General features: G+C 70.5%; 52 protein-coding genes and 1 riboswitch (1 of these 53 only partly in view). Of the genes, 16 read left to right on the forward strand and 36 right to left on the reverse strand.

Annotation, left to right across the window (positions count from 1 at the left end; all coding sequences use genetic code 11):
• Positions 1–94 precede the first annotated feature (94 nt).
• The 9 genes from ACFRIC_RS34065 to ACFRIC_RS34105 form a co-directional block, all read right to left on the reverse strand.
• On the reverse strand, positions 95–862 hold the full coding sequence (locus tag ACFRIC_RS34065) for a DUF3159 domain-containing protein (protein ID WP_382794052.1): 768 nt from the start codon (positions 860–862) through the stop codon (positions 95–97).
• Positions 863–865: 3 nt separating this feature from the next.
• Positions 866–1,264 carry an OB-fold nucleic acid binding domain-containing protein gene (locus ACFRIC_RS34070; protein ID WP_078943188.1) on the reverse strand — a complete coding sequence of 133 codons (399 nt, stop codon included), beginning with the start codon at positions 1,262–1,264 and terminating at the stop codon, positions 866–868.
• A gap of 127 nt (positions 1,265–1,391) precedes the next feature.
• A complete protein-coding gene (locus ACFRIC_RS34075) occupies positions 1,392–2,075 on the reverse strand; it encodes a response regulator (RefSeq protein ID WP_382794056.1) in 684 nt (227 codons plus the stop codon).
• Complete coding sequence (locus ACFRIC_RS34080; RefSeq protein ID WP_382794059.1) at positions 2,072–4,615, reverse strand: ATP-binding protein; 2,544 nt, start codon at positions 4,613–4,615, stop codon at positions 2,072–2,074. Before ACFRIC_RS34080 ends, ACFRIC_RS34075 begins: the two co-directional genes overlap by 4 nt.
• Before the next feature lie 18 nt (positions 4,616–4,633).
• Positions 4,634–4,795 (reverse strand): hypothetical protein, encoded by a 162-nt coding sequence (locus ACFRIC_RS34085; RefSeq protein ID WP_382794062.1) that lies wholly within the window; start codon positions 4,793–4,795, stop codon positions 4,634–4,636.
• A gap of 121 nt (positions 4,796–4,916) precedes the next feature.
• The gene (locus ACFRIC_RS34090) at positions 4,917–6,137 is read right to left on the reverse strand and encodes an alginate lyase family protein (RefSeq protein ID WP_382794065.1); all 1,221 of its coding nucleotides are present in this window, start codon (positions 6,135–6,137) and stop codon (positions 4,917–4,919) included.
• 269 nt (positions 6,138–6,406) lie between these two features.
• Positions 6,407–7,171, reverse strand: coding sequence for a DUF3710 domain-containing protein (locus ACFRIC_RS34095; protein WP_382794068.1), 765 nt, complete (start codon positions 7,169–7,171; stop codon positions 6,407–6,409).
• A gap of 1 nt (position 7,172) precedes the next feature.
• On the reverse strand, positions 7,173–7,664 hold the full coding sequence (gene dut / locus ACFRIC_RS34100; RefSeq protein WP_382794367.1) for a dUTP diphosphatase: 492 nt from the start codon (positions 7,662–7,664) through the stop codon (positions 7,173–7,175).
• Positions 7,665–7,708: 44 nt separating this feature from the next.
• Positions 7,709–8,293: a PaaI family thioesterase gene (locus ACFRIC_RS34105; RefSeq protein WP_382794070.1), complete on the reverse strand. Its 585-nt coding sequence runs from the start codon at positions 8,291–8,293 to the stop codon at positions 7,709–7,711.
• A 58-nt stretch (positions 8,294–8,351) separates the two neighbouring features.
• Here ACFRIC_RS34105 and ACFRIC_RS34110 point away from each other — a divergent pair, with 58 nt between their 5' ends.
• Entirely contained in the window at positions 8,352–8,828 is a 477-nt protein-coding gene (locus ACFRIC_RS34110) for a DUF3093 domain-containing protein (protein WP_382794073.1), read from the forward strand.
• A 102-nt stretch (positions 8,829–8,930) separates the two neighbouring features.
• On the opposite strand, the gene ACFRIC_RS34115 is transcribed toward ACFRIC_RS34110, so the two are convergent.
• From ACFRIC_RS34115 to ACFRIC_RS34130, 4 genes are all read right to left on the reverse strand, one after another.
• Positions 8,931–9,842, reverse strand: a complete 912-nt coding sequence (locus ACFRIC_RS34115; RefSeq protein ID WP_382794076.1) for a hypothetical protein — start codon at positions 9,840–9,842, stop codon at positions 8,931–8,933.
• A gap of 13 nt (positions 9,843–9,855) precedes the next feature.
• A complete protein-coding gene (locus ACFRIC_RS34120; protein WP_003997302.1) occupies positions 9,856–10,152 on the reverse strand; it encodes a DUF4193 domain-containing protein in 297 nt (98 codons plus the stop codon).
• Positions 10,153–10,546: 394 nt separating this feature from the next.
• Entirely contained in the window at positions 10,547–11,779 is a 1,233-nt protein-coding gene (locus tag ACFRIC_RS34125) for a sensor histidine kinase (protein ID WP_382794079.1), read from the reverse strand.
• A 6-nt stretch (positions 11,780–11,785) separates the two neighbouring features.
• Positions 11,786–12,439 (reverse strand): response regulator transcription factor, encoded by a 654-nt coding sequence (locus ACFRIC_RS34130; protein WP_355766483.1) that lies wholly within the window; start codon positions 12,437–12,439, stop codon positions 11,786–11,788.
• 415 nt (positions 12,440–12,854) lie between these two features.
• Here ACFRIC_RS34130 and ACFRIC_RS34135 point away from each other — a divergent pair, with 415 nt between their 5' ends.
• Positions 12,855–13,028 carry a hypothetical protein gene (locus ACFRIC_RS34135; RefSeq protein WP_382794082.1) on the forward strand — a complete coding sequence of 58 codons (174 nt, stop codon included), beginning with the start codon at positions 12,855–12,857 and terminating at the stop codon, positions 13,026–13,028.
• An 88-nt stretch (positions 13,029–13,116) separates the two neighbouring features.
• Here ACFRIC_RS34135 and ACFRIC_RS34140 read toward each other — a convergent pair whose 3' ends face one another.
• Together ACFRIC_RS34140 and ACFRIC_RS34145 are read right to left on the reverse strand one after the other, a co-directional pair.
• Positions 13,117–13,932: an inositol monophosphatase family protein gene (locus tag ACFRIC_RS34140; RefSeq protein WP_382794084.1), complete on the reverse strand. Its 816-nt coding sequence runs from the start codon at positions 13,930–13,932 to the stop codon at positions 13,117–13,119.
• Positions 13,933–13,940: 8 nt separating this feature from the next.
• Positions 13,941–15,068 (reverse strand): ferrochelatase, encoded by a 1,128-nt coding sequence (locus ACFRIC_RS34145; protein WP_382794087.1) that lies wholly within the window; start codon positions 15,066–15,068, stop codon positions 13,941–13,943.
• Positions 15,069–15,391: 323 nt separating this feature from the next.
• On the opposite strand from ACFRIC_RS34145, the gene ACFRIC_RS34150 reads away from it, so the two are divergent.
• Positions 15,392–16,630, forward strand: a complete 1,239-nt coding sequence (locus ACFRIC_RS34150) for an MFS transporter (protein ID WP_382794090.1) — start codon at positions 15,392–15,394, stop codon at positions 16,628–16,630.
• Positions 16,590–17,909, forward strand: coding sequence for a D-arabinono-1,4-lactone oxidase (locus tag ACFRIC_RS34155; protein ID WP_382794093.1), 1,320 nt, complete (start codon positions 16,590–16,592; stop codon positions 17,907–17,909). Before ACFRIC_RS34150 ends, ACFRIC_RS34155 begins: the two co-directional genes overlap by 41 nt.
• Here the strand turns inward: ACFRIC_RS34155 and ACFRIC_RS34160 are convergent.
• On the reverse strand, positions 17,833–18,618 hold the full coding sequence (locus tag ACFRIC_RS34160; RefSeq protein WP_382794096.1) for a hypothetical protein: 786 nt from the start codon (positions 18,616–18,618) through the stop codon (positions 17,833–17,835). The two genes, ACFRIC_RS34155 and ACFRIC_RS34160, sit on opposite strands and share 77 nt — an antisense overlap.
• A 473-nt stretch (positions 18,619–19,091) precedes the next feature.
• On the opposite strand from ACFRIC_RS34160, the gene sepH reads away from it, so the two are divergent.
• Positions 19,092–20,144, forward strand: a complete 1,053-nt coding sequence (gene sepH / locus ACFRIC_RS34165) for a septation protein SepH (RefSeq protein ID WP_382794100.1) — start codon at positions 19,092–19,094, stop codon at positions 20,142–20,144.
• A gap of 97 nt (positions 20,145–20,241) precedes the next feature.
• Here the strand turns inward: sepH and ACFRIC_RS34170 are convergent, their stop codons facing one another.
• Entirely contained in the window at positions 20,242–21,069 is an 828-nt protein-coding gene (locus ACFRIC_RS34170; protein WP_382794102.1) for a sulfurtransferase, read from the reverse strand.
• 322 nt (positions 21,070–21,391) lie between these two features.
• Between ACFRIC_RS34170 and ACFRIC_RS34175 the strand changes: the two genes are divergently transcribed.
• Positions 21,392–22,195, forward strand: coding sequence for a VOC family protein (locus tag ACFRIC_RS34175; protein WP_382794105.1), 804 nt, complete (start codon positions 21,392–21,394; stop codon positions 22,193–22,195).
• A 122-nt stretch (positions 22,196–22,317) separates the two neighbouring features.
• Here ACFRIC_RS34175 and ACFRIC_RS34180 read toward each other — a convergent pair whose 3' ends face one another.
• The 4 genes from ACFRIC_RS34180 to ACFRIC_RS34195 form a co-directional block, all read right to left on the reverse strand.
• Positions 22,318–22,965: a thymidine kinase gene (locus ACFRIC_RS34180; RefSeq protein ID WP_382794108.1), complete on the reverse strand. Its 648-nt coding sequence runs from the start codon at positions 22,963–22,965 to the stop codon at positions 22,318–22,320.
• Between the two features lie 43 nt (positions 22,966–23,008).
• Positions 23,009–24,196: an alkaline phosphatase family protein gene (locus ACFRIC_RS34185; RefSeq protein WP_382794111.1), complete on the reverse strand. Its 1,188-nt coding sequence runs from the start codon at positions 24,194–24,196 to the stop codon at positions 23,009–23,011.
• Positions 24,196–24,783, reverse strand: a complete 588-nt coding sequence (locus ACFRIC_RS34190) for a DUF5998 family protein (RefSeq protein ID WP_206300944.1) — start codon at positions 24,781–24,783, stop codon at positions 24,196–24,198. The genes ACFRIC_RS34185 and ACFRIC_RS34190 overlap by 1 nt, the downstream gene beginning before the upstream one ends.
• A gap of 320 nt (positions 24,784–25,103) precedes the next feature.
• Positions 25,104–27,932, reverse strand: a complete 2,829-nt coding sequence (locus tag ACFRIC_RS34195) for a GNAT family N-acetyltransferase (RefSeq protein WP_382794116.1) — start codon at positions 27,930–27,932, stop codon at positions 25,104–25,106.
• 175 nt (positions 27,933–28,107) lie between these two features.
• On the opposite strand from ACFRIC_RS34195, the gene ACFRIC_RS34200 reads away from it, so the two are divergent.
• Complete coding sequence (locus ACFRIC_RS34200) at positions 28,108–28,389, forward strand: HPr family phosphocarrier protein (protein WP_382794119.1); 282 nt, start codon at positions 28,108–28,110, stop codon at positions 28,387–28,389.
• Positions 28,390–28,615: 226 nt separating this feature from the next.
• On the opposite strand, the gene ACFRIC_RS34205 is transcribed toward ACFRIC_RS34200, so the two are convergent.
• The 4 genes from ACFRIC_RS34205 to ACFRIC_RS34220 all read right to left on the reverse strand — a co-directional run bounded on the left by ACFRIC_RS34205 (position 28,616) and on the right by ACFRIC_RS34220 (position 33,403).
• On the reverse strand, positions 28,616–29,308 hold the full coding sequence (locus tag ACFRIC_RS34205; protein ID WP_382794122.1) for a GntR family transcriptional regulator: 693 nt from the start codon (positions 29,306–29,308) through the stop codon (positions 28,616–28,618).
• A gap of 196 nt (positions 29,309–29,504) precedes the next feature.
• Positions 29,505–30,272: a M23 family metallopeptidase gene (locus ACFRIC_RS34210; protein WP_382794124.1), complete on the reverse strand. Its 768-nt coding sequence runs from the start codon at positions 30,270–30,272 to the stop codon at positions 29,505–29,507.
• Between the two features lie 12 nt (positions 30,273–30,284).
• Positions 30,285–30,441, reverse strand: a riboswitch (cyclic di-AMP (ydaO/yuaA leader).
• Between the two features lie 215 nt (positions 30,442–30,656).
• Positions 30,657–32,045, reverse strand: coding sequence for a M16 family metallopeptidase (locus ACFRIC_RS34215; RefSeq protein WP_382794128.1), 1,389 nt, complete (start codon positions 32,043–32,045; stop codon positions 30,657–30,659).
• A complete protein-coding gene (locus ACFRIC_RS34220) occupies positions 32,042–33,403 on the reverse strand; it encodes a M16 family metallopeptidase (RefSeq protein WP_382794130.1) in 1,362 nt (453 codons plus the stop codon). The genes ACFRIC_RS34215 and ACFRIC_RS34220 overlap by 4 nt, the downstream gene beginning before the upstream one ends.
• A 381-nt stretch (positions 33,404–33,784) precedes the next feature.
• Here ACFRIC_RS34220 and ACFRIC_RS34225 point away from each other — a divergent pair, with 381 nt between their 5' ends.
• On the forward strand, positions 33,785–36,244 hold the full coding sequence (locus ACFRIC_RS34225; protein ID WP_382794133.1) for a DNA topoisomerase (ATP-hydrolyzing) subunit A: 2,460 nt from the start codon (positions 33,785–33,787) through the stop codon (positions 36,242–36,244).
• Positions 36,245–36,286: 42 nt separating this feature from the next.
• Here the strand turns inward: ACFRIC_RS34225 and ACFRIC_RS34230 are convergent, their stop codons facing one another.
• A complete protein-coding gene (locus ACFRIC_RS34230; RefSeq protein WP_382794136.1) occupies positions 36,287–37,360 on the reverse strand; it encodes a CobW family GTP-binding protein in 1,074 nt (357 codons plus the stop codon).
• A 320-nt stretch (positions 37,361–37,680) separates the two neighbouring features.
• Between ACFRIC_RS34230 and ACFRIC_RS34235 the strand changes: the two genes are divergently transcribed.
• The 3 genes from ACFRIC_RS34235 to ACFRIC_RS34245 all read left to right on the forward strand — a co-directional run bounded on the left by ACFRIC_RS34235 (position 37,681) and on the right by ACFRIC_RS34245 (position 39,155).
• Positions 37,681–38,238 (forward strand): DUF6082 family protein, encoded by a 558-nt coding sequence (locus ACFRIC_RS34235; protein WP_382794139.1) that lies wholly within the window; start codon positions 37,681–37,683, stop codon positions 38,236–38,238.
• Positions 38,239–38,528: 290 nt separating this feature from the next.
• A complete protein-coding gene (locus ACFRIC_RS34240) occupies positions 38,529–38,756 on the forward strand; it encodes a hypothetical protein (protein ID WP_382794370.1) in 228 nt (75 codons plus the stop codon).
• Between the two features lie 159 nt (positions 38,757–38,915).
• Positions 38,916–39,155 (forward strand): hypothetical protein, encoded by a 240-nt coding sequence (locus ACFRIC_RS34245; RefSeq protein WP_382794141.1) that lies wholly within the window; start codon positions 38,916–38,918, stop codon positions 39,153–39,155.
• Positions 39,156–39,230: 75 nt separating this feature from the next.
• On the opposite strand, the gene ACFRIC_RS34250 is transcribed toward ACFRIC_RS34245, so the two are convergent.
• The gene (locus ACFRIC_RS34250; RefSeq protein WP_382794144.1) at positions 39,231–40,421 is read right to left on the reverse strand and encodes a citrate synthase; all 1,191 of its coding nucleotides are present in this window, start codon (positions 40,419–40,421) and stop codon (positions 39,231–39,233) included.
• A 97-nt stretch (positions 40,422–40,518) separates the two neighbouring features.
• Here ACFRIC_RS34250 and ACFRIC_RS34255 point away from each other — a divergent pair, with 97 nt between their 5' ends.
• From ACFRIC_RS34255 to ACFRIC_RS34270, 4 genes are all read left to right on the forward strand, one after another.
• Positions 40,519–41,778, forward strand: a complete 1,260-nt coding sequence (locus ACFRIC_RS34255; protein ID WP_382794147.1) for a citrate synthase — start codon at positions 40,519–40,521, stop codon at positions 41,776–41,778.
• A 163-nt stretch (positions 41,779–41,941) separates the two neighbouring features.
• Entirely contained in the window at positions 41,942–42,886 is a 945-nt protein-coding gene (locus ACFRIC_RS34260; RefSeq protein WP_382794150.1) for a sucrase ferredoxin, read from the forward strand.
• A 202-nt stretch (positions 42,887–43,088) separates the two neighbouring features.
• Positions 43,089–44,804 carry an ATP-binding protein gene (locus tag ACFRIC_RS34265; protein ID WP_382794152.1) on the forward strand — a complete coding sequence of 572 codons (1,716 nt, stop codon included), beginning with the start codon at positions 43,089–43,091 and terminating at the stop codon, positions 44,802–44,804.
• Positions 44,801–45,481 carry a response regulator gene (locus ACFRIC_RS34270; RefSeq protein WP_382794155.1) on the forward strand — a complete coding sequence of 227 codons (681 nt, stop codon included), beginning with the start codon at positions 44,801–44,803 and terminating at the stop codon, positions 45,479–45,481. The genes ACFRIC_RS34265 and ACFRIC_RS34270 overlap by 4 nt, the downstream gene beginning before the upstream one ends.
• A gap of 103 nt (positions 45,482–45,584) precedes the next feature.
• Here the strand turns inward: ACFRIC_RS34270 and ACFRIC_RS34275 are convergent, their stop codons facing one another.
• From ACFRIC_RS34275 to ACFRIC_RS34285, 3 genes are all read right to left on the reverse strand, one after another.
• Complete coding sequence (locus ACFRIC_RS34275) at positions 45,585–46,643, reverse strand: ABC transporter substrate-binding protein (protein WP_382794158.1); 1,059 nt, start codon at positions 46,641–46,643, stop codon at positions 45,585–45,587.
• A 145-nt stretch (positions 46,644–46,788) separates the two neighbouring features.
• Entirely contained in the window at positions 46,789–47,652 is an 864-nt protein-coding gene (locus ACFRIC_RS34280; RefSeq protein ID WP_382794161.1) for an ABC transporter permease, read from the reverse strand.
• Entirely contained in the window at positions 47,642–48,457 is an 816-nt protein-coding gene (locus ACFRIC_RS34285) for an ABC transporter ATP-binding protein (RefSeq protein WP_382794165.1), read from the reverse strand. Before ACFRIC_RS34285 ends, ACFRIC_RS34280 begins: the two co-directional genes overlap by 11 nt.
• 163 nt (positions 48,458–48,620) lie before the next feature.
• Between ACFRIC_RS34285 and ACFRIC_RS34290 the strand changes: the two genes are divergently transcribed.
• The gene (locus tag ACFRIC_RS34290; protein ID WP_382794168.1) at positions 48,621–49,313 is read left to right on the forward strand and encodes a response regulator; all 693 of its coding nucleotides are present in this window, start codon (positions 48,621–48,623) and stop codon (positions 49,311–49,313) included.
• Between the two features lie 75 nt (positions 49,314–49,388).
• Here the strand turns inward: ACFRIC_RS34290 and ACFRIC_RS34295 are convergent, their stop codons facing one another.
• From ACFRIC_RS34295 to ACFRIC_RS34320, 6 genes are all read right to left on the reverse strand, one after another.
• Entirely contained in the window at positions 49,389–50,981 is a 1,593-nt protein-coding gene (locus ACFRIC_RS34295) for a cation acetate symporter (protein ID WP_382794170.1), read from the reverse strand.
• Positions 50,978–51,466, reverse strand: a complete 489-nt coding sequence (locus ACFRIC_RS34300; RefSeq protein WP_382794172.1) for a DUF485 domain-containing protein — start codon at positions 51,464–51,466, stop codon at positions 50,978–50,980. Before ACFRIC_RS34300 ends, ACFRIC_RS34295 begins: the two co-directional genes overlap by 4 nt.
• A gap of 105 nt (positions 51,467–51,571) precedes the next feature.
• The gene (locus tag ACFRIC_RS34305; protein WP_382794175.1) at positions 51,572–52,261 is read right to left on the reverse strand and encodes a response regulator; all 690 of its coding nucleotides are present in this window, start codon (positions 52,259–52,261) and stop codon (positions 51,572–51,574) included.
• Complete coding sequence (locus tag ACFRIC_RS34310) at positions 52,258–53,409, reverse strand: sensor histidine kinase (protein ID WP_382794178.1); 1,152 nt, start codon at positions 53,407–53,409, stop codon at positions 52,258–52,260. Before ACFRIC_RS34310 ends, ACFRIC_RS34305 begins: the two co-directional genes overlap by 4 nt.
• Positions 53,406–53,957, reverse strand: coding sequence for a DUF1453 domain-containing protein (locus ACFRIC_RS34315; protein WP_382794180.1), 552 nt, complete (start codon positions 53,955–53,957; stop codon positions 53,406–53,408). The genes ACFRIC_RS34310 and ACFRIC_RS34315 overlap by 4 nt, the downstream gene beginning before the upstream one ends.
• A 571-nt stretch (positions 53,958–54,528) precedes the next feature.
• Positions 54,529–56,607 carry the 3' portion of a type IIA DNA topoisomerase subunit B gene (locus ACFRIC_RS34320; protein WP_382794183.1) on the reverse strand. 45 nt of this gene lie beyond the right edge of the window, so 2,079 of the gene's 2,124 nt are visible here — the last part of the coding sequence; the start codon falls outside the window, past its right edge; the stop codon is at positions 54,529–54,531.

The raw sequence follows: 56,607 nt of genomic DNA on the forward strand, positions 1-56,607 counted from the left end.
CGATGGGGGCGGCCGGAGAATTCTCCGGCCGCCCCCATCGTCGTACCGCTTCGTCGTGTTCAGTCGCCCGGAGGCGTCCTCGGTGCGGCCGGGCTCACGCCTGGCGGCGGTGCCTGGCCGGGGCCGGAGCGTCCCCGCGCTCCTGGGCGAGGGCGGCCTTGCGCTCCTTCTCCGCCTGCTCCTCGGCCTCCATCTCCGCGAACACGTCGATGGGCGGCGGCGCCTTGGCCAGGAAGACCCAGGTGAGCCAGACGGCGAGCAGGAACGGCGGGATCTTCAGGGCGATGAGCACCCAGCCGAACTGGGTGGTGTCGCCCCACCAGTAGAGCGGGAAGAGGACGGCGCACTTGGCGAGCAGGATCAGTCCCCAGGCCCAACTGGCCTTCGCGTACGCCTTCTTGCGGCCGGGGTTGCGGGTGCGCCAGGAGAGGTTCTCCTTGAAGACCGGGCCGAGGATCAGTCCGATCAGCGGGACACCCGCGAGGGTGGTCACGATGTAGGCGATGGCGAGACCGAGCGTGTAGAGCATGCCCGGCAGGTAGAAGTCCTTCGCGTTGCCCGTCATCATCGCGAAGACCACGCCGAAGGCGACGCCGAAGACCCCGCTGAAGGCGTGCTTCACGGTGTCGCGCCGCACGAGGCGGACCACGACGAGCAGCAGGGACACCGCGAGGGCGGCGATCGCCGACCAGTGCAGGTCCTTGTTGATCGTGAAGATGGTGACGAAGAGCAGGCCGGGCACCACGGTCTCGACCATGCCGCGCACGCCGCCGAACGCCTCGAAGAGTGCGGCCTCGGTCACCGCCCGTGCATCCTGCTGGGCGTCCTGGGCGTCTTCGGTCGGCTTGTCGAGCGACGTCACCGGCTACTCCCGTCCGAGGGGTCTGAGTTCGTACTTCGGATTGAACAACACCCTACGGCCCCGGCTCATCGAGATACGGCCCGAGGCGATCAACTTGCGTCCGGGCTCGATGCCGACGATGGAACGGCGGCCGAGCCAGACCACGTCCAGGGCGGCCGAGCCGTCGAACAGCTCGGCCTCCAGAGCCGGGACACCGGCTCTCGGCCGCAGAGTGACCGTGCGCAAGGTACCAGTAACGGTGACTATCTGCCGGTCGTGGCAGTCGCCGATACGGGTACAGCCCGCGGTCGCCGTGTCCTCCCGCAGCTCCTCGGACTCCAGGTCCTCCTGGGACGAGGAGAGGCGGTCCATCATGCGCCGGAACCGGCCCGCCGGCTTTTCGGAACGAGGAACAGCACTCATACCGAAAGCGTACCGGGGGGCACCGACAGCTTCGTACCCGCGGCACGGCCGCCCGAACCAGCCGCGGAGCGCGCTCGATCGGACGACCACCGCGGCTCGCACAGATGATCGACGGGGGACGTCCGCGTCACCGTTCGAACCTGTAGCCCATCCCCGGCTCGGTGATGAAGTGCTTCGGGTGCGAGGGATCGACCTCAAGCTTGCGGCGGAGCTGGGCCATGTAGACCCGCAGATAGTTCGTCTCCGTCCCGTAGGACGGACCCCAGACCTCCTGGAGCAGTTGCTTCTGGCCGACGAGCCGGCCGGAGTTGCGGACCAGCACGTCCAGCAGATGCCACTCGGTGGGGGTGAGCCGGACGTCCCGCCCGTCGCGGTGCACCTTCTTCGCCGCCAGATCGACGGTGAACCCCTCGGTCTCCACGATCACGTCGTCCTCGCCGCCCCCGGTGGGCTCCGCGCGGCGGACGGCGGCGCGCAGCCGGGCGAGCAGTTCGTCCATGCCGAAGGGCTTGGTGACGTAGTCGTCGGCGCCCGCGTCGAGGGCCTCGACCTTCTCGTCCGAGGAGTGGCGGGCGGACAGCACCAGGATCGGCACCCGGGTCCAGCCGCGCAGCCCCTTGATCACCTCGACGCCGTCCATGTCGGGCAGGCCGAGGTCGAGCACGACGACGTCGGGGTGGCGGGCGGCGGCGAGCTGGAGCGCGGTGGCTCCGTCGGGGGCCGCGTCGACCTCGTACTTGCGTGCCTTCAGATTGATCACGAGGGCTCGGGTGATCTGGGGCTCGTCGTCGACCACGAGGACCCGGGTCATGAAGCCTGCCTTTCCGCGACTGCTGTTCGGGCTGCCAGGTCGGGACGGCGTTCCACCGCCCGCACCGTGAGCACCATGGTGAGTCCGCCGCCGGGGGTGTCCTCGGCGTTGAGAGTGCCGCCCATCGCCTCGGCGAAGCCGCGGGCGACCGCGAGGCCGAGGCCCACTCCGGTACCGCGCGGGGCGTCACCGTAGCGCTGGAAGGGCGCGAATATCCGGTCCTTGGCCTCGTCCGGGACGCCGGGGCCGCGGTCCACGACGCGGACCTCCACGCGGTCGGCCATGGCGCTCGCGGCGACCAGGACCCGCTCGTCGACGGGGCTGTACTTGACGGCGTTCTCGACGAGGTTGGCGACGGCCCGCTCCAGGAGTCCGGCGTCGACGGCGACCATCGGCAGGCTCTCCGGTATCTCCAGGGTCACGCTGTCCTCGGGGACGCCGCCGAGTGCCATGGGGACCACCTCGTCCAGGTCGATCTCCCGGATCAGCGGAGTGACCGTGCCGGTCTGGAGCCGGGACATGTCCAGCAGGTTGCCCACGAGGTGGTCGAGGCGGTCGGCGCCGTCCTCGATGCCCTCGAGGAGCTCGGCCTGGTCCTCCTCGGACCAGGCCACGTCGTCGGAGCGCAGGGACGAGACCGCCGCCTTGATCGCGGCGAGCGGGGTGCGCAGGTCGTGGCTCACCGCGGCCAGCAGGGCGGTGCGGATGCGGTTGCCCTCGGCCAGTTCCTTGGCCTGGTCCGCCTCGAACTGAAGGCGCTGGCGGTCGAGCACCACCACGGCCTGCGCGGCGAAGGCGGCCAGCACCCGGCGGTCGGAGGCGGGCAGCACCCGTCCGGACAGGGCGAGCGCCATGTGGTCGCCGACCGGCATGTCGACGTCGGCGTCCTCGGGGCGGGTCGCGGGCGCCGGTCCGGCGCTGCCCGCGCACGTCCACGGCTCGACGTCGCCGGCGCGCTCCAGCAGGGCGACCGACTCCATCCCGAAGGTCTCGCGGACGCGCTCCAGCAGGGCTTCCAGGCTGGTCTCGCCGCGCAGCACGCTGCCCGCGAGGAAGGAGAGGATCTCCGACTCGGCCCGGAGCCGTGCCGCCTGGTGCGTGCGCCGGGCCGCCAGGTCCACCACCGACGCCACGGAGACGGCGACGCCGACGAAGATCACGATGGCGACGATGTTCTTCGGGTCGGCGACGGTCAGCCGGTGCAGGGGTGGTGTGTAGAAGTAGTTCAGCAGCAGCGAGCCGAAGGCGGCCGAGGCCAGGGCCGGGAGCAGTCCGCCGAGCAGGGCGGCCGCGACGGTGACCGCCAGGAACAGCAGCATGTCGTTGGCGAGGCCGAGGTCGATGGTGTTGAGCAGCAGGGCCATGACCACGGGGCCGCCGATGCCGACCGCCCAGCCCCAGATGATCCGGGCGCGCCCGAGCCGTGCTCCGCGCGCCACGGGCAGACCGCGTCCCTTGGCGACCTCTTCGTGGGTGACGATGTGGACGTCCAGGTCGGGTCCCGACTCCCGGGCCACCGTGGTGCCGACGCCCGGACCGAAGACGTACTGCCAGGTCTTGCGGCGGGAGGAGCCGAGCACGATCTGGGTGGCGTTGACCCCGCGCGCGAAGTCCAGCAGGGATGCGGGGATGTCGTCGCCGACCACGTGGTGGAAGGTGCCGCCGAGGTCCTCGACCAGGGTGCGCTGGACGGCCAGCTCCTTGGGCGAGGCGGAGGTGAGACCGTCGCTGCGGGCGATGTAGACGGCCATGACCTCGCCGCCCGCGCCCTTCTCGGCCAGTCGCGCAGCACGCCGGATCAGCGTCCGCCCTTCCGGGCCGCCGGTCAGCCCGACGACGATCCGCTCCCGCGATCCCCAGATCTTGGAGACCTGGTGTTCGCTGCGGTACTCGGTCAGGTATTCGTCGACCCGGTCGGCGACCCACAGCAGCGCGAGCTCGCGCAGGGCCGTGAGGTTGCCCGGACGGAAGTAGTTGGACAGGGCCGCGTCGACCTTGTCGGGTTTGTAGATGTTGCCGTGGGCCATGCGGCGGCGCAGCGCGGGCGGCGACATGTCGACCAGCTCGATCTGGTCCGCCCGCCGCACCACCTCGTCCGGCACGGTCTCGCGCTGCCGCACACCCGTTATCGACTCGACGACGTCACCCAGTGACTCCAGGTGCTGGATGTTGACGGTGGAGACGACGTCGATGCCGGCGGCGAGCAGTTCCTCCACGTCCTGCCAGCGCTTGGCGTTGCGGGAGCCGGGCACGTTCGTGTGCGCCAGTTCGTCCACCAGGGCGACGGCCGGGGCGCGGCGGAGCACGGCGTCCACGTCCATCTCACCGAAGACGGCGCCCCGGTATTCCAGCTCCTTGCGGGGCACCTGCTCCAGGCCGTGCAGCATCACCTCGGTGCGGGGCCGGTGATGGTGCTCGACGAACGCCACGACGCAGTCCGTCCCGCGTTCGATGCGGCGGTGTGCCTCGGACAGCATCGCGTAGGTCTTGCCCACGCCCGGAGCCGCACCGAGGTAGATCCGAAGCTTGCCGCGTCCCATGAGCCCATTGTCTTCCTGTCACCGCTGTGTACGCAGCGTCGACCTTACGGCCAGGATTCCCGGCAAAGGGGACGAGCGGCCCGCCGGGGAACGTCCTTGACGCAACTCTGATGCCCCGCGCGCGACGGCGGTGATGACGGTGGCGGTGCCGGTCTCGGTCTCGGTCTCGGTCTGGCTCATGTTCTCTCCCCGTGATCCTTGCGATCCCTGCGATTCCCGTGATCTCCGTGGACCGGGCGCCGGTGTCCCGGCCGGACGCCCGGTCCTTCATCCCCTCATCGGACGGGACCCCGGAATCGGTTCACGCGGGATTGTCGCCGTGCGTGAGCGTCTCCCACGCCACGAAGAGGTTGTTGCTGCCGGCCGGGCGGTTCTGCTGGGTGAGTGCCTGGGTGTTGGTCATCGCGATGCCCAGGCGGTTGTGCAGGGCGTTGTAGCCGACCTCGGTGACCGGGCCGAGCCCGAGGTTCAGCGAGCCGCCGCACAGCCAGCTCGGCACGGCCGTACCGAGCTGGTACTTCGACTGGAAGCCGAGCGCCTGGCGCAGCCGCTCGCCGACGTCGGTGCCGTACAGGTCCTGCCCCTGGATGCGGCTGGTCTCGGCGACGTGCGAGATGGCCGAGATGCCGTACCCGGTGTGGGTGAAGTCGCGGCAGGTCTCCTGGGTGAGGCCGGTGACGAAGGTGGACTGCCCCTGCCAGTAGCCGACGATCTTCGCGGTGGTGTCGAGGTTCTGGCTGGGCACGGTCTTCGGCACGGCGCCGTCGGTGGAGAGGTAGACGTAGGCCGCGGTGCGCGTCCGGAACTTCGCCATGGCCTTGTCATACGACGTCTTGTCGTCCAGGAAGACGGAGATGCCGACGGCGGCCTCCATCATCGACAGCTCCCAGTTCCCGTTGGAGTTGGAGCCGTTGATGATCTCGGGCAGGTAGACGTCGCGGAGCATGTTCGCGAAGCGGCCGGAGTTGGCCCAGGTGCCGGTGTACGTGTACTTGATGATCTCGGCGGCCTTGGGCCAGGAGGAGCCCGCCCAGCCCGTCTGCAGGGGTGCGTTGCTGTTCGTGTGGGACTTGATCACCGCCGACCAGGCGTCCATCAGCTCGATGGACTTCTTGGCGTACCGGTCGTCACGGGTGATGTACCAGGCGAGGGCGTCGGTGTACGCGGCGATCGCGTCCTCGCGCTCGTCCGTGCAGCCGTAGTTGGGGTTGGAGTACGAGCCGCACTCGACGGTCGCGCGGGGCGCGGGGGTGCGCGTGAGCGAGGCGTACTTGCTCGCCATCATCTGGTCGTAGGCGCCCTTCCAGGGCTGGGCGCCGGCCAGGACCTGGGTCCGGGCGAAGTCGAGCTGTCCCTTGGAGACGGTGACTCCGGGGTGGACGAAGGCGGCGGGCGCCGCGTCGGCCGGGTGGGCGCCCGGCCAGGACAGGAGGGTGCCGACGAGTGCGGCGGTCGCGGCGGCGACGGTGAGGAGGAAGGCCGGACGCCGTCGGCGGTGATGCCGAGTGGGGGTGTCGGACATGCAGAGCCATCCATTCTTGTATGTGAACTACACACGGGATGCTGAACATGGTGCGCTGGCCGGTGACCATAGGTATGGACCAGGCTTCCGTCAAGACCTGAAGAAAGAGCCGCTGCTCAACCGCAGTTCACGTACGAGAACGCGGGTGGACCGGTGCGCACGGGCACCCCTGAGATCGTCCGGGCACGGGAAAGGGCCGCATCCCGGGGGATGCGGCCCTTTTCTGTCTGCTCGGCTCTTCCTGCGGCCCTCGGTGGGCCCGTGTCCGTCTAGCGGACTTCCGTGATCTCCGGTCCACGCTGGAGCTGTCCCATGCCGCCGGAGAAGCGGGAGCCGCCCTGGTCCTCCTGCTGAACACCCTCGGGGACCATCTGCGCGTCGTTCGGCAGCTTCAGGACGATCGGGTCGCGGGGAGCCATCGGGCCCTCACCGCGGACGACGACCGTGTCCCGGAAGATCTGCTCCAGCAGGCCCGCGGCCTGCGGCTGCACCGCGCCCTGCCCGGAGATCACTCCACGCAGGAACCAGCGGGGACCGTCCACGCCGACGAACCGCACGACCTGGAAACCACCCGTGCCGTCCGGGAGCTGGACCGGCACCTGTGCCCGCAGCTCCCAGCCCAGCGGGCCCTCGACCTCGTCGATGACACCGCCCTGCTGGGTGATCCCGGAGGCGATCTCCTCGCGCACCTCGCCCCAGATGCCCTCGCGCTTGGGAGCGGCGAAGGCCTGGAGCTGCACGGCGCTGTCGTTGACGACGACGGTCGCGGCGACGATCGCGTCGCCCGCGACCTCGACCCGCAGTTCCATGCCGTCGACCCCGGGCACGAACAGACCACCGAGGTCCACCCGGCCCTCGGCCGGGTCACGGACCTCCGCACTGTCCCAGGGCCCGTCGGGGCGCGGCTCGGGTTCGAGCCTCACACGCCCGCGCTCCACGTCCTCGTCCGCCTCAGTGTCGACGCTGTCGACGACCTGCTCGGCCTCGCCCGCCGCGTCCTCGGCGGCACTGCCCTTCTTGCGACGTCCGAACACGTCACTGTCCTTCCCGGTCGGATACGACCGAAGCGTATCGATTCCCACCCGTTGTGCTGTCCACGGCGGCATGACCGCCGGTGGACCCGAAGCCCCCTGCGGCCCGCGCCGAGTCGGGAAGTTCCGCGACCTCCTGGAAGCGGACCTTCTCGACCTGCTGGACGACCAGTTGAGCAATCCGGTCGAAGCGCTCGAACCGCACCGACTCGCGCGGATCGAGATTCACCACGATCACCTTGATCTCCCCACGGTACCCGGCATCAACCGTCCCCGGGGCATTCACGAGGGCGACGCCGCAGCGGGCGGCGAGGCCCGAGCGCGGGTGCACGAAGGCCGCGTACCCCTCGGGCAGCGCGATGGCCACGCCCGTCGGCAGCACCGCCCGTTCACCGGGCTTCAGCTCGCGGCTCTCGGTGGTGCGCAGATCGGCTCCGGCGTCACCGGGGTGCGCGTACTCGGGAAGCGGGACTTCCGGATCGACGCGCCTGATCATCACAGGGACGTCCGGGCGGGGCTCGTCGGCCCCCGGGCTACGGGTCACGGGTTCACCTCGAAGGCACGGGCTCGCCGGATCTGGTCCGGGTCGCTCATCGCCGCACGGATCTCCTCCGGGCGGCCGTTGTCGATGAAGTGGTCGACCTTCACCTCGACGAAAAGGGCGTCCGCGCGGACGGCGACGGGGCCCTCGGGGCCGCCGATCCGCCCGGTGGCGGTGCAGTAGATCTTCCGGCCGGCCACCGCGGTGACCTCGGCCTCCAGATACAGGACCGTGTCGACGGGGACGGGGCGAAGGAAGTCGGTCTCCAGGCGTCCCGTCACGGCGATCGTCCGCAGCAGCCAGTTCAGCGAGCCGAGCGTCTCGTCGAGCGCGGTGGCGAGGACACCACCGTGCGCGAGGCCCGGGGCGCCCTGGTGGACGGGGCGCACGGTGAACTCCGCCGTGATCGTGACGCCCTCCCCCGCGCGGGCCTCCAGATGGAGCCCGTGGGGCTGCGCTCCACCACACCCGAAACAGTGTTCGTAGTGTGCTCCGAGGAGCTCTCCGGGGGCGGGCGCGTCGGGGTGCCGCACCGGCGCTACGGCGTCGGCGGGAGGCGTCAGAGCTGCGGAAGTACCACTCACAGCCGCAGACCTTACCCGCGCGTCCACCGAGTCTTCGCACCGTGCCAAGCTTGACGTCATGCAGCTCTCGGCATCCCCGTACGAAGAACGCCTCACCGCACCCCGGTCGTGGTGGGTGATCAGCTTCCTGGTCGGGCTCGCGATGGCCCTGATCTTCCTCCCGTTCGGCACCCTGCCGATGCTCGGAGCGCTCGTCGGCGGCACCGCCGTCGCGGCGGTCGCGGCCAGCGCGTACGGCTCGATCCGCATCCGCGTGGTCGGCGACGCGCTGATCGCCGGGGACGCCCGGATCCCGGTGTCGGCCCTCGGGGACGCGGAGATCATGGACCCGGAGGAAGCGCGCGCGTGGCGCACCTACAAGGCCGACACGCGTGCCTTCATGCTCCTGCGCTCGTACATCCCCACCGCGCTGCGCGTCCAGGTCACGGACCCGGCGGACCCGACGCCCTACCTGTATCTGTCCACCCGGGAGCCGGAGCGTCTGGCCGCCGCCCTGGAGAGGGCGCGCGAGTCGGTCCGGACCGCCGAGAGCTGAGCCGGCCGCGGCGGGCACCCGAGCCGACGGCATGGTCCGCCGGGCGGGTGCGAGCGGGCGCGCGGACGGATGCGCGGGCGCCTGCGCCCGCGCGAGATGGCGTCACTCCCCCAGGTCTGTCGGGATCTCTCCGATCGGCACCGGGTCCGTCGGCTTCTCCAGCGGCGGCAGTTGCGGGAGCGCGTCCCACGGCACCTGCATCTTGCGCAGGTCCTTGCGGATGTGGCCGGCCACGCGCTTGGTGTCGCGGCGGTTCATGACCGCGCCCACGGCCGCTCCGACCATGAACGGCATCAGGTTGGGCAGGTCCCGGACCGTCCGCTTCATGATTTGCTGGCGCAGCTCGCGCTTCATCTGACCGCCCAGCGCGGCGTTGATCGTCATGGGCTTGGCCACGTCGATACCGCGCTCGCCCGACCAGGAGTGCAGGTAGGCCGTGCTGCGCTCTTTGAGGTTGCCCTGCGGACGCAGGCCGTAGACCTCGTGGAGTTCGGCGATCAGCTTGAGCTCGATCGCGGCCACGGCGGTGATCTCGGCGGCCAGCTCCGTGGGCATGGCGGGCGGCACCGGCAGCATGGCGGCGGCGCCGATGCCGGCGCCGACGGTGGACGTCGCGGCGGCGGCGCCCGCGACGAGCTTGTCCGCGATCTCCTCGGGGCCGAGGCCCGGGAACTGTCCGCGGAGGGTGGCCAGGTCCCTCACGGGAACCCGTGGGGCGATGTCGATGATGCGGTCGGTGACATACGCGAGGCCCGCCCTGGCCCGGACGCCACTCCTCGTGACGCCCCTCTTGACCCCGTTCCGGACGGCCTCGACGCGACCCCTGGCCACGGGCGAGGGATCGTCCGTGGGGGCCGTCAGGCCGTCTGTGGCGGCCGCTCGGTCGAGCGAGGCTGATCCCTGTTCGGAAGAGCCCCGCTCGTCGTCACGCACGCCTTCAGGGCCCTTGAGGGGCCCTTCGTCCGCCGCCCTGGAGGGGAGGCGGCGCTTCCAAGGTGGGGTCGAGCCTTTCACGGCCGACCCTGCCTCAGTCGCAGTCGCGGCAGATCGGCTGACCGTTCTTCTCGCGGGCCAGCTGGCTGCGGTGGTGCACAAGGAAGCAGCTCATGCAGGTGAACTCGTCCTGCTGCTTCGGCAGCACCCGGACGGCCAGCTCCTCGTTCGAGAGGTCCGCACCGGGCAGTTCCAGGCCTTCGGCGGCCTCGAACTCATCTACGTCGACGGACGAGGTCGACTTGTCGTTCCGGCGAGCCTTCAGTTCTTCAAGGCTGTCCGAGTCGACGTCGTCGTCGGTCTTGCGCGGGGTGTCGTAATCCGTTGCCATTGTCGCTCTCCCCCTCTGGGTGTCTGCGGTGTCTCCAGCGCACGTAACGCGTGAGAGGCCGGACTTGTGCCCGACCCGAGGCGGAGATTTTGCCTCACATCAAGGTCTGTTACTCAATCGACACCCAACCGGACTCATCAAGAGTGATCGGCTTGGATGGCGATGCGGACCGTACACGGTCCCAAGGTCGCACTTCAAAGGCGCCCCACCGTGTACTTCCCGTGATCAGGACCCCCGAAAACCCGGATTTTCCCGGCTTTCCGGCAGTCCGCATGATCACGGAGAGTAGATGGACCTAAAATCGCCCTTGTGATCGATCACACACGGGTCACTCGGGTGGGTGACCCGAAAATTCCGCGCAAAGCGAACATCGCCGCGTGTCCGCGACATGGTCTCAGATGGGGAGCGTGACGCGCATCACGAGGCCACCCCCTTCCCGGGGCCGGGCGACGATGTGACCACCGTGTGCACGGGCCACCGACCGGACGATCGACAGGCCAAGGCCCACTCCCTTGTCGCTGCCCGTGCGCTCCGTGCGCAGCCGCCGGAAGGGTTCGAAAAGATTGTCGACCTCGTACGCGGGAACGACCGGTCCCGTGTTCGACACCTCCAGGACCGCCCGGCCGTGTTCCGTGGCGGTCGTGACCTCGACCCAGCCGTCCTGCGGCACGTTGTACCGGACGGCGTTCTGGACGAGGTTCAGGGCGATCCGCTCCAGCAGGACGCCGTTGCCCTGGACAACCACCGGGGCGCACCGACCGCGGATCTCCACGCCCTTGGCCTCCGCCTCGGCGTGCACCTGGTCGATGGCCTGGGAGGCGACCTCGGCCAGGTCGACCGGCTTGCGCTCGATGATCTGGTTGTCGCTGCGGGCGAGCAGCAGCAGGCCCTCGACGAGCTGTTCGCTGCGCTCGTTCGTGGCGAGCAGCGTCTTGCCGAGCTGCTGCATCTCGGTGGGCACCCCGGGTCCCGAGAGGTGCACCTCCAGGAGCGTGCGGTTGATCGCGAGGGGGGTGCGCAGTTCGTGGGAGGCGTTCCCGACGAACCGCTGCTGGGCGGTGAAGGCCCGCTGCAGCCGCTCCAGCATGTCGTCGAAGGTGTCCGCGAGCTCCTTGAGCTCGTCGTCCGGGCCGTCCAGCTCGATCCGCCGGGACAGGTCGGAGCCGGCCACCGCGCGCGCGGTGCGGGTGATGTGCCCGAGCGGCGAGAGGACACGGCCCGCCATCGCGTAGCCGAACGCGAAGGCGATGACCGCGAGGCCGAGCAGGGCGAGCAGGGAGCGGCTGAGCAGGTCGTCGAGGGCGTGCTGGCGCTGCTGGTTCACGCAGTCGGCCATCGCGCGGTTGAGCTGGTCCGCGGTGGGGGCCGAAGGCAGGTTGCAGGTGCTGCTGCCGACCTGGCCGGAAATGATCTTGAAGGGGAGTTCGCTGCCGACGTTCAGCGCCTGCGCCGCGAGCAGGTAGATGATCGACAGCAGCATGATGCCGGCGATCAGGAACATGCCGCCGTACAGCAGCGTGAGGCGTATACGGATCGTCGGGCGCAGCCACGGGAAGGGTGGTTCCGCCCTTCTGGGGTCCCAGGTGGGTTTCGGAGGCGCCGCGGGCGGCGCGGGTGTGGTGGCCACCTTCGATCAGATCCTGTACCCGGAGCCGGGCACGGTGACGATCACGGCGGGCTCGCCGAGCTTGCGCCGCAGCGTCATGACGGTCACGCGCACGACGTTGGTGAACGGGTCCGTGTTCTCGTCCCAGGCCTTCTCCAGGAGCTGCTCCGCGGAGACGACGGCGCCCTCGCTGCGCAGCAGCACCTCCAGGACGGCGAACTCCTTGGGAGCGAGCTGGACCTCCCTGCCGTCGCGGAAGACCTCGCGGCGGTTGGGGTCGAGCTTGATCCCGGCGCGCTCCAGGACGGGCGGCAGCGGCACGCTCGTACGGCGTCCCAGGGCACGCACGCGTGCGGTCAGCTCGCTGAACGCGAACGGCTTGGGGAGGTAGTCGTCGGCACCGATCTCCAGGCCCTCGACGCGGTCGCTGACGTCGCCGGACGCGGTCAGCATCAGCACGCGCGTGGGCATGCCGAGCTCGACGATCTTCCGGCAGACGTCGTCGCCGTGCACGAGCGGGAGGTCGCGGTCCAGGACGACCACGTCGTAGTCGTTGACCCCGATGCGCTCCAGCGCGGCCGCGCCGTCGTACACGACGTCGACGGCCATGGCCTCCCGGCGCAGTCCGGTGGCCACCGCATCGGCGAGCAACTGCTCGTCCTCGACGACGAGTACACGCACGTCGCTTGTCCTTCCTCTGTCCACCGGCGGGGCACGTCTCGGCGCACCACGCGGGCAGGTCCGTCACGGATGAGGGCTCCATCCTGCCCGTTTCGGCCATAAACCGGCTGTAAGGCGGGGGAGGCGCCAGAGAAGCGCGTCCGGCGGACCGGGAATGCGAGATTTTCTCGTCGGGTTGAGGTTTCCACGGAAGAGAGCGGGGGGAGGACGGCTTTACACCCCGCGATCACGCTCTGCATGTGGCAAGCCACATTGTGGTACGTCCAACCGCTTCCGCAGAGCGGGCGTGGGTGTCCGGCACCGTCGCCGCCCAGAGCGGGCAGCGCTGGGCACCCCATTCGGAGACGTGATCGCCCCTTCCCATCGGCACACCCCCGTGCCACCCGACCCACGACCCAGGACGAGGGGGCGCAGCATGGACGCATTCACCACAGGACTTCTGCAGCGCATAAGGGCGACCGAGACCGACCTGACCCGCGCTCGCGAGACGGGCGACGACTTCCTCGCGGAGGTCGAGCAGGCAGAGCTGGACGACCTGCACCGCCTTGCCGCCGAGCACGGTGTGGAGGTCGGCGCCACACGCGTCTGATCAGCACGTACGAGAGCGGGGCCCCGGTATCGATCCAGTGCCGGGGCCCCGCTCCCGTTCCCGCGCTCGGCCGTCCCGAGGGGTGGGGTCAGTCGTGCCAGGCCCCGAAGTCCTCCAGGAGCCGCTGGAGGGGCTCGAAGACGCCAGGGGAGGCCGCCACCGCGAGATGGCCCGCGGGGCGCTCTCCGGGGCGTCCACCGGTCACCGCGCCCGCCTCCCGGGCGATCAGGTCCCCCGCCGCGAGGTCCCAGGGGTGCAGACCGCGTTCGTAGTAGCCGTCGAGACGGCCGGCCGCGACGTCGCACAGGTCGACCGCCGCCGAACCGGAGCGCCGGATGTCGCGCACCAGCGGGATGAGCCGCTGGGCCACGTCGGCCTGATGGGTCTTGACCTCGGTCACGTAGTTGAAGCCGGTCGAGACGAGTGCCTGGTCCAGTGGCGGGGACGGGCGGCAGGCCAGCCGGCGTTCGCCGACCCAGGCCCCGGACGCCCGGGCGCCCCGGCCGCGTACCGCGTGGTACGTCTCTCCGCGCATGGGTGCCGCCACCACGCCGACGACGGTCTCGCCGTCCTGCTCGGCCGCGATGGACACCGCCCAGGTCGGCAGCCCGTACAGGTAGTTGACCGTGCCGTCGAGCGGGTCCACGATCCAGCGGACGCCGCTGGTGCCCTCGGTGGCGGCGCCCTCCTCGCCGAGGAAGCCGTCCTCGGGGCGGTGCTCGGCGATCAGCTTGGTGATCAGCTTCTCGGCGGCGATGTCCATCTCGGTGACGACGTCGATGGGGCTGGACTTCGTGGCGGCGACGGCGAGGTCCGCCGGGCGGCCGTCGCGCAGCAGTTCACCCGCGCGGCGTGCGGCCTCGTGCGCGAGCTGGAGGAGTTCGGTGTGCAGGGGGTCGGTCACGTGGCTCCTCATGCGTAGGGGCTGTCGGCGCCCGCGGCGGCGGGCTTGGGCGTACGGGCCGGACAGCAGCCCACCGGGCACAGGTCGTGACCGGCGCCCAGCGTGCCCAGGGCACACCGTGTCACCTGCCGGCCGCTCTCGGCCGCGGCGCGCTCCAGCACCAGTTCCCGGACCGCCGCGGCGAAGCGGGGATCGGAGCCCACCGTGGCGGAACGGCTCACCGGCAGCCCCAGCTCCAGGGCCTTCGCCCGTGCCTCGGTGTCCAGGTCGTACAGGACCTCCATGTGGTCCGAGACGAACCCGATCGGCACCATCACGGCCGCCGGGGCTCCCGCCCCGTGCAGCTCCTCCAGGTGGTCGCAGATGTCCGGCTCCAGCCACGGGATGTGCGGGGCCCCGGAGCGCGACTGGTACACGAGCTTCCACGGGTGGTCGGTGCCGGTCTCCTCGCGCACCGCGTCCGCGATCAGCCGGGCCACGTCCAGGTGCTGGCGGACGTAGGCGCCGCCGTCGCCGTGGCCCTCCACCGGGCCGGAGGTGTCCGCGGCGGCGACCGGGATCGAATGCGTGGTGAACACCAGGTGCGCGTCCTGACGGACGTCCGCGGGCAGCTCCGCGAGCGACCTGAGGACACCCTCGGTCATCGGCTCGACGAACCCGGGATGGTTGAAGTAGTGCCGCAGCTTGTCGACCCTCGGGAGCTCCAGACCCTCCCCCTCCAGGACGGCCAGCGCGCCCGCCAGATCCTCGCGGTACTGCCGGCAGCCCGAGTACGAGGCGTACGCGCTGGTGGCCAGCACCAGGATCCGGCGCCGCCCGTCCGCGGTCATCTCGCGCAGCGTGTCGGTCAGGTACGGCGCCCAGTTGCGGTTGCCCCAGTAGACCGGCAGATCAAGACCGTGCTCCGCGAAGTCCTTGAGCAGTGCGTCGAGGAGCGCGCGGTTCTGGTCGTTGATGGGGCTGATCCCGTCGAACAGGAAGTAGTGCTGCCCGACCTCCTTGAGGCGTTCCTTGGGGATGCCTCTGCCCCGTGTCACGTTCTCCAGGAAGGGGACCACGTCGTCCGGGCCCTCCGGACCGCCGAACGAGAGCAGGAGCAGGGCGTCGTAGGGGGTGGCATCGAGCACGTCTGGCATGGGTCCGATCCTGCCACCCGTCCCTGACGGGCGATAACCGGCGGGGTGACGAGCGGGCGACGGCGGCGGAGCGGGCGGGCGCGTGCCGGGTGGGTGACGGGGGCGCGGACGGCAGGAGCGCGTCCTCGGGCGGGCGACGGCGGCGCGGACGGCGGGAGCGCGTCTCCGGGCGGCTGTCTGCCCGGACAAACGGTCGGACGGGTACGCGGGGCTGCGTTAGGGTTACCTAACCAGTAAGTTGTATCGACCATCTTCATGCCTTACCGAGCGTGGACCGCCCGTGGTGACCGGGAGGCGCCCGCGCCGAGCCGACGGAGATCTTCGTGCCCAGCCCGTACCGCGCCCTGTTCGCCGCCCCCGGCTCGAAGAGCTTCTCCGCCGCGGGCCTGCTCGGCCGGATGCCGCTGTCCATGATGGGCATCGGCGTCGTCACGATGATCTCCCAGCTCACCGGGCGCTACGGCCTCGCGGGCGCCCTCTCGGCGACCATCGCGCTGGCTGCCGCGGCGATGGGACCGCAGGTCTCGCGCATGGTGGACCGGCACGGCCAGCGGCGGGTCCTGCGCCCGGTGACGCTCTTCGCGCTCGTGGCGGCCGGCGGCCTGCTGGCCGCCGCGCACTACGGATGGCCGGACTGGGTCCTGTTCGTGTGCGCGGCCGGCATCGGCTGCGTCCCGAGCATCGGCGCGATGATCCGCGCCCGCTGGGCGGCCCTCTACGGAGGCACCCCGCAACTGCACACCGCGTACTCGCTGGAGTCCGTGGTGGACGAGATCTGCTTCATCTTCGGACCGATCATCTCCATCGGCCTGTCCACGGTGTGGTTCCCGGAGGCCGGACCGCTGCTCGCCGCCTGTTTCCTCTCGGCCGGGGTCTTCTGGCTGACCTCCCAGCGCGCCACCGAACCCCAGCCGCATCCGCGCGGACAGCACGGCGGCGGCTCGGCGCTCCGCTCGGCGGGGCTCCAGGTCCTCGTGGCCACGTTCGTGGCGACCGGGACGATCTTCGGAGCCGTCGACGTCGTCACCGTCGCCTTCGCCGAGGAGCAGGGTCACAAGGGAGCCGCGAGCATCGTCCTGGCCCTCTACGCGGCGGGCTCCTGCCTCGCCGGAGCCGTCTTCGGGCTGCTGCAGTTCAAGGGGGCGGCGGAACGCAGGTGGCTGCTGGGCATATGCGCGATGGCCGTGAGTATGATCCCCCTCCTACTGGTCGGAAACTTGCCGTTCCTGGCCGTGGCGCTGTTCGTTGCGGGCCTGTCCATCGCTCCCACGATGATCACGACGATGTCCCTCATCGAACAGCACGTACCTCGCGCGAAACTGACCGAAGGCATGACCTGGGTGAGTACAGGACTCGCTGTCGGGGTCGCGCTCGGTTCCTCCGTGGCCGGCTGGGTGATCGACTCCGCCGGCGCGAAAGCCGGGTACGGGGTTCCGGCCGTGTCCGGGGCCGTCGCGGTCGCGGTCGGTTTCCTCGGGTACCGCCGGCTCAGCAGGCCGGTTCTGCAGCGGGGAGGGTCTCATGAGCACCGCAGTGAGCGAGAAGAGCGGCACGTGGCGTAACTGGGCGGGCAACGTCACCGCCCTTCCCGCCCGGGAGGTCACCCCTGCCTCGGTGGACGAACTCTCCGCCGCCGTACGGAAGGCGGCCGAGGACGGTCTGACGGTGAAGGCCGTGGGCACCGGGCACTCCTTCACGGCCGCCGCCGCGACCGACGGCGTATTGATCCGCCCTCAACTGTTGACCGGGATACGCAAGATCGACCGTGCGGCCATGACGGTCACGGTCGAGGCGGGCACCCCGCTCAAGAGGCTCAACATGGCCCTGGCGCGAGAGGGTCTGTCGCTCACCAACATGGGCGACATCATGGAGCAGACGGTGTCGGGGGCGACCAGCACCGGAACGCACGGCACCGGGCGCGACTCGGCCTCGATCGCCGCCCAGATCACGGGCCTGGAGCTGGTGACGGCGGACGGCTCCGTGCTGTCCTGCTCCGCGAGCGAGAACCCGGAGATCTTCGCGTCGGCCCGCGTCGGGATCGGCGCCCTGGGCATCGTCACCGCGATCACCTTCGCCGTGGAGCCCATCTTCCTGCTCACGGCCCGCGAGGAGCCGATGACCTTCGACAGGGTCACCGCCGATTTCGACGAACTCTTCGCCGAGAACGAGCACTTCGAGTTCTACTGGTTCCCGCACACCGGCAACTGCAACACCAAGCGCAACAACCGCAGCGCGGGCCCCGAGAACCCGGTCGGCCCCGTCCGCGGCTGGATCGAGGACGAGTTCCTCTCCAACGGCGCCTTCCAGGTGGCCAATCTGCTCGGCCGGGCCGTCCCCGCGGCCATCCCCTCGATCGCCGGATTCTCCAGCCGCGTGCTGTCCGCGCGGACCTACACCGACATCCCGTACAAGGTCTTCACCTCGCCGCGCCGCGTGCGGTTCGTGGAGATGGAGTACGCGGTGCCGCGCGAGGCCCTGGTCGAGACGCTGCGTGAGCTGAAGGCGATGGTCGACGCCTCGGACCTGCGGGTGAGCTTCCCCGTGGAGGTGCGGACGGCGCCCGCAGACGACATCACGCTCTCCACGGCGTCCGGCCGGGACAGCGCGTACATCGCCGTCCACATGTTCAGGGGCACCCCGTACCAGGCGTACTTCACCGCGGCCGAGCGGATCTTCACCGCGCACGAGGGGCGGCCGCACTGGGGCAAGGTGCACACGCGCGACGCGGAGTACTTCTCCCAGGCCTACCCCCGCTTCGGCGAGTTCACGGCGTTGAGGGATCGACTCGATCCGGACCGGCGCTTTGCGAACGACTACTTGCGGAGGGTTCTGGGGTCGTAGCGGTCGCGCTGGGTGCGGGGGTCGGGGTGCCGTTCCCCGTCTCCGGTTCGGCCGACGTGCCGTCGCCCGGGGTCGGCGCCGTGGACGGGCCGGTGCCGTCGCCGCCCGTGTCACCCGATCCGCCACCGTCCGCGGACGGTGCCGGCGCGTCCGGGGAGGCCGCCGGCGAGGACGGCGAGGACTCGGTCGAAGGTGCCGGGTCCGGCTCGCCGTTCCCCGAGCCGGACGAGTGCCCCTTGAAGGCGTCGCCGACCGTCGTGCTGGTGCCGTCGCCGCTGAAGCTCTGGCCCGAGACCATTTCGTACGTGGTGATTCCGGCCATCGTGACGCCGAACACGAGAGCGGTCGCGACCAGCGGCCTCTTCCAGCTCCTGACCCGCGCGCGGTAGACGGTCTCCTCGGTGAACTCGCCGGGGTGACCGGGCAGCGGCCGGGGCCTCGGTTTCGGCTGCACCTTCACGTCACGGAGCTGTTCACCGGTGCGCTTGAAAAAGTGCTGGAAGACCGTTCCCCCGCAGGTGGCGACGACGCTGACCAGTCCGGCGCCCAGGATCGTCCCGTAGACACCGAAGTAGGACGCGAGTTTCGCCGCCACCACCGCGGCGACCGCGCTCCCCGCCACCTGGGGGACGCTCAGGTCCAGCCGCCTCTTCCTCGGTTCCACGTCGGCACCCGGCTGCTCGCCGCCGACTTCCGGCTTCTCACGCATTCCCGGACTCTGCCTGCCTTTCCCGTACTTGATCGACCGATCGTACGAGAAAGGGACGTACAGGCGAAACGATAAGTTCCGTTTCTGCCGATTACGTGAAGTGCGCCACGTCCGCCGACCGCCGAAAGGGCGCCGGGATCGGCCAACTAGCACCCCCCGCTCGAAGTTGGGCGGCGTGCCGATCCACGCAAGTGGCCCGAATGGAGTACTGTTGCGAGCCCTGGGTCCGGACTCCCGCCAGGGTGTCCGGGGCCTTGCAGGACCACCGGGAGGGGGCTCGTTGCACAGGGTGATGGAGTTCGTCACTTAGCGTTGCAAAACAGGTAACCGTGCCATAACGGCGACCCCGGGCCCGTGCCCGACACGCCGGGCAACTCGGCAAGGTTGTGGCAGGCTGCACCCGGGCAGGCCACACTCGACTAGCGGAAGCAGCGACGCACGTGACGTCGGCAGGCACCACCCGGGAGGTCCCCATGCCCGAACTGCGTGTCGTGGCCGTCTCTAACGACGGCACACGGCTGGTGCTGAAGGCTGCGGACAGTACGGAATACACGCTTCCGATTGACGAGCGGCTGCGTGCCGCCGTACGCGGCGACCGTCCCCGCCTCGGCCAGATCGAGATCGAGGTGGAGAGCCACCTCCGCCCCCGCGACATCCAGGCACGTATACGCGCCGGAGCGTCCGCGGAGGAAGTCGCCCAGCTCGCCGGCATCCCGGTCGATCGTGTACGCCGTTTCGAGGGACCCGTGCTGGCCGAGCGCGCCTTCATGGCCGAGCGTGCCAGGAAGACTCCCGTCCGCCGTCCCGGCGAGAACGCCGGTCCCCAGCTCGGTGAGGCCGTCCAAGAGCGGCTGCTGATCCGGGGCGCCGAGAAGGACACCGTCCAGTGGGACTCCTGGCGCCGCGACGACGGCACCTGGGAAGTCATGCTGGTGTACCGCGTCGCGGGCGAACCGCACGCCGCGAGCTGGACCTACGACCCGCCCCGGCGGCTCGTCCAGGCCGTCGACGACGAGGCGCGCTCGCTGATCGGCGAGTCGGACGACCTCGCCGCTCCCGAGCCGAGCTTCCCGTTCGTGCCGCGGATCGCCCGGCTGCCCCGCGACCGCCCGCTGGACCGCGCCCTGGAACGCCAGACGGAGCGGCCGAGCCTGCCCCCGTCCTCCCCGGAACCCGGCGAGGAAGCCGAGGACCGGGACTCGCTGACCAGCCTTCTGGAAGCGGTGCCCAGCTTCCGGGGCGACATGGTGGTGCCCGAACGGCCCGCCCCCGCCGAGCGCCCCGCCGCCGAGGAGCCCGATCCCGAGCCCGAGGAGGAGGAGCCCCCGGCTCCCGCCGCCTCGGCGGGTGCCGGTTCCGCGTACGCGGACGTGCTCATGCCCCGCTCGGTGGGCAGCCATCGTGACCGGCTCGTCGGCGCGACGGACCGCCAGGCCGAGGCCGACGGCGTCCGGCCCGGCCGCAGGGCGGCGGTCCCGAGCTGGGACGAGATCGTCTTCGGCACGCGCCGCAAGAAGCAGGAATAGCCGGATCCACGTCAGAACGATGACGACGGGGCCCGCACCGGATCGGTGCGGGCCCCGTCGCGCCGTCAGGCACGGATGGCGCGCGTCGGTACGTGTGTCACTGCGGGTCGGGCCCCACCGCGACGGGGCGGTCCGCGTCCTGGGACCACTCCGACCACGAACCCACGTACAGCGCCGCGGGAACGCCGGCCACGGCGAGGGCCAGCACCTCATGGGCACCCGAGACGCCGGAGCCGCAGTAGACGCCGACCTCCGCCTCCGGTGTCACACCGAAGGACTTGAAACGGTCGGCGAGTTCGGCTCGCGGCAGGAACCGCCCGTCCTCAGTGACGTTCCCGGTGGTCGGCGCGGAGACGGCGCCCGGGATGTGACCGCCGACCCGGTCGATCGGCTCGACCTCGCCCCGGTACCGCTCCCCCGCGCGGGCGTCCAGCAGCAGCCCGGTGCGGGCGAGCGCGGCCGCCCCGTCCGCGTCGAGCGCCGGCCGGGCACCGGGCGCCGGTACGAACGTTCCGGGCGCCGGCGAGGGGACCTCCGAGGACACCGGCCCGCTCCAGGCGGCGAACCCGCCGTCAAGCACGCGTACCGACGGATGACCCGAATAGCCCAGCAGCCACCAGGCGCGCGCGGCGGCCCAGCCCTGCCCCCCGTCGTACACGACGACATCGCGGTCCTCCGACACTCCCGCGGCCCGCATCGCCGCACCGAAGAGCTCGGGGTCGGGGAGCGGATGCCGGCCCGCCGCACCGGCCGGACCAGCGAGTTCGGAATCCAGGTCGACGAAGACGGCACCGGGGATGTGCGCGTTCTCGTACTCGGGGCGCAGGTTGGGACCGCCCAACTGCCAGCGGACGTCGAGGAGGACCGGCGGGTTCGGCCCCGCCAGGTCACTGGCGAGTTCGGGTGCCGTGATGATGGCGTTCATGGCCCCCATCCTTGCGCACGGGGTGGCCGCTTCGTCCATGTCCCGCTACTCTGCTCCGCCGGGCAGGTCCGATCACCCGGCGTACGGGATCGGGCACATGCTGTACAACCGATGGACACCACACGGCAATCGCTCCGCGACCGACGGGAGACGGCGGATCGGACGTCCCCGTTCCCACGCCGCCCGACGGCGGCGCGGGAGGAGCGTCCGGCGCGGCCGGTGGTGCGACCATCGGCACGGGGCGTGCACGCACGCGACGGGGTACGCGTGTCCGCAAGCGGAAGGTGACCGGCCACCGCAAGGGGCCGAGAAGAGAGTGACGATGACCGAGGCACGGGAATCGGCCGGGGCGAACGGCACCACGCACGCTCGGAACACGCCCGGGACACCCTGCTGGGTGAGCCTGATGGCGCACGAGACGGCCGCGACCCAGGACTTCTACGGAGCGCTGTTCGGCTGGGAGTTCCAGCCCGGCCCGCCGCAGCTCGGCCCCTACGCGCGGGCGCTGCTGGACGGCCAGGAGGTGGCCGGGATCGGCCAGTTGCCGCCCGACAGGCACCTGCCGGTCGCCTGGACGCCCTACTTCGCCTCGGACGACGTGGACCACACCGCGGAGACCGTGCGGCACAGCGGCGGAACCGTCGGCGTGGGCCCGCTGGACGCCGCCGAGGCCGGCCGCCTGGCGATCGCCTCCGACCCGTCGGGCGCCGTCTTCGGGATCTGGCAGAGGGTCGCCCACCTCGGCACGGAGATCACCGGCGTGCCGGGCACCCCGGCGTGGAACGAACTCGTGACGCGCGACACCGAGAGCGTCGTGAAGTTCTACACGGGGGTCTTCGGCTACGAGACGCGGGCGGCCGGTTCCGCCGACTTCGACTACGTGACCCTGCACATCGACGGACGGCCGGTGGCCGGCATCCACGGTGTCGGGAACGCCCTGCCGCGCGACCGGGGCCCGCACTGGCTGACGTACTTCGAGGCCGCCGACCTTGACGACACCGTCAACCTCGTCACGGAACTCGGCGGGCGCGTCCTGCGGCCGGCCCACGACTCCCCGTACGGCCGGGTGGCGACCGTGGCGGATCCGGAGGGTGCGGTCTTCTCCCTGATCCACGCCGTCACCTGACCCCGCGGATCTCCGGAGACCCGTCTCCGGGGACAGATCACCCGGAGAGGGACCTCAGGAACAGGCGTCAGGTCCCAGACCCGGGCGAGGCCTGGGCCTCAGACCGGGGCGAGGCGTCAGCCTCAGACCTGGGCGATCGGCAGGACGTCGGGGGACAGGGCGCTCGCGCGGGCCGTGGCGGCCGTCATACGACGTCGGTGGTGCCGGCGGCACAGGACCTCGTAGCCGATGTTCTCGTGCTGGTTGACGTCACCGACGACGACCTGGGCGCCCTCGACGACCATCTCGCCGCCCACGGTGCGGGCGTTGTGCGTGGCGCGGGCGCCGCACCAGCACAGGGCCTCGACCTGGAGGACCTCGACCCGGTCGGCGAGTTCGACGAGGCGCTGGGAGCCGGGGAAGAGCTTGGACCGGAAGTCGGTGGTGATCCCGAAGGCGAAGACGTCGACGTCCAGGTCGTCCACCACGCGGGCCAGTTGGTCGATCTGCGCGGGGGCCAGGAACTGGGCCTCGTCCGCGATCACGTAGTCCGCGCGGCCGCCCTTGGAGAGGTGGTTCACCAGATACGCGTACAGATCCTGGTCGTCCGCCACTTCGACCGCGTCGGTGACCAGCCCGAGGCGCGAGGAGAGCTTGCCCTCGCCCGCGCGGTCGTCGCGCGTGAAGATCATGCCCTGCAGACCCCGCGCCGAGCGGTTGTGCTCGATCTGGAGAGCCAGCGTGGACTTCCCGCAGTCCATCGTTCCGGAGAAGAACACCAGCTCGGGCATGGGGAGTTGAGCACCTTTCGGCAACAGGGAAGAGGGAAGGACGTCAGGAGCGTACTTGGAGGAGGGGCACCAGTTGCTCGGCCGGGGTCATCGAGCCGTGGTTGCCGACCATCAGCGACTCCTTCGGCTCCCGTTCGGACGCGGTGATCAGGACGTCGTCCCGGGCGGCGGCGATGACGTCACCGAGCCGGGCGTAGACCCGCTCGTCGACCCGGGGGCCGAACCAGCCCGCCTCGATCGCCTCGTCACGGGAGGCGACCCAGAACTGTTCGCCCAGGACCTCGCGCCAGCAGGTCAGCACGTCCGCCTCGGCGCCCGGGACCGCGTACACGTGGCGGGCACGGCCCTCGCCGCCCAGCAGGGCGACTCCGGCGCGCAGTTCCCAGTCCTCGTCGAAGTCGATGCGGTGCTGCTCGTCGAACGGGATGTCGATCATGCCGTGATCGGCCGTGACGTACAGCGCGGAGCGCGGCGGCAACTGCTCCGCGAGACGCTGGACCAGCCGGTCGACGTACATGAGCTGGCCGCGCCAGGGGTCGGAGTCGACACCGAAGCGGTGTCCCTTGCCGTCCACCTCCGCGTAGTACGTGTAGACCAGGGAACGGTCACCGGCGGCCAGTTGCTCGGCCGCGAAGTCCATCCGCTCCTCGCCCGACAGCCGGCCGTGGAACGTGCCCCCGCTCAGCGCGATCTTCGTCAGCGGGGTGTTCTGGAAGGTCGGCGAGGAGACCTGGGCGGTGTGCACACCCGCCGCGTCGGCCTGCTGGAAGATCGTGGGGTAGGGCTGCCAGGCGCGCGGTTCGGTCCACGGGTTCCAGCGGAGCTGGTTCATCAGCTCGCCGGTGGCGGGGTTGCGCGCGGTGTAGCCGGGCAGGCCGTGCGCGCCCGGGGGCAGGCCGGTGCCGACAGAGGCGAGGGAGGTCGCGGTGGTGGCCGGGTAGCCGGCGGTGATCGGACGTCCGGTGCCGCCCCGCGAGGACGCCAGCAGCGACGTCATGAAGGGGGCCTCGTCCGGGTGGGCCTTGAGCTGCTCCCAGCCGAGACCGTCGATCAGGAACACACAGTTCCGGTCGGCCGCGGTCAGCTCGGGTATGGCGGCGGTCGCACCGGGCACGGACATGCCGGCGGCGAGCGTGGGGAGCAGATCGGCCAGGGAACCGGCGCCGTACTCGGGAACGGGCGCGGAGTCGACGGCGAGCGGCTCCGGGTGGTCCCAGGTGGGCAGGGCCATCAGCGGGCGACGTCCGCGGTCGCCTCGGAGAGGGACTGCGCGAAGGCGAGGGCCTGGCGGACGGTCTCCGGACCGTCGCCCGCCTCGCTCACCCGCAGGCTCAGGTCGTCCGCCGTCGAGTTGCCGGTGTAGCCGTGATCGGCCTCGCAGTTGGGGTCACCGCAGGCAGCCGGCTCCAGGTCGATGCGGGAGACGGCGCCCCAGCCGATGGTGAGGACCACTTCGCGGGGCAGCGTGCCGGGCGTGTACGACTCGGGGTTCGCGACGACGCGGCTGACGACGACCGACGAGATCCGGCCGAGCTTGACCGACTCCGTCGAGGTCGTGGCGTACGGCGTCGGGGAGGTCGTGTCCGCGTTCTGCTCGTCGGTGTGGCTCACGATGAAACGGTTGCCGGTGAGGACCAGCACGGTGACGTGCCGCCGCACCTCGTTCGCGTCGAACGTCGTCTCCTGGTGGACCAGGTACGACCGGATGGTGTCGCCGCCGATCGCGGCCTCCACCGCCTCGGCCACGAGGGCCGGGTAGTAGCCGCTGCGCTCGATCGCCGCTCGCAGCCCCTGGGTCGTCGTACTGGTCTTGGCCATGCCGTCCATCCTACGGGGGCCCACTGACTGCGAGGCACCGCTCGCGTGGGTCTGTCGTGGACGGATCAGACCGGATCGCGCAGGGTGGCGGGCGGGACACGGCCGCGGCGGACGTCCGGGCGGGGCGCCTGCCGTCACGGGGACCGCCCCCGGGGACCCCGGACGACTCGGACTGGCCGGAACCGTCCGGTCGACGAGGACGGCTCGGGCGACTCGGCCCGACCGGGCCTTCCCGAACGGCTCGAGCTTCAAGGACAAGCCGTGCGGCCCGTACGACCCGGACAGCTCGGCTCCCCGGACGGCCGTGCGGCCCCTACGACTCAGACGACCGGCAGAGTCCGGGGGCCGTGGTCGTCCCGGAAGGGGGCGCGGGCCAGCCGGACCGTGGCGCCCAGGACGCTCAGGCCGGCCGGGGCCACCACCACCGGCTCCAGCGAGACCGCGACGACCTCCGGGTGGTCGTCGACGAGCCGGGAGACCCGCAGCATGAGCTCTTCGAGAGCCGCCGTGTCGACCGGCGCGGAGCCCCGCCAGCCGAACAGGAGCGGTGCGGTCCGGATCGACCGGACCAGCGAGGCCGCTTCCCGGTCGGTGACCGGGACCAGCCGGTGCGCGGTGTCCCCGAGCAGTTCGGAGGCGGCTCCCGCGAGCCCGAAGGAGAGCACCGCCCCGGCCGCCGGGTCGATCACCGCGCGGACGACCGTGTCGACACCGCGCGGCGCCATCCCCTGTACGACAGGGCGCAGCACCGTCGGCGGCCCGAACGCCTCGGTCAGCTCCGCGTACGCCCGGCGCAACTGCTCCTCGTCCGTCACGTCCAGGCGGACGCCGCCGAGGTCCGCGCGGTGCCGCAGGTGCGGGGCGGTGGTCTTGAGGGCGACGGGGTATCCGATGGCGCGCGCGGCCGCCACCGCGTCGTCCGGGGTGGGGGCGGGCAGGGCCCGGTGCACGTCGATGCCGTAGCGCCCTAGGAGCTCGGCCGTCTGTTCGCCCCCCAGGGTGAGACCTTCCCCACGCGCGAGGAGGTCGTCGATCAGCCGGGCGGCCCCCTTCTCGTCGATGTCCTCGTACTCGGGCACCTTGCCGGGCTCACGGGCGTCCGTGCGCCACTGGGCGTACTTGACGGCTTCGGCCAGGGCGCGGACGGCCCGTTCGGCGGCGGGGTAGGCGGGGATGAGCCGGGAGTCCGGCGCGGACTCGGCAGGCGGCGCGGCGGGCGACCGGTCCGAGGGGTGGAATCGGGCGCCGGGGGACGCTCCGGGGGCGCCCTCGGGGGCCTGCGGGGCGGTGCTCGCGGCGGCGGACAGGGCTTCGGCGAGTCCGCCGAGCTCGACGTGCACCACGAGCACGGGCTTCGCCGGAGCCTCCATGGCGGAGGACCGGAGTGCCTCGGCGAGCGCGGCGTCGGCGGCCGAGGTCTCCCCCACGGCCGGTATGGCCGTCACGACGACGGCGTCGCAGCCGTCGTCGGCGAGCGCCTGCGACAGGGCCTTGTGGAAGTCCTCGGCGGAGGCCGCCGTGGTGAGGTCCCGGGGCGGCAGCGGCCTGAGTCCTTCGGCGAGACAGGCGTCGTACGTCAGCAGCCCCAGGGACTCGGAGTTCCCGAGGATCGCCACGCGGGGTCCCCGGGGAAGCGGCTGACGGGCCAGCAGGAGTCCCGCGTCGACGAGTTCGGTGATCGTGTCCACCCGGATCACCCCGGCCTGGCGCAGCAGCGCGGACACGGTGGCGTGCGGCAGCCGTGTGGCCCGGATGGCGTGGCCCTGGGGTGCGGCCCCGCCGTGTCGTGCTCCCTGGACGACGACCAGCGGTTTCGCGGCCGCGGTCCGCCGCGCGAGGCGGGTGAACTTGCGCGGGTTGCCGATGGATTCGAGGTACATCAGGGCGACGTCGGTGTCCGGGTCCTCGTACCAGTACTGCAGGACGTCGTTGCCGGAGACGTCCGCGCGGTTCCCCGAGGAGACGAAGGTCGAGACTCCGGTCACGCCGGTGACGCCGCCGCCGCGCCGGTGCAGCCGGGACAGCAGGGCGATGCCGATGGCGCCGGACTGCGCGAACAGGCCGATGCGTCCGGGGCGGGGCATCTGGGGGGCGAGCGAGGCGTTCAGCCGCACGTCGGGCGCCGTGTTGATGACGCCGAAGGCGTTGGGTCCGATGATGCGCATCCCGTACGTGCGCGCGTGCCGTACGAGTTCCCGCTGGCGCTCGCGTCCCTCAGGGCCGCTCTCGGCGTAGCCGGCGGAGACCACCACGAGTCCCTGCACGCCGTGTTCACCGCATTCGGTGACGACCTGGGGGACGTGTTCGGCGGGCACGGCGACGACGGCGAGGTCGACGGGGTCGGCGATGTCCCTGATGGAGCGGTGGGCCGGGACCCCGTCGATCTCCTTCTCCTCAAGTGCCGCGTTCACCGCGTACAGGCGTCCGGTGAAACCGGCCTGGCGGAGGTTGTCGAGGACGCTGCGGCCGACCCCTCCGGGGGTGCGCCCGGCGCCGATGACGGCGACCGAGCCGGGGGCGAGCAGCCGCTGGACGGAGCGGGCCTCGGCGCGCTGTTCCCGCGCGCGCTGCACGGCCAGGGACCGGTCGGTGGGTTCGAGGTCGAACTCCAGGCGTACGACACCGTCCTCGAAGCTGCGCTTCTGGGTGTACCCGGCGTCCGTGAAGACCTTGATCATCTTGTTGTTGGCGGGCAGCACCTCGGCGGCGAAGCGACGGATGTCACGCTCGCGGGCCACCGCTCCGATGTGTTCGAGCAGCGCGGAGGCGACCCCCCGGCCCTGGTGGGCGTCCTGTACGAGGAAGGCGACCTCGGCCTCGTCGGCGGGGGCGGAGGCGGGCATGCCGTCCGCGTTGATCCGGTCGTAGCGCACGGTGGCGATGAACTCGCCGCCCACCGTGGCCGCGAGGCCGACGCGGTCCACGAAGTCGTGGTGGGTGAAGCGGCGGACGTCCTTGGCGGACAGGCGGGGATAGGGCGCGAAGAAGCGGTAGTACTTCGACTCGTCCGAGACCTGCTCGTAGAAGCTGACCAGGCGCTCGGCGTCGTCGACGGTGATGGGCCTGATGCGTGCGGTGCCGCCGTCGCGCAGCACCACGTCGGCCTCCCAGTGGGCTGGGTACTCGTGCCGGTCCGACGAGGTCTGCATGGGCCCCAGAGTACGGCTCGCGTACGACAACGGCGCGGGGCAGTCTGAGGGTGACGGGCCTCGGAGCGGGTCTTCGTCCGGCACCGCGGCGGGTGGCTCCCGGGTCCGTCCGGGCACACCTCGCGATATGGAACAATGGTCTAGACAACCCTGAACACCCGAAGGGCAGCATCTCATGGCTGAGCGCCGCGTCAACGTCGGCTGGACCGAGGGCCTCCACGCCCGGCCCGCCTCCATCTTCGTCCGGGCCGCCACGGCTTCCGGCATTCCCGTGACGATCGCCAAGGCCGACGGCGACCCCGTCAACGCGGCCTCCATGCTCGCGGTCCTCGGCCTGGGCGCCCAGGGCGGCGAGGAGATCGTCCTCACGTCGGACGCCGACGGTGCGGAGGTCGCCCTCGACCGTCTGGCGAAGCTGGTCGCCGAGGGGCTCGACGAGCTCCCCGAGACCGTCTGAGACCGCCCCCGGGCAGTCGGACACGCACGGCCGAGCCGCGCCACCCTTTCTTCGGGTGGCGCGGCTCGGCCGTTTTCCGTGGGCTCCCCCGCACATTCCCCAGGTGTCACGCCCGCCTCGCGCCGCGACCACGGGAATGACGCGCACCGGAATTCAGGGCACGCGAATAAAAGGGCATCAGAAATGAGCCCCCACCGAATATCCCTCTTTGTATACGGCGCCTGTGTTAAAGACGCGGGCCCGTCATGTTTACGGGATGTTGCGAAGTTCTCACACGGTCCGCCCGCTCGCCTCCGGGGAATCGGAGCCGGTGCGCGGCGCTGGCGCGCTCGGTGTGCAGGGCCGTGATCGCGCGGGCCCGCTCACTGTCCCCGCGGGCCACCGCGTCCACGATGCCGCCGTGCTCCGCCCAGGACTCCGCGGGGTCGGCCGGCGCCTCCACCGAGTACATCCAGGCGATCTTGTGGCGGAGCTGGGCGAGCGTCGAGGTCAGCGCGGGGCTGCCGGACGCCTGCGCCAGCGTCTCGTGGAACCAGCCGCCCAGCGAGCGCAGATCCTCGCTGTGGCCTCGCCTGGAGCGCTCCTGCCCGAGCCTGACCAGACCCCGCAGCACCTTGAGATGGGCCTCCGTGCGCCGCTGTGCGGCCCGCGCGGCCCCCAGCGGCTCCAGCAGCATGCGCATCTCCAGGAGGTCCGCCGCCTCCAGCTCCGTGGGCTCCGCGACACAGGCGCCCGCGTGCCGGCGGGTGACCACGAAGCCCTCGGCCTCCAGCGTGCGCAGGGCCTCGCGCACGGGGACGCGCGAGACGCCGTAACGGCGCGCGAGCAGTTCCTCGGTGAGCCGGCCGCCGCGCTCGTAGACACCCGCGACGATGTCGTCACGGATCGCCGTGCACACCGAGTGTGCCGGAATACGCATGACCGACCTCCGCTTTAATCCCCGTGAAACGCCGTCGATTGACGCTTGTTCAGTGACTCTATTGCAGGAAGCCTGAATTTCCGATGGCGGGCCTGAATCCATGGATATTTTTTGGACAGACGACGTCCGGAAACGACGATGCCCCGGCTCGGTGAGCCGGGGCATCGAAAACGGCGGGGAAGCCGCAAAGCGTTCGTCAGACGTTGACGCCGTGCGAGCGCAGGTAGGCGACCGGGTCGATGTCCGAGCCGTACTCGGCGGTCGTACGGGCCTCGAAGTGGAGGTGCGGTCCCGTGGTGTTGCCGGTGTCCCCGGAGAGGCCGATCTGCTGCCCCGGGGTGACGGCCTGCCCCACGGACACCCCGATGGACGACAGGTGGCCGTACATGGTGTACGTGCCGTCGTGCATCTTGATCACGACTTGATTGCCGTAGGCGCCGCCCCAGCCGGCCGTGACCACCGTGCCGGAGCCGACGGCGTGGACCGAGGTGCCGGAGGCGGCGTGGAAGTCGACGCCGGTGTGGCTGCCGGAGGACCAGAGGGCGCTGCTGGCCTGGTAGCCGGTGGAGACGTACGAACCCGTGATCGGCATGACGAACGTGTTCAGGCGCTTGCGCTCGGCCTCGCGGGCGGCGCGCTCCTTGGCCTCGCGGAGCTTGGATGCCTGCTCCGCGGCCTGCTTGCGCGCGGTCTGCTCGGCCTGCTTGCGCGCGGCGGCCTCGTCGGCGGCGCGCTGCTGTGCGAAGGCCTGGGCGTCGATCTGGTCGGCGACCGTGTCGTTCAGGGTGACGGCCTGGGTGAGCCCGGTCTGCTCGACGGAGGCTTCCGCGGCGAACGCGGGGGCGGCCAGGGTTCCGATCACGCCGGTGGTGGTGAGCGCCGCGACCCCGACAGCGGTCGTGGTGGTGCTGTGCACCCGGCTGCTCGTACGACGATGCTTGCCGGTGCCACAGGTGAACGCCATGTAGGGGCTGATCCTTTCCTTCCCTCTCGCCTACCGGGTTAGCTGACGGGTTCGGAGCAGGAAGGTCTCCTACGGGCCCCCTCCGAAGAGGGCGTCCGATTCACCCCAGGGACTGCGTGGGTCCCCGGCTCCCCTGACTCGCGTCTCGGGGACTCGGCGATGGCTGTCCGGTGCCGCGGGCGCGGCGCACTGCGTGACGAACAGCCGCCCCGACGCTAAACGGGGTGTCTTTCGAACAACAAACGGATCACGATTTTTGTAACGCATCCCACAGGGCAGAAGGGCAACCGCCGTACGAATACGGACATCTTGGGACCGGAGTCCGGAAAGAGAAGGGCCCTGACGGCTCTTCAGCCGTCAGGGCCCTCTTCCGTCCCACGGGTCCTACTCGGCTGCCACCACGGTGACTTCACCGATTCCGAGGGCCCTGACCGGGTCCGCGATCTGTGCCGCGTCGCCGACCAGGACGGTCACCAGACGGTCCGTCGGGAAGGCGCTCACGGCCGCCGCGGTGGCCTCCACGGTGCCGGTGGCGGCCAGTTGCCGGTAGAGCGTCGCCTGGTAGTCGTCCGGCAGGTGCTGCTCGACCTGGTCCGCGAGCGTGCTCGCGACGGCCGCGGCGGTCTCGAACTTGAGGGGCGCGACACCCACCAGGTTCTGCACGGCGACGTCGCGCTCGGTGTCCGTCAGGCCCTCGGCCGCGAGGGTGCGCAGCACCTTCCACAGGTCGTCGAGCGCCGGGCCGGTGTTGGGGGTGTCGACGGAACCGCTGATGGCGAGCATCGCGGCGCCCGTGCCGTCCGGCGCGGAGCGAAGGACCTGCCCGAACGCCCGCACACCGTAGGTGTAGCCCTTCTCCTCGCGCAGGACGCGGTCCAGGCGCGAGGTGAGGGTGCCGCCGAGGCAGTAGGTGCCGAGGACCTGGGCGGGCCACACGCGGTCGTGCCGGTCGGCGCCGACCCGGCCGATGAGGAGCTGCGTCTGGACGGCTCCGGGGCGGTCGACGATGATCACGCGGCCGGTGTCGTCGGCGCTCACCGGCGGCACGGGACGCGGTTCGGCGGACGAGCCGGTCCAGGAGCCGAGGGTGTCGGCGAGCAGTTCGTCGAGGTCGAGACCGGTCAGGTCGCCGACGACGACCGCGGTGGCCGTGGCGGGGCGGACGTGCCTCTCGTAGAAGGCGCGCACACCCGACGCGTCGATGTTGCGGACGGTCTCCTCGGTGCCCTGGCGGGGGCGCGACATCCGCGCGGTCGCCGGGAACAGTTCCTTGGAGAGTTCCTTGGCCGCGCGACGGGCCGGGTTGGCCGTCTCGTGCGGGATCTCGTCCAGCCGGTTGGTCACCAGCCGCTCGACCTCGCTGTCCGCGAACGCGGGGGCCCGCAGGGCGTCGGCGAGCAGGCCGAGGGCCTTGGCCAGACGCGAGACGGGCACTTCGAGGGACAGGCGTACGCCGGGGTGGTCGGCGTGCGCGTCGAGCGTGGCGCCGCAGCGCTCCAGCTCGGCGGCGAAGTCCTCGGCCGAGTGCTTGTCGGTGCCCTCGGAGAAGGCGCGCGCCATGATCGTGGCGATGCCGTCCAGGCCCGCCGGCTCGGCGTCCAGCGGCGCGGCGAGGATCACCTCGACGGCGACGACCTGCTGGCCGGGGCGGTGGCAGCGCAGCACGGTCAGACCGTTGTCCAGGGCGCCGCGCTCGGGGGCGGGGAACGCCCACGGCTTCGGCTGTCCGGCCTGGGGCCGCGGGTGGAAGTCCATGGTGGCGAGCTCGGTCACTTCGCCGCCTCCTCGTCGGTCTCGTCGGCGGAGTCGGCCGCCTCGGCGGCTTCGGCTGTGGTGGGTTCGTAGACGAGCACCGCGCGGTTGTCGGGGCGCAGGCGGGCCTTGGCGGCCTCCTGGACCTCTTCCGCCGTGACGTCCAGGACGCGCTGCACGGCGGTCAGGGCGAGCTGCGGGTCGCCGAACAGGACGGCGTACCGGCACAGTTCGTCGGCGCGGCCTGCGACGGTACCGAGCCGGTCGAGCCACTCGCGCTCCAACTGGGCCTGGGCGCGCTCCATTTCCTCTGCCGTGGGGCCCTCCTCGGCGAACCGGGCGAGCTCCTCGTCGACGGCTGCCTCGATGACCGGGACCTCGACGTCGCCGGACGTCTTCACGTCCAGCCATCCCAGGGAGGGCGCTCCGGCGAGCCGCAGCAGGCCGAACCCCGCAGCGACGGCGGTGCGGTCACGGCGTACGAGCCGGTTGTAGAGCCGGGAGGACTCGCCGCCGCCGAGGACGGTGAGCGCCAGGTCGGCCGCGTCGCACGCGCGCGTGCCGTCCTCCGGGAGGCGGTAGGCGGCCATCAGGGCGCGCGCCGGGACGTCCTCCTCGACGACCTCACGGATCTGCTCGCCGATGACGTCGGGCAGCGAGCCGTCCCGCGGGGCGGGCTTGCCGTCGTGCCCGGGGATGGAGCCGAAGTACTTCTCGACCCAGGCGAGCGTCTGCTCCGGGTCGATGTCGCCGACGACCGACAGGACCGCGTTGTTGGGCGCGTAGTTGGTGCGGAAGAACGCGCGGGCGTCCTCCAGGGTGGCCGCGTCCAGGTCCGCCATCGACCCGATCGGGGTGTGGTGGTACGGGTGGCCCTCGGGGTACGAGAGCGCGGTGAGCTTCTCGAAGGCGGTGCCGTACGGGACGTTGTCGTAGCGCTGGCGGCGCTCGTTCTTCACGACGTCGCGCTGGTTCTCCATGGACTCGTCGTCCAGCGCCTCGAGCAGTGACCCCATGCGGTCGGCCTCCAGCCAGAGCGCGAGCTCGAGCTGGTGGGCAGGCATGGTCTCGAAGTAGTTGGTGCGCTCGAAGCTCGTCGTGCCGTTGAGCGAGCCGCCGGCGCCCTGGACGAGTTCGAAGTGACCGTTGCCATGAACCTGCTTGGAGCCCTGGAACATCAGGTGCTCGAAGAGGTGGGCGAGTCCGGTCCGGCCCTTGACCTCGTGGCGCGAGCCGACGTCGTACCAGAGGCACACCGCGGCGACCGGGGTCAGATGGTCCTCGGAGAGCACCACGCGCAGGCCGTTGGCCAGGCGGTGCTCGGTCGCTGTCAGGCCGCCGGAGCCTGCCTCAGCTGTGGCCGTGTGACCCATGGGCATGTACGTCCCTTCGATCGCGGAACTGCGTCATTCCTGTCGGTCCTGCCACTGTATGCAAGCGCGCGGACGGCTGGCGAAGTTCCCGCACCTCGTACGCCGAGAGCGAGACTCGTGCGTGTCCCCGGCGCGCCCTGGGAAGGCCTCCGGGATCCGCCGCGAACGCCCTCCGGCCCCGCTGCGCACCGGCCGAAGGGGCTCGCGGTCCGTCCGCGCGCCGGGCCGAGACCGCCGCTCGGAAGTGGTCCCGGTGACGCCCGCGGGGCCCGCCCGAGGGGCGCTACGGACGGGTCGCGGTCGGGGTTGTCAGTGGGGCGGTCCACAATGGTGCGCGTCAGAACCCGTTCATGCCCCGGCAGAGACTGTGAAGGAGCCGCAGCAGCGATGGCCCGCCGCAGCACGAAGACCCCGCCGCCCGACGACTCGTACGAGGAGAAGATCCTCGACATCGACGTCGTGGACGAGATGCAGGGCTCCTTCCTCGAATACGCGTACTCGGTCATCTACTCGCGAGCCCTGCCGGACGCCCGCGACGGCCTGAAGCCGGTTCACCGTCGCATCGTCTACCAGATGAACGAGATGGGCCTGCGCCCCGAACGCGGCTATGTGAAGTGTGCCCGTGTCGTCGGCGAGGTCATGGGTAAGCTGCACCCGCACGGCGACGCGTCGATCTACGACGCCCTGGTGCGTCTGGCGCAGCCCTTCTCCATGCGGCTGCCCCTGGTCGACGGCCACGGCAACTTCGGCTCCCTCGGCAACGACGACCCGCCGGCGGCGATGCGTTACACCGAGGCCCGGATGGCCGACGCGACGTCGCTCATGACCGAGTCGATCGACGAGGACACCGTCGACTTCACGCCCAACTACGACGGTCAGGAGCGGGAGCCGGTGGCGCTCCCGGCCGCCTTCCCGAACCTGCTGGTCAACGGCTCGTCGGGCATCGCCGTCGGCATGGCCACGAACATGCCGCCGCACAACCTCGGCGAGGTCATCGCCGCCGCCCGGCACCTCATCCGCTACCCGGGGGCCGACCTCGAGACGCTGATGAAGCACGTCCCGGGCCCCGACCTGCCCACCGGCGGCCGGATCGTCGGTCTCTCCGGCATCAGGGACGCCTACGAGTCGGGCCGCGGCACCTTCAAGATCCGCGCCACGGTGGCGGTGGAGGACGTGACGGCGCGCCGCAAGGGCCTCGTCGTCACCGAACTGCCCTTCACCGTGGGTCCGGAGAAGGTGATCTCCAAGATCAAGGACCTGGTCGGCTCGAAGAAGCTCCAGGGCATCGCCGACGTCAAGGACCTCACCGACCGTGCGCACGGCCTGCGCCTGGTCATCGAGATCAAGAACGGCTTCGTACCGGAGGCGGTCCTCGAACAGCTCTACAAGCTGACGCCGATGGAGGAGTCCTTCGGCATCAACAACGTGGCACTGGTGGACGGCCAGCCGCTCACCCTGGGCCTCAAGGAGCTGCTGGAGGTCTATCTCGACCACCGCTTCGACGTCGTGCGCCGCCGCAGCGAGTTCCGCCGCGGCAAGAAGCGCGACCGACTGCACCTGGTCGAGGGTCTCCTCGTCGCCCTCCTGGACATCGACGAGGTCATCCGCCTCATCCGCTCCAGCGACAACTCGGCGCAGGCCAAGGAGCGGCTGATCGAGCGCTTCTCCCTCTCCGAGATCCAGACGCAGTACATCCTCGACACGCCGCTGCGCCGCCTCACCCGGTTCGACCGCATCGAGCTGGAGTCGGAGCGCGACCGTCTCAACGGCGAGATCGACGAGCTGACCGGCATCCTGGATTCGGACGCGGAGCTGCGCAAGCTGGTGTCCGGCGAACTGGCCGCGGTCGCCAAGAAGTTCGGCACCGACCGGCGCACGGTGCTCCTGGAGTCCGCGGGCTCCCCGGCCGCGACCGTCTCGCTCCAGGTCGCCGACGACCCGTGCCGCGTCCTGCTGTCCTCCACCGGGCTGCTGGCGCGTACGGCGACCGATGAGCCCTTCGGGCAGGACCCGGACGCCAAGCGCACCAAGCACGACGTGATCATCTCCGCCGTGCCGGCGACGGCACGGGGCGAGGTCGGCGCGGTCACGTCCCTGGGCCGCCTCCTGCGCCTGAACGTGATCGACCTCCCGCAGCTCCCCGAGACGGCGTCCGCGCCCAACCTCTCCGGGGGCGCTCCGATCTCGGAGTTCCTGTCCTCCCTCGAGCCGGACGAGACCGTGGTCTGTCTGGCGACCCTCGACGAGACGTCCCCCGGCCTCGCGATCGGCACGGAGCAGGGTGTCGTCAAGCGTGTGGTGCCCGACTACCCCTCGAACAAGGAGGAGTTGGAGGTCATCACCCTCAAGGACGGCGACCGGATCGTCGGTGCCGTCGAGCTGCGCACCGGCGAGGAGGACCTGGTCTTCATCACGGACGACGCCCAGCTCCTGCGCTACCAGGCCTCGCAGGTGCGCCCGCAGGGCCGTGCCGCGGGTGGCATGGCGGGCATCAAGCTGACGGACGGCGCGAAGGTGATCTCGTTCACCGCGGTCGACCCTGCGGTGGACGCGGTGGTCTTCACGGTGGCGGGTTCGCGCGGGACGCTGGACGACTCCGTCCAGACCACGGCCAAGCTGACCCCGTTCGACCAGTATCCGCGCAAGGGCCGCGCCACGGGCGGTGTGCGCTGCCAGCGGTTCCTGAAGGGCGAGGACTGCCTGTCGCTGGCCTGGGCCGGTCCGGTGCCGGGGCGCGCCGCGCAGAAGACCGGCATGCCGGTCGACCTGCCGGATATCGACCCGCGCCGTGACGGCTCGGGCGTGTCGCTGGGCAGGCCGGTGTCGGTGGTGGCCGGGCCGGTGTAGCCGGCCGGCCGGAGGAGCCCGTCGGCCCGGAGGGGCTTGCGGTCAGGCCTCCGGGCTGGGCTCCGGCTCCTGTACGTAGCGGAGGACGCCCCACATGCTGTGTTCATCGGCGTGCGGGGCGTCCTCTTTGCATGCCTCCAGTTCCTTGGCCAGCGCCACCGTGTCGATCCCGGAGCCGATGAGGACGAGCTGGGTGAGCCGCTCGTCCGCTGCGGTCCAGGGCTCCGGATAGAAGCGCAGGAACCGCCCGACGGCATGCACCGCGTACCGGTTGCGGAGGTCCTGCACGCCGAAGTCGACGTACCCCTTGATCCGGTAGAGCCCTTCGGGCCGACTGTCGAGGAAGGCCATCAACTGCCGTGGGCCGAGCGGGACTTCGGAGCTGAAGGAGAGGGAGTCGTAGGCGGAGTGAAGGTGGCCGAGGTGGCCGCCTTCCTGCGGAACGTCATCGCCGCCGTCGTCGTGCCGATGGAGATCGTCGAAGGACAGTTGTCCGATGCGTTCCTCGCTGGGCCGGCAGTCGAAGAGGAACTCCGGGTCGACCCGGCCGTAGGTGGCGGGGACGACCGCGGCCCCGCTCGCGAGCTCCCGGACGACACCCAGCACGCGTCCGGCGTCCTCGGCCCGGTCGATCTTGTTGACGACGACGAGATCGGCGAGGGCGAGATGCCGGTCGATCTCGGGATGCTTCTCGCGCGTGCCCGCGAACTCGGCGGCGTCGACGACCTCGACGAGCCCTCCGTACACGATCCCCGGAAGTTCACTGGCGAGCACCATGCGTACGAGTTCCTGGGGCTCGGCGAGCCCGCTCGCCTCGATGACGATGACGTCGATCCGGGCGGAGGGTTGAGCAAGCCGGTCAAGATATTGATCAAGTTCGCTGACGTCGACCGCACAGCACAGACATCCGTTGCCGAGGGAGACGGTGGAGTCGCCGAGCGCCCCGGCCACGGCCATCGCGTCGATCTCGATCGCGCCGAAGTCGTTGACCACGGCTCCGATCCGGCTGCCACCACTGCGGTGCAGGAGGTGGTTGAGCAGTGTGGTCTTGCCTGAGCCGAGGAAGCCGGCGAGAACGATGACCGGGATCTGCCGCGTACTCGACGAACTCACCACGCGCCCTCTCTGAACCTGTGCGCGCACCGGCTCACGGGACCGGCGCTCACGCGGGGAATGAATGCAGACCAAGCATACGAGCGGGAGGAAACGCCCCGAAGTGAACGATTGTTAGCGGCGCTCGCGGGGCACACGTTGGACATGGCGCCGGTGGATGCGACCCGCACATCCCTCCGTGCGCCTCCTCTCCGCCTCCCCGCCGATCAGAGCCGCTCGGCAACACTGGGAGGCGGCAAGCGCGCCGCCCACCGCTCGCCGGTCCGCTCCCTGTCGCCCCACAACCGACGACCGGCGGACGGTCGCCTGATTCGGGGGTTGACATGGCCACAATGAAAGTCAAGGTTCGTGGGTTGCGCTCCGCCGCCGCCGCGGCGGTCGGTCTATTGGCAGGGGCGGCCGTCACCCTCGCCGCGCAGCGATCCACACTTGACGCGCTGCACGCGCGGATCGAGCTGCTGGAGCAGGCCGCCCAGACCCAGCGTCAGGCCAATCTCGCCCATCAGCAGCGGCTCCACTGGGAACTGCTGAGCAAGGCCATGGACGATCCCGAGCTGGCGGAGGTACTGGACGCGTACGAGGGGACCGTCTCGCCGAGGAAGCAACGCCAGTTCCTCTTCGCCAACGCCCTTTACACCAACGCACTCTGCTACTACCGCATGGGCAACATGACCCGGGAGGAGTTCTTCAGCTTTGCCCGTGGATGGCTCCAGAACCCGATCTTCAGGGAGTACTGGTACGCGACCCGCCCGCACAGGGCAACGCTCGTCAGCACATCGAACGAGGCCCAAATCGGACTGATGGTCGAGGATCTCCTCTCACAACTGGAGGAAACAGACACGGACGAGTGGTGGGTAGTGGGCGAACCGCCGAGCGAGTAGCGCCTTTCACCCGGCACGCTCCGGCGCAAACCGGCTCACCTGCGCCACTCCGCAGAGCGAATCACACGGTCGGGCGATAACGAAGCAGTAAACCGGCGCGTTTCTTCAGGTGCCAACAGGGTTGACTGCTGCGCAATCACGTACTGGGTCGATCCCCACCCGAACCATCGCTCCGCCAACGCCGCCGGTCCGAGGTCACAGCCCCACAGGGCTCAATCGCGCCGCGCAGCAACCGTGCGCAGGCAATCCCACCTCGAGATCAAAGGGAATTCAGAACAGTGAGCCACATCATCCGTCGGATCGGCACCCCTCCAAGCTTGCGGGGAAGCACGTCTGGTGCCAATTGCCCAGACATTTTCGAACTGTCCGACGGAACGTTCGCTGTGATCGGAACAGACGTCACCGAGAAGCTGGACGCCCAGCTCCCCTCCGACGCATCCCGGGCAGACTACGAAAGAATCGTCGTAGTCTCCCGCGAAACCCTTATTCACGCCAAGGTGGATATTCCTGACGCATAGGCCGAAGGGCGCATCCTCACGCGGTATCGGCGCGGCCGCCTCGCCCTGCGTTCCAGTTTGCCCTCGGTAGAACCGTTTCACGGGCCGCCCCCTCGGGTGGGGCGGTCCAGGGACGACCCACACCGTGACCCCCGGGTCACCGTACGAAAGGCCGAGACAATGAGGACTGTCGTCCGTCGAGTCGGCACCGCTCCCCGTGCACGAGGCAGCGCCTCTGGCCAGTCCTGTCCTGACATCTTCGAACTCAGCGACGGCAACTTCGCCGTCATCGGGTATGACGCCACTCCCGAGCTCGAGGGAGAGCTTCCGCCCGACGCCGCACGAGCTGCGGACGAGCGGATCGTGGTCATCACGCGCGCGACACTCGTCCAGGCCAGGGACGATATTCCGTCGGCGTAAAGGGAGTTGTTCCATCTCAACTCTCATTCCGGGCTCGGCACCCACTTGGTGCCGAGCCCGTTCCTGTCGGGCCAGTCAGCGCAGAACGGGCACCGCCACCGGCGGAACCGGGCCGACATAGCGAGCCGCCGGGCGGATGATCTTTGAGTCCTGGGCCTGTTCCATGATGTTCGCGCTCCAGCCGACCGCGCGCGCGGCGGCGAAGGTGGGCGTGAACATCTCCCTGGGCAGCCCGCAGAGTTCCATGACCACGCCGGCGTAGAACTCCACGTTGGTGTGCAGCTCCCGGCCCGGCTTGAGCTCGGCCAGGATCGCCTCCACCTGCCGTTCCACCTCGACCGCGAACTCCACGAGCGGGCCGCCGAACCCCTGAGCCAACTCGCGGAGCATCCGTGAGCGCGGGTCCTCGGTGCGGTAGACGGGGTGCCCGAAGCCCATGATGCGCTCGCCGGCAAGAACGCGTTCGCGGATCCAAGGGTCGATGCGGTCAGGGGTGCCGATCGCGTCAAGGGTGTCCAGAGCGCGACTGGGAGCGCCTCCATGGAGCGGCCCGGAGAGAGCCCCGACCGCGCCCACGAGACAGGCGGCCACGTCCGCACCCGTGGAAGCGATCACCCGTGCAGTGAACGTTGATGCATTGAATCCGTGGTCAATGGTTGAGATGAGGTATTGCTCGACCGCACGGGCGCGGACAGGGTCCGGCTCCGAACCCGTCAACATGTACAGGTAGTTGGCGGCGTACCCCAGGTCCTCGCGCGGCTCCACAGGGTCCAGTCCCTGCCCGAGCCGGTACAGCGCGGTGAGCAGGGTCGGCACGGCCGCCGTCGCCGCGAGGCCGTCGTCGCGGCGGCGTCCGGCGTCGATGTCGTACACGGGACGGAACCCCAGCGACGCCCCCAGCAGCGACAACGCGGTCCGCAGCCCGGCGAGGGGTCCCGAAGGGCCGGTCGCCGTCGCGATCGCCGGCAGCGCGGCCCGTACGTCGTCCGGCAGTCGCCGCAGCCGCGCGGTCCGCTCGGCGAAGGCGGCACGGCGGGCCTCGTCAGGCAGTTCGCCGTGGGCCAGCAGATGCCAGACCTCCTCGAAGCCGCAGGCCCGGGCGAGGTCGACGGCCGAGTACTGGCGGTAGTGGTAGAAGCCTTCCAGCCCTCTGACGTCACCCAGTTCGGTGTCGGTGACGACGACTCCGGCGAGACCGCGCGGGACATCGGCGAGTACGTCCGCGACTGCGCCGGCAGAGGTGGACGCGGCTTGGTTGATCGGCATGTTTCCTCCCTGGACTTGATTCAACTGTCCATGCTTGACTCAGTAACTGTCAATGTTGATTAAATCAATATGCCGATCCACAGATACGGTGGCGCTCATGAGGGATCGAGAAGCGGCAGCACCCGCCCACGAGGGCCGACGGCTCAGCACCAAGGAGACCGCGGAGCTGCTCGGCGTGAAGCCGGAGACCGTGTACGCGTACGTGAGCCGCGGTCAGCTCAGCAGCAGGCGGGAGCCGGGAGGGCGCGGGAGCACGTTCGACACCAAGGAGGTCGAGGCCCTCGCGCGGCGCAACAGGCGTGAGGGCGGCGGCAGTTCGAGCAGTGGCGGCGAGCTATCCGTCCGTACCCGCATCACGTTGATCGACAAGGATCGGTACTACTTCCGTGGCGTCGACGCCACGGAGCTCGCCGCCCGGTACTCCTACGAGGAGATCGCCGAGTGGCTGTGGACCGGCGAACTGCGCCACGGAGTCACGTTCACGGCACCCGAGGCCACCGTGGCGGCGGCCCGGCGCAGCGTCGACGCGCTGCCGGAGCACAGCGGCCCGACCGACCGGCTGCGGGTCGCGGCGATCGCCGCGGCGGCCTCCGACCCGCTGCGCTTCGACCTCTCCGAGAGCGCCGTGCTCGGCACCGGACGCACCCTCATCCCCACCCTCGTCGCCGCCCTTCCGACCGTGCGGCACGACCACGGCGACGAAGGCCCGCTGGCCCGACGGCTCTGGACACGGCTCAGCGGACGCGCACCCGACGACGCGTCAGTGCGCGTACTGGACACGGCACTCGGCCTGCTCGTCGACCACGACCTCGCCGCCTCGACGCTGGCGGTCCGCGTCGCGGCCTCGGCCCGCGCACACGCGTACGCGGCCGTGTCGGCGGGCCTCGGCGTCCTCGAAGGGCCCCTGCACGGGGCGGCCAGCGGGCTCGCGCACCGGCTGCTGCTGGACGTTCTGGACCAGGGCACCGCCGCCCCCGTGGTCGCCGACGAACTGCGCGCCGGGCGCCGCGTCCCGGGACTGGGTCACCGGCTCTACCCCGGTGAGGATCCACGCGCGCGTGCACTGTTCGCCCTCCTGGAGGAGGTGCCCGGTGCGGCGCCCGCTCTGGCGGCGGCCCGCGACGTGGTGACCACCACGGCGAGGCACGCCCCGCTGCACGCCAATGTCGACCTCGCCCTGGCCGTCCTCACGGTCTCGTCCGGCATGCCGGCCTCGGCGGGAGAGACGATCTTCGCCGTCGCCCGGACGGCGGGCTGGATCGCCCACACCCTGGAGGAGTACGCGGAGCGCCCCCTGCGGATGCGGCCGAGCGGCCATTACGTCGGCGAGCGGCCACCGCAGCCGCTCCCGCGGTAGAGGGCGCGCGCCGGGCGCGCGAAAGGATCCTGTGCGCGCTCCCCAGGCACCGTCTCCCCACCCGTGCTCCCGCACGCCCGGCCACGCGCCTGGACGCCCCCTGCCGCGCCCCCAATGGACGGCGGGAAGTCACCCCGGGTGAAGTCAGGTTAGGCTCACCTCTGTGAGTACGTGCACGACTGTGTCGCGGCAGCTCGACGAGCCGTTTACCGGGACCGCGGCCACCGCAAGGACATGGCTGCTCATCGAGCAGCCCGGACCCTGGGGTGCCAAGGCGCTCACTTCGAGCCACCTGGACCCCGCGCTCGGCCGCGCCCTCGAAGCGGCGGCGCAGGACACCGGGGTGCGCGTCGCGCTCGTCCGGCGCCCCGGGCGGCATGCCGACTGCGGTTCGCTCGCCGAGCGGCATGTGTACGTGGCCCACACCACCCCGGGAAACGCCTGGGTGCACAGCGCCATGACGCGCGATCCCGAAGAGCTGCTCGGCATCGACTTCGCGGCACTCGGAGCGGGCGATCCGGGGTCCTTCGACGAGGTGCTCCAAGGACGGCCCCACACGGGCGATCCGCTGGCCCTCGTCTGCACCAACGGCAAGCGCGACCGCTGCTGCGCCCTGCTCGGGCGACCGCTGGCGGCGGAACTTGCCGCTTCGGGCGTCGGAGGTGTCTGGGAGGTCACCCATCTGGGTGGTCATCGCTTCTCTCCCACCGTGCTGGTCCTGCCGTACGGGTACGCGTACGGCCGTGCCGAGGCCCATACCGTCAAGGAGATCCTCCAGGGCGTCCGGGAGGGCCGTGTCGTCACCGAGGGATGCCGTGGGAACTCCGCCTGGGAACGCCCCGGCCAGGCGGCCGAGCTGGCCGTGCGGACGGCTTCGGGGGAGCACGCCGCCGATGTCCTGACGGTGATCCGCACGGACGGCAGCGCGCCGCGCTGGGAGGTCACCGTCGCCCACTCCGACGGCCGGCTGTGGCGGGTCGTCGTCGCGCGGGGTGCCTCGCTGCCGCCCCGCCCGGAGAGCTGCGGCTCGGCGCTCGGTTCACCCGCGCGGATGGACGTGGTGGCCGTACGACAGCTCGAGGCGACGGCTGTGGCCGTGGCCTGCTGACGCCCGCTGCCTATGGATTCGACCGGGCCGGGCGCGTGACGCGGAAACTGGTTGGGTCGCACGAAGCGCCCTCAAGCCGTGGCAGGCCCCCACCGCCGGCCCCCGTGGCTGTGGTCGCCTCCCGGCCTTCAGATCCATTGATCAAGAGATCCACACCACACTCTCTGTGGAGAGGCGCGGGCACCGCCGTACGGTCGTGGGCATGAGCCCCACTCCCCTCGCACGACGACTGCGCCTCGGTCTGCCACGGCGGGTGTTCGCGCAGGTGCTGTTGATGCAGATCGCGATCGCGGCGGGAGTCGCGACACTCGCCACCGGGCTGTTCCTGGCACCGCTGAGCGCCCAGTTGGACGACCAGGCCATGCGGCGCGCTCTCGCGATCGCGCAGACGACGGCGGCCCAGCCGCAGATCGCCGTGGACCTCCGGAACACGGCCCCCTCCAGGACCGGACCCGTGCAGGCCGAGGCCGAGCGGATACGCCAGGCGAGCGACGCCGAGTACGTCGTCGTGATGGACATGCGGGGCATACGCTGGTCGCACACGAACCCCGCACGGATCGGCGAACCGGTCTCGACGAGCCCGGACCAGGCCCTGGCCGGCCAGGACGTCATGGACATCGACACCGGAACCCTGGGGCGCTCCGCACGCGGAAAGGTGCCGCTGCGCGACGCCTCCGATCAGATCGTCGGCGCGGTGTCGGTGGGTATCAAGTACGACAGCGTGCGAGCGCGGCTGATCGACGCGATCCCGGGCCTGTTCGCGTACGCGGGCGGGGCCATGGCCGTCGGCGCGCTGGCCGCTTATCTGATCTCCCGCAGAGTCCAGCGACAGACCCGTGACCTGGCCTTCTCCGACATCTCGGCGCTGCTGGCGGAGCGTGAGGCGATGCTGCACGGCATCCGTGAGGGCGTGGTCGCCCTGGACCGCGTCGGTCGCGTACGCCTGCTGAACGACGAGGCCCAGCGGCTGCTCGGGGTGGGCGCCGAGGCCGTCGGGCGACCGCTCGACGACGCGCTGGGTCCGGGCCGTACGACGGATGTGCTGGCGGGACGCGTCACCGGCACCGACCTGCTCACGGTCCGCGGCCAGCGCGTCCTGGTCGCCAACCGGATGCCCACCGAGGACGGCGGCGCCGTCGCCACCTTGCGCGACCGGACGGAACTGGAGCAGCTCGGCCGTGAGCTCGACTCCACGCACGGTCTGATCGACGCCTTGCGCGCGCAGGATCATGAGCACGCCAACCGGATGCACACACTCCTGGGGCTGCTCGAACTGGAGATGTACGACGACGCCGTGGAGTTCATCGGCGAGGTCGTCGGCGACCACAGGGTCACCGCGGAACAGGTCACCGAGAAGATCCACGATCCGCTGCTCGCCGCGCTGCTTGTCGGCAAGGCGACCGTGGCGACGGAGCGGGGCGTGGCCCTGTGGATCTCGGACCGGACGCTGCTCCCGGACCGGCTGGTCGATCCGCGGGGGCTCGTCACCGTCGTCGGGAATCTCGTGGACAACGCGCTGGACGCCGTCGCGGGTACACCGCACGCGCGCGTGGAGGTCGAGTTGCGGGCCGAGGGGCGAACGGCCGTGCTGCGGATACGGGACACCGGCCCCGGCATTCCCGAGGAGCGGCGGGAGTTGGTCTTCACGGACGGCTGGAGCACGAAGCAGCCACCGGCGCACGGCAAGCGCGGAATCGGACTCTCGCTGGTGCGGCGTCTCGCGGAGCGGCAGGGAGGCAGCGCGGAGGTGGCCGACGCGGAGGGCGGTGGCGCGGAGTTCACGGTCGTCCTGCCGGAGGCGCTGACGGACTCGTCGCTGGCCACGAAGGCCGCCCCCGGGGATGCCAGGAGCCCCTGGAATGCCGAGCACGCCGGAACCGGCTGGAACGCCGGGAGCCCCGACGGAGAGTCGGGATGATCGAGGTTCTGGTCGTGGACGACGACACACGTGTCGCGCGCGTCAACGCCGCCTACGTGGAGAGGGTGCCGGGCTTCCGTGTCGCGGGGCAGGCGCACAGCGCGGCCGAGGCGCTGTGCCGGATGGAGGAGCTGCCGCGCCCGGACCTCGTCCTCATGGACCACCACCTGCCTGACGAGTCAGGTCTCGCGGTCGTCGAGGAGATGCGCCGGCGGGGCCATCAGACCGACGTGATCATGGTGACGGCCGCGCGTGACCTCACGACCGTACGGGCGGCGTTGCGGCAAGGTGTACTGCAGTACCTGGTCAAGCCATTCTCTTTCGCCGGGCTGCGGGCCAAGCTGGAGGCGTACGCCGACCTGCGACGCACGCTCGACCGCGGCGGCACGGCCGAGCAGTCCGATGTGGACCTGATCTTCGGGGCGCCCTCTTCGGGCGTCGTGCCCGACCTGCCCAAGGGCCACTCCCCCGCGACGGCCGACCTCGTACGGCGCGCCCTGCTGAACGCCGAGGGCTCCCTGTCCGCCCAGGAGGTTGCGGAGGAGACCGGACTGAGCCGGCAGACCGCGCAGCGGTATCTGAAGCTCCTGGAGCGCACCGGGAAGGCGCGTCTGACCCTCCGCTACGGCGACGCGGGCCGCCCCGAGCACCGGTACGGGTGGGCCACCCCCGACTGAGGGCATGCCCGAAACGGGAACGGCCGCCCCTCGCCCGTACGACCGGAGGAACACGGTCGTACGGGCGAGGGGGCGGCTCGGCGCGTTCTCAGCCGGAGGGTGGTCAGCCGGTCGCCTTCTTCACGAACTCCGTGGTGTACGTCTTGCTGAGGTCCACGTCGGCGTTCTTGATGTTCGGGTTGAACGCCTTGAGGACCTTCTCGACGGTCTCGGGACCGTTCTCGGGCATCACGCCGTCCTCGGTGAACATCGGCAGCGTGCTCTTGATCGCCCCGGCGTACAGCGTCTGGTTGCCCTGGGAGTAGTCGGCGGGCATCTTGGCGGCGATCTCGGAGGCGCTGTGCCCGGCCATCCACCGAAGGGTCTTCACGAAGGCGTTGGCCAGCTTCTGGACCGTCTCCTTGTGACCGTTGACCCAGTCCGTCTGCATGTACAGACTTGACGACGGGTACGGTCCGCCGAGCGCCTTCTGCGAGCCCTCGGGCGTGCGCATGTCGACGAGGACCTTGCCGAGGTTCTTCTCCATGACCGTGGCGACGGTGGGGTCCGTCGTCATGCCGCCGTCGATGGCGCCCTTCTGGAGGGCGGAGACGAACGTCGGTCCGGCGCCGACGGCGACCGGGGTGAACTCGCTGACCTGCACACCGTTCTTGACGGCGAGGTACTTCGTCAGGAAGTCGGTCGAGGAACCCAGCCCGGTGACACCGAGCTTCCTGCCCTTGAAGTCCTTGGGCGAAGTGATGTCGCCCGCGCGCTTGTTGGAGACGATCTCCACCTCACCCGGGGCGTGCGAGAACTGCACGACGGACTCGACCGACTTGCCCTTGGTCTGCAGGTCGAGCGTGTGGTCGTAGAAGCCGACCGCTCCCTGCACCTGTCCGGAGACGAGGGCGGTCTCGGCCTGGACACCGGCCGGCTCGCTGAGGAGCTCGACGTTCAGACCCGCGTCCTCGAAGTAGCCGAGTCGCTGGGTGAGCATCGCCGGCAGGTAGATGACCTTGTCCAGCCCACCGACCATGATCTTGACGTGCTCCCCCTTGCCGCTCCCGCCGTTGCCGGAACTGGCCGTGGTGCTCGCCGCGTCGTTGGCGCAGGCGGTGAGCGAGGAGAGAGCGAGCAGACCGGCGGCTGCCAGCGCGGAGTATCTGGCGGTCTTGCGCATGGTGGTTCACGTCCTTGTGAGTGGAGGGGAGGCTGTGCCTGCGTACGGCGGGATCGTGCGTACGGGCGTGGTGCTTACGAGCGGACTCGTACGGGCGGATCCGTACGGGCGAGAGGGAGAAATCGTGCCGACGTGCGGGCGCCGGTCAGCGGTCGGAATCCGACGGCTTCCAGCGGAAGATGCGGCGCTCACCGAAGGTCAGCAGTCCCTCGGCGAGCAGGGCGACGACGGCGAGGATGACCATCGCGGCGTACACGCCTGCCGCGTTGAAGGTGCCCTGCGACTGCGCGACGAGCAGGCCGATGCCCTTGGTGGCGCCGATGTACTCGCCGACGATCGCGCCGATGAGGGCGAACCCGAAACTGACATGAAGACTCGTGAAGATCCACGAGGTGGCGGACGGTATGACGACCTGCAGCGTCACCCTGCGGTCGCTCGCGCCGAGGATCCGGGCGTTGGCCACCAGGTTCCGGTCGACCTCCCGGGCGCCCTGGAAGGCGTTGAAGAACACCGGGAAGAAGACGAGCACCACGGCCGAGGCGACCTTGGACGCCGGTCCGAGCCCGAACCAGATCACGAAGATCGGCGCGAGGACGATCCTCGGTATGGAGTTGAGCACCTTGATGTATGGACCAAGAATGTCCGCGAGCAAGGCGATGCGCCCCAGCGCGATGCCGCAGAGCACGCCGGCGACCACACCGATGACCCAGCCGAGCAGCGCCTCGTGGAGCGTGTACCAGATCTGCTCGCCGAGAGGACCGAGCGCGGTCCCGTGCATCACCCAGGTCTGGATCTGCTCCCAGATCTTCGACGGCATGGAGAAGTTGAACGGGTCGATGACCTTGGCGCGCGAGAGCATCTCCCACAGGCCCAGCACGGCGACCAGCAGCAGCACCCGGGCGGCCGCCACCACGATCTTGCGTCTGCGGGCGGCACGGGCGCGGGAGTGCGCGCGGCCCGGAGTCTTGGCCGTGTCGACGACCGGAGCGCTGAGAACCTCAGGCGACATTGGCGGCGCCCCTTTCGCGGGTGATGCGGACCTCTTCGCCGAGCGACTCCCAGATCTCGCGGTAGATCTCGATGAACCGCGGCTCCAGGCGCACCGATTCGACCTTCCGCGGCCGCGGCAGATCGATGTCGAAGACCTGCTTCACGGTGGCGGGCCCCGCGGTCATCACGACGACCTTGTCGGCGAGCGCGATCGACTCCTCCAGGTCGTGGGTGACGAAGACGACCGAGGCGCCCGTGCCCTCCCACAGTTCGAGCAGTTCGTCGGACATCAGCGCCCTGGTCTGCACGTCGAGCGCGGAGAAGGGCTCGTCCATCAACAGGATCTCGGGGTCGTTGACGAAGGTCGCGGCGAGAGCGACACGCTTGCGCTGGCCACCGGAGAGCTGGTGCGGATACCGGTCCTCGAAGGCCGCGAGCCCGACCCTCGCGAGCCATTCCCGGGCCCGTTCCTTCGCCTCGGCCTTGGGCACGCCACGGAACCTGGGTCCGGCCATCACGTTGGACAGCACCGTGCGCCACGGGAAGGTGGCGTCCTGCTGGAAGACGAAGCCGACCTTGTCCCCGACGCCCGCGACAGGCTCCCCGGCGACCAGGACCTCGCCCTCGGTGGGCTCCTCAAGACCGCTGACCAAGGTCAGCGTGGTGGACTTCCCGCAGCCGGTCGGTCCGACGACGGCCACGAACTCGCCCCGGCCGACGGTCAGGTCCAACTCCCTGACGGCCGTGTGCAAACCCCCCGACGGGGTCTTGAAGATCTTGCTCGCGCCCCGTAGCTCGATGGCGGGGCTGGTGTCTGTGCTCATGGCCCGGGACCGTAGATGTGGGGCGGGCCACACCATCAGTCTTCTGGGCGCAAGCCGTTCTTCTGCTCGCAAGGGTCTGTTGTGCTCATTTTGCTCGCGCTACAACAGCGGAGCCGAAACACGGGCGCAACATACGCCCAGGCCTTGAAGAGAAAGAGGCCCGATGATTGACGTCCTGGTCGTGGACGACGACTTCCGCGTCGCCGAGATCAACGCGAAGTACGTGGGCAAGGTTCCCGGATTCCGGGTGGCCGCCCGCGCGCACAGTGCCGCCCAGGCTCTGGCCGCGATCGAGCGCACCCCCGTCGACCTGGTGCTGCTCGACCACTATCTGCCCGACCGGACGGGACTCGAACTCGTCCACCGGATGCGGGAGAACGGTCACGGCACCGACGTCATCATGATCACCGCGGCCGCCGATGTCGCCACCGTGCGGGCGGCGATGCGTCTGGGTGCCCTGCACTACCTGATCAAGCCGTTCACGTTCACCGCCCTGCGCACGCGCCTCGACTCCTACGCCGCCCTGCGCCGTACCGTCGACCGCGTGGGCGGCCATGGGGTGACCGGCCAGGAGCAGGTCGACCGGATCTTCGGGGCCCTGCGCACCGCCCCCGCCCCGTCCTCCCCCGGGCTCCCCAGCGGCCACTCCGAGCCGACCACGGACCTGATCTGCGATGTGCTGCACCATGCGAACCAGCCTCTGTCGGCCCACGAGGTGGCCTCCGAGACCGGCCTGAGCCGATCCACCGCCCAGCGGTATCTGCGGCACCTGGAACAAGCGGGACGGCTGCGCCTCTCCCTCAAGTACGGCGACACAGGACGCCCGGAACACCGCTACGCCTGGGTGGCGCCCTGAGCCGGCGCTCCCCCGGCGACAGGCTGCCGGGGTCCTGCCGCCACAGGGCGGTCGTACACGACCCTCAGAAGGCCGTCAGACGGCCCCGGCCCCCGTGAGCGCGCGGACCTCGATCTCGGCGTGCTTGGCCGCGTCCGGCGGCTCCGTGGACGTGACCGTGCCGAGCCAGCCGGCGACGAAGCCCAGAGGGATGGAGACGAGGCCCGGGTTCTGCAGCGGGAAGTACTGGAAGTCCACACCCGGGAAGAGTGATTCGGGACTGCCCGAGACCACCGGCGACAGCAGTACGAGCAGCAGCGCGGGCACCAGACCGCCGTATACGGCCCACACGGCACCGCGCGTCGTGAAGGACCCCCAGAACAGCGAGTACAGCAGCACCGGCAGGTTCGCCGACGCGGCGACGGCGAAGGCGAGCCCGACCAGGAAGGCCACGTTGAGATCGCGGGCGAGCAGGCTCAGGCCGATGCCGATCACGCCGATGCCGACCGACGCGGCGCGCGCCACCGTCACCTCGCCGCGCGGCTTCGCACGGCGGCGGCGCAGCGAGCCGTACAGGTCGTGGGCCACCGCCGCGGAGGACGCGAGGGTGACCCCGGCGACGACCGCGAGGATGGTGGCGAAGGCGATGGCGGCGACGATCGCGAACAGGACCGTTCCGCCCGTGGAGTTGGCCCCGCCGCCAAGATCCAGGGCAAGCAGCGGAACGGCGGTGTTCCCGGCCGCGTTCGATCCGCGCACCGCCTCAGGACCGACGACGGCGGCCGCGCCGAAGCCGAGCACGATCGTCATCAAGTAGAAGCCGCCGATGAGCCCGATCGACCACAGCACGGAGCGCCGGGCGGCTCGCGCGGTCGGCACGGTGTAGAAGCGCGACAGGATGTGCGGCAATCCGGCGGTGCCGAGCACGAGCGCGAGCCCGAGGCTCATGAAGTCGAAGCGCGCCGTCCAGTCGGCGCCGTACTTCAGCCCGGGTGCGAGAAAGTCCTCGCCGTGGCCGCTGCGCCGGGCGGCCGTACGCAGCAGGTCGTTGATGTCTCCGTGGAATCGCATCAGGACCAGCACGGTGAGGGCGATGGCCCCGCCGATCAGCAGAACCGCCTTGACGATCTGGATCCAGGTGGTCGCCCGCATCCCGCCCATCGACACGTAGATCACCATGAGCGCGCCGACACCGATCACCGTCCAGTTGCGCGCCGCGTCGCTCGTGCCGCCCAGCAGCAGCGAGACCAGACTGCCCGCGCCCACCATCTGCGCCACCAGATACAGCACGGACACCACTACGGAGGACGCCCCGGCCGCGATCCGTACCGGCCGCTCGTCCATCCGGGCCGCGACGACGTCGGCGAGCGTGAACCGCCCGCAGTTGCGCACCAGTTCGGCGACGAGGAAGAGAACGACCAGCCAGGCGACCAGGAATCCCACGGCGTACAGCAGGCCGTCGTAGCCGTACAGGGAGATGAGTCCGGTGACACCGAGGAAGGAAGCCGCCGACATGTAGTCCCCGGAGAGGGCAAAACCATTCTCCATCGGCGAGAACAATCGCCCGCCCGCGTAGAACTCCTCGGCCGAGCCGTGCCGGTTGCGACTCACCCACGTCGTGATCGCCAGCGTCACCGCGACGAACGCGCTGAACAGCAGGAGCGCGAGGGTCTGATGGTGGCCGCTCACCGCTCACCACCCCGGGCGTTGCGCGTCATCTCCTGGGTGTCCCAGCGCAGTTCGAGCGCGGCCCGGTCCCGTCGCAGCCGAGCGTGCCGTGCGTACGCCCAGGCGAACAGGAACGTCGTGAGGAACTGTCCGAGTCCCGCGAGCAGTGCCACGTTCACCGCACCGACGACGGGAGTCGCCATGAACCCCGGCGCGGTGGTCGCGGCCACCACATACCCGACGTACCAGGGGAAGAAGACGGCGACGGCCGGAATCACGAACCTGCGGTACCGGCCGCGCACTTCCTGGAAGGCGGCGCTGCGCTGCACCTCCAGGTAGACGCGGGCGGCGTCGCCCGCGCCTCCTTCGTGCTCCGAGCGGGCGGCCGGCACGGCGGGAGCGAGCGCACCCGTGCCGTCCAACTCGCCCCAGCCGGAAGCGAGCGCGTCGTACCAGGGGTCGTCGAACCGCACCTCCCCCGTGTCGCCGCCGTCGTGCTTCTCCACCGAACTCTCCTTGTCCGCGACCCGTTTCTGCCGCGTGCCCAAGGATGTGCAGATCGGAGGGCTCCCTGACCCCTGTCTCCGCGCTCTTCACCCCATCAGGTGACGTCAACCCGCGGGCGGCCGTACGAGACCTTTCCCATAGGCATAACGGACTGCTTGAGCACGGTCCTTGAGGCCCGCTTTGGCGAAAAGATTGTTGATGTGGGTCTTCACGGTGGCCGTGGAGACATGGAGCTTGCGGGCGATCTCATGGTTGCTGAGGCCCTCGGCGATCAGCAGGAGAACCTCCGTCTCGCGCGAGGTGAGCCCGTCCGGGGCCTCCGGCGGCGGGCCGGGCTCGGGTTCCGGCTCCGGGGCCGACAGCCGCTCCAGCAACCGTCGCTGGATGCTCGGCGAGAGCCCCGCGTCCCCGGAGAGCACACTCTCCACGGCCCGCACGATCTCGTCACCCCCCGCGTCCTTGGTCAGATAGCCGCGGGCCCCGGCACGCAGCGCGGGGAACAGCGACTCGTCGTCCGCGAAGGTCGTGAGCACGACGACCTGGGTCCCGGGATACTCGGTACGGATACGCCGGGTCGCCTCGACCCCGTCACAGCGGGGCATACGCAGATCCATCAGCACGACGTCCGGAGCGAGTTCGGCCACCAGCTCCACCGCCTCGGCGCCGTCACCGGCCGCTCCGACGACCTCGATCCCGGGCAGCAGTCCCAGCAGCATCACGATGCCCTCGCGCACGACGGTCTGATCGTCCGCGACCACGACCCGCGCCGGCCTGCGCTCCTCCCGCTCGGTCATACGGGCACCTTCAATGTCACCACGAACCCCTCCTCGCCCGGTCCGGCATCCAGCGAGCCGCCGAGCAGCTCCACGCGCTCCCTCATGCCCAGCAGACCGTACCCGGCTCCCGAACCGCTGAGTTCGCCCGGTTTTCCACCCGAATCCCGTACATCAAGCGTCACTTCATGCTCTCCGTAGTCCAGCCGGATGTGCACCGCGGCTCCCGGAGCGTGCTTGCGTACGTTCGTCAGCGCCTCCTGCGCGACGCGGCGCACCGCTTGGGACGCCTCCGCCGGCAGCGGCTGGCGCTCGCCGGTCACCGTGACACCGGCGCGGTCGGCGGTGGCCACGAGTTCGCCGAGGAAGTCCTCCAGCGGAGTCATCTCGCCCCGGAGCGCGGACAGTGCCTGCCGGGTCTCCGCGAGCCCTTCGCGGGCCATTCCCCGTGCCGCCACGACCCGTTCGAGAATGACCTCCCGGTCCGCTCCTCTCTCGATGAGCAGGCGTGCCGCCTCAAGATGCACGAGCTGCGCCGACAGGCTGTGGGCCAGGACGTCGTGGATCTCCCTGGCTATCCGCGCCCGCTCCGCGAGTGCCGCCGACTCCGCCTCGGCCGCGCGCGCGGCGCGCTCCTGGACCAGCAACCGCTGGGCACCGGCCCGGGCTTCCGCGTCCAGGCGCAGCACGTATCCAGCCAGCGCCAAGCCCGCGGTGGTGGCCGCGGTGGTCAGCCAGGCATCGTCGTCGAACACACCGTAGACGCCGAGCGCGACCGCCGTGGCCGGCAGGGCCGCGACGAGAGGCAGCCGTTCGATGGCGGCGACGCCGCATCCGCAGAGCAGGACGAGCGCCGGGATCCGGAAGCCCGCGTGGTGCCCCACGGACGCGACGGCCAGCAACAGGGCAAGCAGCACCAGGGACGGCAGCAGCCGATGTTCCAGCGTGGTCCGCCAGAAGCCCCAGGCGAGGATGCCGCAGACCACGATCCCCGTGATGCCCCCGGCCAGGGCCCAGTCGCCGAGCTCCGGGTTCGTCAGTGTCGTGGCGAGGAGGGTGGCGAGGACGATGGCGCGCGTGGTCAGGGAGAGTACGCGGCGGGCCCTGTGCACACCCACGCGCGAGAGTGCCTCACGAGAGGGCCAGCGCACCCAGGCGTTGTCCGTCACAGGCGCTCCTTCCGCAGGACGCGGCCGACTCCGTCACCGTACGCCGGGCTCTGCCCCTGATTCTGTCCCTGGTTCTGCCCCGTCGCCGCCGGCTCCAGTGCTTGTGCGCGCCAGGTCAGCAGCCCGGAGCGGACCAACAAGGTGGCCGCGAGGCCGAGCATCAGGGCCGAGGAGGTCTGGTGCACACCGAGCAGGGTCCCTATGCCGAACAGGCCCAGTCGCAGACAGATGCCCGCGGCCCAGACGGCTCCGCTGGCCTTGGTGCTCCTGCTCCACGCGGCGCCGTCCGACTCTGTCCATATCCGCGTCGTCCACGCCCATCCGGCTCCGATGGCCACCGCCGTCACCAGTTCCGTGCCGAGCAGGAGGGACGACTCGATCTGGTGGTGCGGGTCGATCATGCCGGGCTCGCGCAGGGCCATGATGGCCAGGACGGCCGGCACGATCCACCAGCGGCGGTCCGAGGCGATTCGGCGGGCGCTGAACTGGCGCGTGATCACCACTGCGGCGATCGCCAGGATCAGAGCGGCATTCATGAGCCCGGACATGCGTGGCCTCCGTGAGCGGGGAGTGGGTGTCCGCAGCGAGTGCTGCCGACACCATCGACGCTACGGATATCTCGGCCTCGGCAGATCGGCGCCGGGGTGGACCCTGGGTGGATCCCCCGGGCCCGCGTCTCTCCACCCACGGGTGGATCCCAGACCCACCACGCGCCAGGCCCTGGCCGTGCGGGCCAGGACCCAACCCTGTGAGCCGGGCCCCGGCCAGGTGGCCCGAGCCCTGATGCGACGGCCCACAGGCTTGTTTCGCCCCCTCCGCCCCTACCCGTCCCGTACCTGGGGCTCCGCCCCAGACCCCGCTCCTCAAACGCCGGAGGGGCTGAAGTTCTCCCGCACCTGAGAAGCGAGGGCGGGGAAAACTCAGGCCCGTGGGGCTGCGCCCAGACCACCACGCGCCCGCAGCCAGAGACAATCAGAAGGTGGCTGTGGCCGAGCGACGCAACCCGCGGTCCGCCAGGCATGGAAAGAGGCCGTGTTGGTACATCGCATGTCCGATGTACCAACACGGCCCCTACCCGTCCACTAGAGGCGGCACCACACCCGGTGGCGCCCCGGAGGGTTACGCGTCGATGCGTGAGCGGTCCAGCGTCGCTGCCGAGCTGGAGATGAACTCCTTGCGTGGTGCCACGTCGTTCCCCATCAGGAGGTCGAACACCTGCTCGGACGCCTCCAGGTCGGAGATGTTGATGCGGCGCAGTGTCCGGAAGCGCGGGTCCATCGTCGTCTCGGCGAGCTGATCGGCGTCCATCTCTCCGAGACCCTTGTACCGCTGGATCGAGTCCTTGTAGCGCACGCCCTTGCGCTGCAGCTCCAGCACCGTCTCCCGCAGCTCACGGTCCGAGTACGTGTACACGTACTTGTCCTGCCCCTTCTTGGGCTGGCTGAGTTCGATGCGGTGCAGTGGCGGGACCGCGGCGAACACCCGGCCCGCCTCGACCATCGGGCGCATGTAGCGCTGGAAGAGCGTCAGCAGCAGGATCCGGATGTGCGCGCCGTCGACATCGGCGTCGACGAGGAGAATGATCTTCCCGTAGCGCGCGGCGTCGATGTCGAAGGTCCGCCCGGAGCCGGCTCCTATGACCTGGATGATCGCACCGCACTCGGCGTTCTTCAGCATGTCCGTCACGGACGCCTTCTGAACGTTGAGGATCTTGCCGCGGATCGGCAGGAGCGCCTGGAACTCGGAGTTGCGGGCCAGCTTCGCCGTGCCCAGCGCGGAGTCACCCTCGACGATGAAGAGCTCGCTGCGCTCGACGTCGTCGCTGCGGCAGTCGGCGAGCTTGGCGGGCAGCGAGGAGGACTCCAGAGCCGTCTTCCGGCGCTGTGCGTCCTTGTGCTGACGGGCCGCGATCCTCGTGCGCGCGGCGGCGACGGCCTTCTCCATGACGACCCGCGCCTGCGCGGCCTCGTCCCGCTTGGTGGAGGTCAGGAACGCCTTGAGTTCCTTGTTCACCACGTTCGTCACGATGCGGCGGGCGGCCGAGGTGCCGAGGACTTCCTTCGTCTGCCCCTCGAACTGCGGCTCGGCGAGACGCACGGTGACGACGGCGGTGAGGCCCTCGAGCGCGTCGTCCTTGACGATGTCGTCCTCTGCGACGCGCAGCAGCTTCTTGGTGCGCAGGACCTCGTTCATCGTCTTGGCGACGGCCTGCTCGAAGCCGGCGACGTGGGTGCCGCCCTTGGGCGTGGCGATGATGTTCACGAACGACTTCAGGGTCGTGTCGTAGCCGGTGCCCCAGCGCATCGCGACGTCGACGCCGAGCTCGCGGGTGACTTCGGTCGGCGTCATCTGGCCGTGCTCGTCGAGGACCGGGACGGTCTCCTTGAAGGTCCCCTGGCCGGTGAAGCGGAGGACGTCGCAGACCGGCTTGTCGGAGGCCAGGAACTCGCAGAACTCGCTGATTCCGCCGTCGAAGCGGAAGGATTCCTCGCCCTTGCTGCCGCCTTCGCCGAGTCCGAATTCGTCACGGACGACGAGGGTCAGGCCCGGCACCAGGAAGGCGGTCTGGCGGGCACGCTGGTGGAGGTGCTCCAGGGAGAGGCGGGCGTCCTTGAGGAAGATCTGGCGGTCGGCCCAGTAGCGCACGCGGGTGCCGGTGCGGGTCTTCGGGATCCGCTTGAGCTTGCGCAGGCCGCTGCTCGCGTCGAAGGCGGCGTCGGGACCGTCGGCCTTGAAGGCTCCCGGGGTGCCGCGGCGGAAGCTCACGGCGTGGGTCTGGCCGCTGCGGTCCACCTCGACGTCCAGGCGGGCGGAGAGCGCGTTCACGACCGAGGCGCCCACGCCGTGCAGACCGCCGGAGGCCGCGTAGGAGCCGCCGCCGAACTTGCCGCCGGCGTGCAGCTTGGTCATGACGACCTCGACGCCGGAGAGGCCGGTCTTGGGCTCCACGTCGACGGGGATGCCGCGGCCGTTGTCGCGCACCTCGACGGAGCCGTCGTCGTGCAGGATGACCTCGATGTGGTCGCAGTAGCCCCCGAGGGCCTCGTCCACGGAGTTGTCGATGATCTCCCAGAGGCAGTGCATCAGGCCGCGGCTGTCGGTCGACCCGATGTACATGCCCGGGCGCTTCCGCACTGCCTCGAGCCCTTCAAGGACGAGCAGGTGCCGCGCGGTGTAGTTGGAGCCGTCCCGGTCTGC

Source organism: Streptomyces sp. NPDC056738, assembly GCF_042790435.1.
Taxonomy (GTDB): domain Bacteria; phylum Actinomycetota; class Actinomycetes; order Streptomycetales; family Streptomycetaceae; genus Streptomyces.

Coding starts and splice junctions, on each gene's coding strand:
- ACFRIC_RS34155 (WP_382794093.1), top strand. CDS start 16,590: ATGAGCACCGCAGTGAGCGAGAAGAGCGGCACGTGGCGTAACTGGGCG.
- dut (WP_382794367.1), bottom strand. CDS start 7,664: ATGATCAGGCGCGTCGATCCGGAAGTCCCGCTTCCCGAGTACGCGCAC.
- ACFRIC_RS34160 (WP_382794096.1), bottom strand. CDS start 18,618: ATGCGTGAGAAGCCGGAAGTCGGCGGCGAGCAGCCGGGTGCCGACGTG.
- ACFRIC_RS34265 (WP_382794152.1), top strand. CDS start 43,089: ATGAGCCCCACTCCCCTCGCACGACGACTGCGCCTCGGTCTGCCACGG.
- ACFRIC_RS34255 (WP_382794147.1), top strand. CDS start 40,519: ATGAGGGATCGAGAAGCGGCAGCACCCGCCCACGAGGGCCGACGGCTC.
- ACFRIC_RS34285 (WP_382794165.1), bottom strand. CDS start 48,457: ATGAGCACAGACACCAGCCCCGCCATCGAGCTACGGGGCGCGAGCAAG.
- ACFRIC_RS34180 (WP_382794108.1), bottom strand. CDS start 22,965: ATGCCCGAGCTGGTGTTCTTCTCCGGAACGATGGACTGCGGGAAGTCC.
- ACFRIC_RS34185 (WP_382794111.1), bottom strand. CDS start 24,196: ATGGCCCTGCCCACCTGGGACCACCCGGAGCCGCTCGCCGTCGACTCC.
- ACFRIC_RS34290 (WP_382794168.1), top strand. CDS start 48,621: ATGATTGACGTCCTGGTCGTGGACGACGACTTCCGCGTCGCCGAGATC.
- sepH (WP_382794100.1), top strand. CDS start 19,092: ATGCCCGAACTGCGTGTCGTGGCCGTCTCTAACGACGGCACACGGCTG.
- ACFRIC_RS34235 (WP_382794139.1), top strand. CDS start 37,681: ATGGCCACAATGAAAGTCAAGGTTCGTGGGTTGCGCTCCGCCGCCGCC.
- ACFRIC_RS34090 (WP_382794065.1), bottom strand. CDS start 6,137: ATGTCCGACACCCCCACTCGGCATCACCGCCGACGGCGTCCGGCCTTC.
- ACFRIC_RS34085 (WP_382794062.1), bottom strand. CDS start 4,795: ATGAGCCAGACCGAGACCGAGACCGAGACCGGCACCGCCACCGTCATC.
- ACFRIC_RS34225 (WP_382794133.1), top strand. CDS start 33,785: ATGGCCCGCCGCAGCACGAAGACCCCGCCGCCCGACGACTCGTACGAG.
- ACFRIC_RS34175 (WP_382794105.1), top strand. CDS start 21,392: ATGACCGAGGCACGGGAATCGGCCGGGGCGAACGGCACCACGCACGCT.
- ACFRIC_RS34145 (WP_382794087.1), bottom strand. CDS start 15,068: ATGCCAGACGTGCTCGATGCCACCCCCTACGACGCCCTGCTCCTGCTC.
- ACFRIC_RS34270 (WP_382794155.1), top strand. CDS start 44,801: ATGATCGAGGTTCTGGTCGTGGACGACGACACACGTGTCGCGCGCGTC.
- ACFRIC_RS34170 (WP_382794102.1), bottom strand. CDS start 21,069: ATGAACGCCATCATCACGGCACCCGAACTCGCCAGTGACCTGGCGGGG.
- ACFRIC_RS34220 (WP_382794130.1), bottom strand. CDS start 33,403: ATGCCCATGGGTCACACGGCCACAGCTGAGGCAGGCTCCGGCGGCCTG.
- ACFRIC_RS34280 (WP_382794161.1), bottom strand. CDS start 47,652: ATGTCGCCTGAGGTTCTCAGCGCTCCGGTCGTCGACACGGCCAAGACT.
- ACFRIC_RS34135 (WP_382794082.1), top strand. CDS start 12,855: ATGGACGCATTCACCACAGGACTTCTGCAGCGCATAAGGGCGACCGAG.
- ACFRIC_RS34275 (WP_382794158.1), bottom strand. CDS start 46,643: ATGCGCAAGACCGCCAGATACTCCGCGCTGGCAGCCGCCGGTCTGCTC.
- ACFRIC_RS34120 (WP_003997302.1), bottom strand. CDS start 10,152: ATGGCAACGGATTACGACACCCCGCGCAAGACCGACGACGACGTCGAC.
- ACFRIC_RS34110 (WP_382794073.1), top strand. CDS start 8,352: ATGCAGCTCTCGGCATCCCCGTACGAAGAACGCCTCACCGCACCCCGG.
- ACFRIC_RS34305 (WP_382794175.1), bottom strand. CDS start 52,261: ATGACCGAGCGGGAGGAGCGCAGGCCGGCGCGGGTCGTGGTCGCGGAC.
- ACFRIC_RS34210 (WP_382794124.1), bottom strand. CDS start 30,272: ATGGCGTTCACCTGTGGCACCGGCAAGCATCGTCGTACGAGCAGCCGG.
- ACFRIC_RS34250 (WP_382794144.1), bottom strand. CDS start 40,421: ATGCCGATCAACCAAGCCGCGTCCACCTCTGCCGGCGCAGTCGCGGAC.
- ACFRIC_RS34315 (WP_382794180.1), bottom strand. CDS start 53,957: ATGTCCGGGCTCATGAATGCCGCTCTGATCCTGGCGATCGCCGCAGTG.
- ACFRIC_RS34075 (WP_382794056.1), bottom strand. CDS start 2,075: ATGACCCGGGTCCTCGTGGTCGACGACGAGCCCCAGATCACCCGAGCC.
- ACFRIC_RS34190 (WP_206300944.1), bottom strand. CDS start 24,783: ATGGCCAAGACCAGTACGACGACCCAGGGGCTGCGAGCGGCGATCGAG.
- ACFRIC_RS34245 (WP_382794141.1), top strand. CDS start 38,916: ATGAGGACTGTCGTCCGTCGAGTCGGCACCGCTCCCCGTGCACGAGGC.
- ACFRIC_RS34195 (WP_382794116.1), bottom strand. CDS start 27,932: ATGCAGACCTCGTCGGACCGGCACGAGTACCCAGCCCACTGGGAGGCC.
- ACFRIC_RS34080 (WP_382794059.1), bottom strand. CDS start 4,615: ATGGGACGCGGCAAGCTTCGGATCTACCTCGGTGCGGCTCCGGGCGTG.
- ACFRIC_RS34205 (WP_382794122.1), bottom strand. CDS start 29,308: ATGCGTATTCCGGCACACTCGGTGTGCACGGCGATCCGTGACGACATC.
- ACFRIC_RS34200 (WP_382794119.1), top strand. CDS start 28,108: ATGGCTGAGCGCCGCGTCAACGTCGGCTGGACCGAGGGCCTCCACGCC.
- ACFRIC_RS34070 (WP_078943188.1), bottom strand. CDS start 1,264: ATGAGTGCTGTTCCTCGTTCCGAAAAGCCGGCGGGCCGGTTCCGGCGC.